We start from the raw sequence: 57,341 nt of genomic DNA, 5'->3' as shown, positions 1-57,341 counted from the left end.
CGGATCCACCGACAGCCGTGGCCTCATGCACTGCCTGTGGGAGATCATCGACAACTCCGTCGACGAAGCCCTCGGTGGCTACTGCGACCACATCGAGGTGATCCTCCACGACGACGGGTCGGTGGAGGTGCGGGACAACGGCCGCGGCATCCCGGTCGACGTCGAGCCCAAGACCGGTCTGTCCGGTGTCGAGGTCGTCATGACCAAGCTCCACGCGGGCGGCAAGTTCGGCGGCGGCTCCTACGCCGCCTCCGGCGGTCTGCACGGCGTCGGCGCGTCCGTGGTCAACGCCCTCTCCGCGCGGCTGGACGTCGAGGTGGACCGCGCCGGCCACACGCACGCCATCAGCTTCCGCCGCGGTGTCCCCGGCGCCTTCGCGGCGACCGGCCCGGACGCCAAGTTCGAGGCCAAGAGCGGACTGCGCAAGACCAAGAAGCTGCCCAGGACCCGCACCGGCACGCGCGTGCGCTACTGGGCCGACCGCCAGATCTTCCTCAAGGACGCCAAGCTCAACCTGGACACGCTCCACCAGCGCGCCCGGCAGACCGCGTTCCTGGTGCCCGGCCTGACCATCGTCGTCCGCGACGAGTACGGCCTCGGTGAGGGCGGCAGCAAGGGCGAGGAGTCCTTCCGCTACGACGGCGGCATCAGCGAGTTCTGCGAGTACCTGGCCAACGACAAGGCCATCTGCGACGTCCTCCGCTTCACCGGACAGGGCACCTTCAAGGAGACCGTCCCCGTCCTGGACGAGCACGGCCAGATGACGCCGACCGAGGTCACCCGCGAACTCGGCGTCGATGTGGCGCTGCGCTGGGGCACCGGCTACGAGACGACCCTCAAGTCGTTCGTCAACATCATCGCCACGCCCAAGGGCGGCACCCATGTCGCCGGCTTCGAGCAGGCCGTCGCCAAGACGATGAACGAGGTGCTGCGCGCCAAGAAGCTGCTGCGCGTCGCCGAGGACGACGTCGTCAAGGACGACGCCCTGGAGGGCCTGACCGCGGTCGTCACCGTGCGGCTCGCCGAGCCGCAGTTCGAGGGCCAGACCAAGGAGGTGCTCGGCACCTCGGCGGCCCGCCGCATCGTCAACAACGTGATCTCCAAGGAGCTCAAGGCATTCCTCACCGCCACCAAGCGCGACGCCGCGCAGCAGTCGCGCGTGGTGCTGGAGAAGGTCGTCGCCGCGGCCCGTACGCGTATCGCCGCCCGCCAGCACAAGGACGCCCAGCGCCGCAAGACGGCCCTGGAGTCCTCCTCGCTGCCCGCGAAGCTCGCCGACTGCCGCAGCGACGACGTCGACCGCAGCGAGCTGTTCATCGTCGAGGGCGACTCCGCGCTCGGTACGGCCAAGCTCGCCCGCAACTCCGAGTTCCAGGCGCTGCTGCCGATCCGCGGCAAGATCCTCAACGTCCAGAAGTCCTCCGTCACGGACATGCTGAAGAACGCCGAGTGCGGCGCGATCATCCAGGTCATAGGAGCGGGCTCGGGCCGCACCTTCGACCTCGACGCCGCCCGCTACGGCAAGATCATCATGATGACCGACGCCGATGTGGACGGCTCCCACATCCGCTGTCTGCTGCTGACGCTCTTCCAGCGCTACATGCGGCCCATGGTGGAGGCCGGCCGGGTCTTCGCCGCGGTGCCGCCGCTGCACCGGATCGAGTTGACCCAGCCCAGGAAGGGCCAGGACAAGTACGTCTACACGTACTCGGACCGCGAGTTGCGCGACAAGCTCATGGAGTTCCAGAGCAAGGGCATCCGCTACAAGGACTCGATCCAGCGCTACAAGGGCCTGGGCGAGATGGACGCCGACCAGCTGGCCGAGACCACCATGGACCCGCGCCACCGCACCCTGCGCCGGATCAACCTCTCCGACCTGGAGGCGGCCGAGCAGGTCTTCGACCTCCTCATGGGCAACGACGTGGCACCGCGCAAGGAGTTCATCTCCAGCTCCGCGGCGACCCTGGACCGCTCCCGTATCGACGCCTGAGCGCGGCCCGCCCGGGCTCAGGTCACCTGAAGGGGTGAACAGCCCAAGGAAGAAGAGTCGGGGATCTACCCGTTCTGTCCATCCTTGGGCATGCACTCAACCCATGGTCGTCCCCGCGCGGGCGGGGACGGTCCCGCGACACCGGCGGACCGTCCCGGGGGCCGGCAGCAGTTGCCCGCCGACCCGCCCGGCCCGGCGGGCTACGACGACCCCTGGTACGACGCGCTCGCCACGGGCTGGGGCGAGGCGGGCGAGACCGCCGGTGCCGTGCCCTCCGCGCGCGTGGCGGACCGGGACGGCGCCCTCGCCGCCGCCGACGTGTATCTCGAGGTCCAGCGCAGCGCGGCCTTCCAGGAAGTGCGCAGCCGCTACCGCAGGTTCGTGGTGCCGGCCGTCATCGGCTTCCTCGTCTGGTACCTGGCGTATGTCGTCGCCGCCACCACCGCGCCCGGCCTGATGGCCCGGCCGGTCGTCGGCGCGGTGAACGTGGCGATGCTCGCCGGGCTCGGCCAGTTCCTCACGACCTTCGTCCTCACCTGGGCCTACGCCCGCCACGCCCGGCTGCGCCGGGACCGCGCGGCCCTCGAACTGCGCTGGGACACCCAGGAGATGGCCCGCGGGACACGGGGTGGTGGACTGTGACGGGTGATCACCAGACGCTGGCGCTGGTGCTGTTCAGCGCGTTCGTGGCCGTCACCCTGGCCATCACGACATGGGTGAGCCGCCACCGGCAGGGCTCCGCCGAGGAGTTCTATGTGGGCGGCCGGCTCTTCTCGCCCATGGAGAATGGTTTTGCCATCGCGGGCGACTACATGTCGGCCGCGTCCTTCCTCGGTATCTCCGGCCTGATCGCCCTGTTCGGCTACGACGGGCTGCTGTACTCCGTGGGCTTCCTGGTCGCCTGGCTCGTGGTCCTGCTGCTGGTCGCCGAACTGGTGCGCAACTGCGGACGGTTCACCCTGGCCGACGTCGTCGCCGCCCGTATGCGGGAGCGGCCGGTGCGGATCGCGGCGGGAACTTCCTCGGTGGTGGTGTCCGTTCTGTATCTGGTGGCGCAGATGGTGGGTGCGGGCAGCCTGGTCGCGCTGCTGCTGGGCGGTACGGGCGAGGCGGCGCAGGCCTGGACCGTCATCGGTGTCGGTGCGCTCATGGTGATCTATGTGTCGTTGGGAGGGATGCGGGCCACCACCTGGATCCAGATCGTCAAGGCGGTCCTGCTCATGGGCGGGGCGATCGCCCTGACCGTGCTCGTACTCGTGCGGTTCCACGGGGACTTCGACCATCTGCTGCGCAGCGCGGCCGAGCGCAGCGGACACGGCGAGCGGTTCCTGGCGCCCGGGCTGCGGTACGGCGGGGACTGGACCGCCCGTGTCGACTTCATCAGCCTCGGCATCGCCCTGGTGCTGGGCACGGCCGGGCTGCCGCACATCCTGTCGCGGTTCTACACCGTGCCCACCGCGCGGGCGGCACGACGGTCGGTGGTCTGGTCGATCGGACTCATCGGCGGCTTCTACCTGATGACCATCGTGCTGGGCTTCGGTGCGGCCGCGATCGTCGGACCGGACGCCGTGCGCGGCTCGAACGCGGCGGGGAACACGGCCGTTCCGCTGCTGGCGCTCGACCTGGGCGGCGGCGCGGACTCCACGGGTGGCACGGTTCTGTTCGCGATCGTCGCCGCCATCGCCTTCGCCACGATCCTCGCGGTGGTCGCCGGGATCACACTGGCCTCGTCCGCCTCCGTCGCCCACGACCTGTACGCGTCCCTGCGGCGCAGGCGGGCCGAGCCGCGCAGCGAGGTGGCCGTGGCACGGATCGCAGCGGTCGGCGTCGGCGCAATCGCGATCGGGCTGGGCCTGCTGGCCAGGGATCTGAACGTCGCGTTCCTGGTGGGCCTGGCGTTCGCCGTCGCCGCCTCCGCCAACCTGCCGGTGCTGCTGTACTCGCTCTTCTGGCGGGGCTTCACCACCCGCGGCGCCGTGTGGGCGGTGTACGGCGGGCTGGTCCCGGCCGTGCTGCTGGTGGTGCTGTCGCCCGTGGTGTCCGGCAGCCCTGACGCGCTGTTCCCGGGCGCCGACTTCCAGCTCTTCCCCTTGCAGAACCCCGGCATCGTCTCCATCCCGCTGGGTTTCCTCGCCGGCTGGCTCGGCACGGTCACCTCCGCCGAGGAGGCGGACGAGGCCAGGCACGCGGAGACCGAGGTGCGGTCGCTGACCGGGGCCGGGGCGGCGTAGAGGCGGCTCAGGTACGGCTCACGGGCGGGTCGCCCACACATACCGGTGCTCGGGGCGGCCCGCGTCGCCGTACTTCAGCGTGAGCGTGGCGCGGCCCGTGCGCTCCAGGAGCTTCAGATAGCGCTGCGCGGTCTGCCGGCTCACGCCCGTGCGGTCGGCGATCTCCTGCGCCGACAGCGGGCCGTCGGCATGCATCAGGGCCTGCCGCACCAGCTCGGCGGTGGTGGGGGAGTGCCCCTTGGGCAGATCCGGCTCCGAGGCGGCGGACAGGGCGCCGAAGATCCGGTCGACCTCGGCCTGTTCGGCCTCGCCGCCGCCGTCCAGGGTGCGGCGCAGCTGCGCGTACGCCTCCAGCTTGCTGCGCAGCCCCGCGAACGCGAACGGCTTCACCAGGTACTGCAACGCCCCCTGCCGCATGGCCTCCTGCACGGTCGAGACGTCCCGCGCCGCCGTCACCATGATCACGTCCGTACGGTGGCCACGCCGGCGCATCTCCCGGACGACCTCCAGCCCCGTGTCGTCAGGAAGGTAGTGGTCCATGAGGACCAAGTCGAGGCCGGGCAGCTCCTCCAGGCGGCGCAGGGCCTCGGCGGCACTGTGCGCCTCGCCCGCGACATGGAAGCCCGGCACCTTCTCGACGTAGGCGGCGTTCACACGCGCGACCCGGGCGTCGTCGTCCACGACCAGCACCTCGATCATCGCGACCCCTCCTCGGGGACCGTCCGCTCGCCGGACGGCACGGTCAGGGCCGCCTCCACGGCCGGCTCCGCGAGCGCCTCGGGCAGGACGACGGTGAACTCCGCGCCGCCGCCAGGGGCCACGCCCACCGTCGCACTGCCGCCCTGGCGCTGGGCCAGCCTGCGGACCAGGGACAGCCCGATGCCCCGCTCCCGGTGGGCGGGACGCTCCTTGGTGGACCAGCCCTCGGTGAAGATCACCTCACGCTGCTCCGGCGGGACGCCCGGCCCGGTGTCCCGTACCTGGAGCACGACCGCGCGGCCTTCGGTGCGCAGTTCGATCTCCACGCGCGCGTGCGGGGTGCCGACAGCGGCGTCGAGGGCGTTGTCCACCAGATTGCCGACGACCGTGACCAGCCCCCGCGGATCGATCAGCCGGTCCGGCAGGCGGGTGCGGTCGGACACCCACAGGGCCACCCCGCGCTCGGCTGCGACGGTCGCCTTGCCGACCAGGACGGCGGCCAGCAGCGGATCGTGGATGCGCTCGGTGACCTGCTCGGACGTGGCCCGGTGGTCGCCGACGACCTCGCCGACGAATTCCGCGGCGTCCTCGTACATCTCCAGCTCCAGCAGCCCCAGCAGGGTGTGCATGCGGTTGGCGTGCTCGTGGTCCTGCGCGCGCAGCGCGTCGATCAGGCCGCGGGTCGAGTCCAGTTCCCGGCCGAGCTGCTCCAGCTCCGTGCGGTCGCGCAGGGTTGCGACGGCACCGCCGTCGTCGGTCGGCATGCGGTTGGCCACCAGCACCCGCGGACCGCTCACCGCCAGCAGGTCGGTGCCGGTGACGCGCCCCGCCAGCACATCGGCCGTACGGCCCTCGCCGAGCGCCTCGTCGGGGGAGCGGCCCACAGCCTCGTCGCCGACGCCGAGCAGACGCTGGGCCTCGTCGTTGAGCAGGCGGATGCGCCCCGAGCGGTCCAGGGCGACGACGCCCTCGCGGATGCCGTGCAGCATCGCCTCGCGCTCGGCGAGCAGCCCGGAGATGTCCGAGAACGCCAGGTCGCGGGTCTGCCGCTGCACCCGGCGGGCGATGAGCCACGCGGCCAGCGCGCCGACCGCCAGGGCGCCACCCGCGTAGGCGAACAGTCCGGGGATCGCGTGGATCAGCCGGGCGCGCACGCTGTCGTACGCGATACCGACCGAGACCGCGCCGACGATGTCGCCGTCGCTGTCGCGCAACGGCACCTTGCCGCGCGCGGAGCGGCCCAGCGTGCCCTCGTCGATCTCCATGACCTCATGCCCGGCGAGCGCCTGACTGGGATCGGTCGACACCCTCCGGCCGACCTCACGGGGCTCGGTGTGTGACCAGCGCACGCCACGTCGGTCCATCACGACGATGTACTCGGCCCCCGTGGCCCGCCGGATGCGCTCGGCCTCGCGCTGCACCGGTCCGTCGACGCTCGCCGGCGTGCCGACGACGTCCTCGGCTATCTGCGGCTGCGCGGCGGTCGTCTGCGCGATGGCCAGGGCCCGGCGCATCGCCTGGTCGTCCAGCTGCTCGCCGAGCGGTGCGAGGAAGAGCCCGGTCGCGAGCACCGCGACTCCCGCGGCGATCGCCACCTGCATGAGCAGCACCTGCGAGAACACCCGGCGGGGCAGGCCGAGCCGCAGGCGGCGTGCGGGGGGAGTGGAGCTCATACCCATGACGGTACGTGGCCGGGCCGGGGCCGCCGCAATGGATGTGGGGTTGATCTCTTGATCAAGACTTCCTGACGAACGGCCCTGATCAAGTCCGGGATCAAGTCCGGGATCCAAGTCCGGGATCCAAGTCCGGACCAAGCCCGGATGAAGCCTCGATTTAGTGCACGATCAGGTCACGATCAAGCACCGGTGACGTTGACGATCAAGGACCCGTGACGCTGACGATCAAGTACCGGTCACATTGACGAACAAGTACCGGTGACGTCGACGATCAACTACTGATCAAGAGCGTCAGCTCGCCAGCGCCGCCGTCGTCAGTTCGCGCACGGACACCACGTCCATCCGCGCGGGCGCCCCGAGGATCGAGGTGCCGCAGCTCTCCGGGCGGGGCGGCAGGGACACGCCCTGCCCGACGGTCACGCGCCAGTGGCGCCCGTCGACGTGCGCGACGGTCACCTCCCAGCGGGGAGCCGCGCCGTCGGTGCGTACGACGGTCAGCGCCTCGGCCGCGCACTCGCCCACCGCCTCGCGCACGGCCAGCTCGGCCGCCTGCCCGGGCCGTTCCCAGGCGGAGGCCCCGCGGCAGCCGTCCGCCACGATCCGGCCCTCCCGTACGCCGTGGAGGACCTCCGTGACCAGGTGGGCGTCGGCACGACCGTACGCGTACCCGTACGGCAGGACGAGGACCGTCGGTGAGAAGCGGTGACCACCCAGATGGGTGACCTCCCAGACGCCGTCGGTCCCGGACGAGGTGAGCTCGGCCGCGAGAGGCCGGCCCAGCAGGGCGCAGCAGCGGTCCCGCTTGCCGTTGGTGCACACCAGGGCCAGCGGGCCGTCCGTGTGGGGGCGGCCCTGCAGGACGGCGTCGAAAGAGCTGTGGTCGCCCCGGCCGAGGGCGGCGAGGTCGAGGTCGAGCAGCCGGTGCGGGTCGGTGACGGTAGCCTCGCGCAGCCAGACCCGGCCCGGCACGGTGTGGGACACGTACACCCGGCGCGCGGTGGGCGAGTGGCTGTCGGCGTGGCGTCCGGCGCGGCGGATGAGCGCGATGCGTACGCCGGTGCCTTTGGCGGCGGCCTCCAGGGCCCGCCCCAGGGCGGGGTCCAGATGGCTTGAGGTGAGCGCCCGGGCACCCCAGGGGCCCGGCTGTTCCAGCAGCAGCCAGGTCTTCGCCGGGGCCGCGGTCCCGGCGACGGGCTCGTCGAAGTCCCGCGAGACGGTCGCACACGTACTCACAGAGGTGAGCCTAACCTGAGTTGCCGTGCTGTGACCTGTCGTGGTGATCCGTGTCCCTGCTGTGGGGTGACGAATGCCGCGTTGAAGCAGGGACTGGTGTGGTGCGCTTCGGTCACTCAGGGTGGTCGCGGGCGGGGTTACTCAGGCAGCGGCTGCGGCGGTTTTGCCCCCGAGTACAGGCCGCTCGGCCGCATCCGCAGAGGCCGTTCGCCGTACTCCTCCAGCGCGTGGGCGATCCAGCCCGCCGTACGGGCGACCGCGAAGATCGTCTCGCCGGCCGTCGCGGGCATCCCCGAGGACACGGTGAGGACGGCCAGGGCCAGGTCCACGTTGGCGTGCAGAGGGGTGTGCCGGGCGGTGGTCTCCACGACGTCCCGGGCGGCGGCGAGCGCGGGCCGGGCGTCCGGGATCTCCTCCAGGAGGGCGAACAGGGCACGCGCGCGGGGGTCCTCACCCGGGTAGAGCCGGTGGCCGAGGCCGGGCACACGGCGGCCCGCCCGCAGTTCGTCGGCGACCACCGGGGCCGCGTCGCCCTGGTCGAGCACCTCCAGCAGCATGCGGTGGGCCAGCCCGCTGGCCGCGCCGTGCAGGGGCCCCTCGATCACGCCCAGGCCCGCCGAGACAGCCGCGTAGGCGTGCGCGCGGGCCGACGCGGCCACCCGTACCGCGAGGGTCGAGGCCGCGAGGTCGTGGTCGGCCAGCAGGCCGAGTGCCGTGTCCAGGACGCGCAGTGACGCCTCGTCGGGCCGACTGCCCGTCAGCCGCGGCCACAGGCGCAGGGCCAGCGGACCCTCGTCCTGGCGCTCGCCCCGCACCGGGGGCAGGGCGGCGACCAGGGTGGGGATAAGGGTGCGCGCGGTGCCGAGCACGGCCTCCTCGGACAGGTCGAAGCGCAGCGGGTCGGCGGTGGCGGCGGCGATCGCGGCGACGCGCAGCCGGTCGGTGGGGCCCGCGTGCTCGGGCAGGGCGTCGACCGCGCGGCGGGCCACCGCCACCGAGGCAACGGGCGCGGTGAAGGTGATGCCCGGGCGCAGCCGCCCGGTCCACAGCCACTCGGCGATCTCCTCGTAGGAGTGGCGCGCGGCGAGCTCGGCGGCGTCCACGCCCCGGAAGTAGTACCGGTCCTTCTCGATGAGCGTGAGACGGGTGCGCACGGACAGCTCTCCGGCGGAGGCCTGACCGACCGCGCTCTCCCGCCGGTTGCGACGGGCGAGTGCCTCGACCTCCTCGGCGGCGAAGGTGCTGCCTCGCCCGCCCTGCACCTTCCGGCTGCTGAGCTGCCCGCGGCTGACGTACGCGTACACGGTCTCGGGTTTCACGCCGAGAAGCTCGGCGGCCTCCTTGGTGCTCAGCCGCCGCTCCGCGGGGCCGGCACCGGATTGCTGATCACGCATGGAGGTCACCGTATCCAGTTCTACGACGGATTGATTTTATGTTGATTCAATCAATATTGACAGGACTTAAGTCAACCATGGACAGTCGAATCAAGTCCAGGGAGGAAACATGTCCGTCAACCGGTCCGCAGCAACTCTTGTCGACGTACCGCGGGGCCTCGCGGGCGTCGTCGTCACCGACACCCAGATCGGCGACGTACGAGGACGCGAGGGCTTCTACCACTATCGCCAGTACTCGGCCGTCGAACTCGCGCAGAGCCGCAGTTTCGAGGACGTCTGGCATCTCCTGGTCCACGGCGAGCTCCCCGACGCCCGGCGCGGCGCCGCCTTCGCCGCCGAGACGGCCGCGCTGCGGCGACTGCCCGACCAGGTGGCGGCGGCGCTGCCCGCCATCGCCGCGGCCGGCGGCCGCTCCGGTCCGCTCGCGGGCCTGCGCACCGCGCTGTCCCTGCTGGGCGCCGCCCAGGGCTTCCGGCCCGTCTACGACATCGACGCGGCCCAGCGTCGCGCGGACGCGGTGACGGCGACAGCCGCCGTGCCCACTCTGCTGACGGCGCTGCACCGGCTGGGCCGGGGCCTCGACCCCGTGCCGCCGCGTGAGGACCTCTCGTACGCCGCCAACTACCTGTACATGTTGACCGGCGAGGAGCCCGATCCGTGGCGGGCCAGGGCGGTCGAGCAATACTTGATCTCAACCATTGACCACGGATTCAATGCATCAACCTTCACGGGCCGGGTGATCGCCTCGACCGGCGCCGACGTCGCCGCCTGTCTCGTGGGGGCCGTGGGCGCACTGTCGGGGCCGCTGCACGGCGGTGCCCCCAGCAGAGCGCTCGACACCCTCGACGCCATCGGCACCCCGGACCGCATCGACTCCTGGGTGCGCGAGCGCGTCCTCGCCGGTGACCGGATCATGGGCTTCGGGCACGCCGTCTACCGCACCGAGGACCCCCGTTCCCGGATGCTGCGGGAGATCGCGCAGAAGTTCGGCGGTCCACGGGTCGACTTCGCCGTCCAGGTCGAGCGGGGCGTGGAGGCGGTGCTCGCCGAGCTGAAGCCCGGCCGGGAACTGCACACCAACGTCGAGTTCTACGCGGGCCTGGTCATGGAGCTGTGCGGGCTTCCGCGCGAGATGTTCACGCCGACCTTCGCCGCCGCGCGAGTGGTCGGCTGGAGCGCCAACGTCCTGGAGCAGGCGGAGGATCCGAAGATCATCCGGCCGGTGGCGCGGTACGTCGGCCCCGTGCCGCCCGTGCCGGTGCCCGGAGTTCAGCGGGTCGCCTGACACGCGTGCGGCGCGGTGCCGTCCGGGCGCCGGGCCACATCGAGGGCGATCGAGCAGGACGGGGTGCCGGGTCTGCCGAATGAGACCTCCGGGAGGTCTACGGGACAAGGCCTCCGGGAGGTCTACGGGGCAAGGCCTCCGGGGAGGTCTGCGGAATATGGCGTCCAGGACGTCCAAGGGATCAGGCGTCCGGGATGTCCGCCTTGGCGCGGATCAGTGTCTCCCGGCTCACGATGACGATGCGCTCGTAGTCGGCACGGGAGGCGTCGGAGGGGAGTTCACGCTCCAGTGCCTCGGTGGCTTCGGTGCCGATGACGGCGAAGTTGCCGTCGCTCAGCTCGAACACGTCCGGGCAGTTGGCTCCTGAGTTGCTACCTCGGGCGCTCGGGGGCACACCGATGCGGCGCACGATCTTCAAGGGGGTACCGGTCCTTAGGCGGGCTGGGCACAGTTCTCGGACAGCACCGTACTGGGGCCGGTGGGACGGACGGGCGCAGACGTGCGAAAGACACCCTGTCGGGTCAGCGGTGAGGCGGATCGACGGCCGGCAGGGCGGCGTTCAGTCGGCCGGCGGGTGGCCGACGACCCACCATTCGTCCGTGTCGGCCTCGTCGAGTTCCTGGACGAGGCCGTCGACCATACGGCCGATCGTGGCCTCCTCGGACGACTGCTTGAGGGTCGCGCGCTGCGCCCTGGACGCCTCCCAGTACTCCCGGAACAGCGGGCTCTGGAAGAACTCGCGCAGGACCGTGTAGAGCTCGTGCCGATCCAGCACCTCCGCGCGGTACTGGTGGAAGAGGTAGGTGTACCAGGCGTTGGCGTAGTAGAACTGGCGGCGCTTCTCCGCCGGGATGCTCCTGTCGTAGGTGTCGATCACCGCGGCGAGGGAGGGGTCGTCGATCGCCCTGGACAGCAGTTCCCAGTGCATGCGCTGCTGATGGGCGAACGCCCGGCGTCGCACGGCCAGTTCCTGGAGTTCCAGGCGCTGCTGCTGCAGTCGTGCCTCGTCGAGGTGTCGCCGGTGTGCGGCCAGTGTCAGGGTGGTGGCGGAGATCAGAAAGGCGAGTGCGGCGGAGTTCAGCCTCCCCACGAGGTGCTTCCGTGTGGCCATGTCAACCCCCGAATCAGGCACCGTCCGCCGGTCGTCGGGATGTGGGTCGACTGAGGTCGACTGAGGGGGACCGGCGAGCGATGGGCGGCGCTTGCCACCTCCAGGGTGCCGAGCGGCTCTGATCGGCGCGGAGGCGGAGGAAGGAGGCGCACGGAGGGAAGCGAGGGTCGCACGCCCGCAGCACGCCCCGGCACCTTGCCAGACGTCTGCCCCGCAAATGCTGCTAACAATCGTTCACTTCGCCGTGATTCCTGCGGCTCGTATCCTGGGGCGGCATTCAATCCTCGGCGGCGTGCCCGGTCGCGATCCGGAGCGCGCCCGGGCGTGAGAGAGGTCGCACATTGGGTCCCCGTCCGCGGCAGATCCCCGTCGTCGTGCTTGCCGGATTCCTGGGTTCCGGCAAGACCACGCTGCTCAACCACCTGCTGCACCACAGCGCAGGCAGTCGTATCGGCGCGATCGTCAACGACTTCGGCGCCATCGAGATCGACGCCATGGCCGTCGCCGGCGCGCTGGGCGACTCGACCGTCTCCCTCGGCAACGGCTGCCTGTGCTGTGCGGTCGACGCGAGCGAACTCGACGTCTATCTGGAGCGGCTCGCGCATCCCGCGGCAGGCATCGACGTCATCGTCATCGAGGCCAGCGGGCTCGCCGAACCGCAGGAACTCGTGCGCATGGTCCTCGCCAGCGAGCTGCCGGAGATCGTGTACGGCGGGCTCGTCGAGGTCGTCGACGCCGCCGAGTTCGACGCCACGCGCGCGCGGCACCCCGAGATCGACCGGCATCTCGCCCTGGCCGACCTCGTCATCGTCAACAAGACCGACCGGGCCGCCGACGGCGAGCGGGTACTGGAGCTGGTGCGCTCCCTCGTCGACCGGGCGGCCGTCGTCCCCGCGTCGTACGGTCGTGTCGACCCGGAGTTGCTCTTCGACTGCCGGCCCAGCGAGGAGCGCGTCGGGCAGCTGTCCTTCGACGACCTCCACGATCACGACTCCGAGCACGACTCCGAGCACGACCTCGAGCACGGCCCGGACGAGGCCCACGCGGATCATCTCCACGCGGCCTACGACACCCTGTCCTTCGCCTCCGGGACGCCGATGGACCCGCGCCGGCTGATGGCGTTCCTCGACAGCCGGCCCGAGGGGCTGTACCGGATCAAGGGGTACGTCGACTTCGGTCCGCACGACCCGGGCAACCGCTACGGCGTCCATGCCGTGGGCCGGTTCCTGCGCTTCGAGCCGGAGCCGTGGCCGGCCGCCGGGGCGCGGCTCACCCAGCTGGTGCTGATCGGCGCCGGGATCGACGCGCCCGCTCTCGCCAAGGAACTGGAGGCCTGCACCAGCGAGGCCCCACACGCCGACGAGCACGGCATGTGGGGCGTACTGCGCTACGTACGCGACCCGGACGACCAGGCGCGGGACCAGGCACCCGACGAGGAGCCCGGCGAGGAGGCCGACCCGGAGGCCGACCCGGGGGTTGACCCGGAAGCCGACCTCGGCGTCGACCCGGAGCCGGGGTCCGGTCTCTAGACCGGCCCCGCCACCGACGCCACCGTCTTCGCCAGGGACACGCCCGAGCCGTCCCGGCGCGGGTCCATCTCCGGCAGCTCGGCCGGGGTGCCGTTCTTCTGCGCGGCCCGGGCCGGAGCGGCGCCCGCCCAGGCCAGCGACAGGCAGTCCTCGCCCTTCAGGAACCGCTGGCAGCGCACGCCGCCGGTGGCGCGGCCCTTGCGCGGGTACTGGTCGAACGGCGTCAGCTTGGCCGTCGTCTGCACCGAGTCGTCGAGGGTGCCGCGCGAGCCCGCGACCGTGAACACCACCGCGTCGACCGCCGGGTCGACGGCCGTGAAGGAGATGACCTTCGCGCCGTCGGCGAGCTTGATGCCCGTCATACCGCCCGCCGGCCGGCCCTGCGGGCGCACCTGCGAGGCCTGGTAGCGCAGCAGCTGGGCGTCGTCCGTGATGAAGACCAGGTCCTCCTCGCCCGTGCGCAGCTCGACCGCGCCGACGATCCGGTCACCCTCCTTGAGGGTGATGACCTCCAGTTCGTCCTTGTTCGCCGGGTAGTCCGGGACCACGCGCTTGACCACGCCCTGCTCGGTGCCGAGCGCCAGACCGGGGGAGGACTCGTCGAGCGTGCTCAGGCAGACCACCGTCTCGTCGTCCTCCAGCGAGACGAACTCCGCGAGCGGCGCCCCGCCCGACAGGTTCGGAGCGGCCGCGGTGTCCGGCAGCTGGGGCAGGTCGACCACGTTGATCCGCAGCAGCCGGCCCGCCGAGGTCACCACGCCCACCTCGCCGCGCGCGGTGGAGGGCACCGCGGAGACGATCACGTCGTGCTTGGTGCGCCGCCCGTCGGCGTCCTCCGCGAACGGCTCGGCGTTCGCCGTACGGGCCAGCAGCCCCGTCGAGGACAGCAGCACCCGGCACGGGTCGTCGGCGACCTGGAGGGACGTCGTGGGCACCGGGGAGCCCGCGGACTCCAGCAGGACCGTACGGCGGTCGGTGCCGAACTTCTTGGCGACCGCGGCCAGCTCGTTGGAGACGAGCCTGCGCAGCTCGGTGTCCGAGTCCAGGATGCGGGTCAGCTCCTCGATCTCGGCGTTCAGCCGCTCCTTCTCCGCCTCCAGCTCGATGCGGTCGTACTTGGTCAGGCGGCGCAGCGGGGTGTCGAGGATGTACTGCGTCTGGATCTCGCTCAGCGAGAAGTGCGCCATGAGGCGCTCCTTGGCCTGCGCGGAGTTCTCGCTGGAGCGGATCAGGCGGATCACCTCGTCGATGTCCACCAGCGCGGTGAGCAGGCCCTCGACCAGGTGCAGCCGGTCGCGGCGCTTGCCGCGGCGGTACTCGCTGCGCCGGCGCACGACCTCGAAACGGTGGTCGAGGTAGACCTCCAGCAGCTCCTTGAGACCGAGGGTGAGGGGCTGTCCGTCGACCAGCGCGACGTTGTTGATGCCGAAGGACTCCTCCATCGGCGTCAGCTTGTACAGCTGCTCCAGGACCGCCTCCGGCACGAAGCCGTTCTTGATCTCGATGACCAGCCGCAGGCCGTGCTCGCGGTCGGTGAGGTCCTTGACGTCGGCGATGCCCTGGAGCTTCTTCGAGCCGACCAGGTCCTTGATCTTGGCGATGACCTTCTCGGGGCCGACCGTGAACGGCAGCTCGGTGACGACCAGGCCCTTGCGGCGCGCGGTGACCGGCTCCACGGAGACGGTGGCGCGCATCTTGAAGGTGCCGCGGCCGGTCTCGTAGGCGTCGCGGATGCCGGACAGGCCGACGATCCGGCCACCGGTGGGCAGGTCGGGGCCCGGCACATGACGCATCAGCGCGTCCAGATCGGCGTTGGGGTGCTTGATCAGGTGGCGGGCGGCAGCGATGACCTCGCGCAGGTTGTGCGGCGGCATGTTGGTGGCCATGCCGACCGCGATGCCCGAGGAGCCGTTGACCAGGAGGTTCGGGAAGGCGGCCGGCAGGGCGACCGGCTCGCGCTCCTGGCCGTCGTAGTTGGGGACGAAGTCGACCGTGTCCTCGTCGATCGACTCGGTCATCAGGCTCGTCGCCTCGGCCTGCCGGCACTCGGTGTACCGCATGGCGGCGGGCGGGTCGTCGTTGCCCAGCGAGCCGAAGTTGCCGTGGCCGTCGACCAGGGGCAACCGCATGGAGAAGGGCTGGGCCATGCGCACCAGGGCGTCGTAGATCGACGCGTCGCCGTGCGGGTGCAGCTTGCCCATGACCTCGCCGACCACGCGGGCGCACTTCACATAGCCGCGGTCGGGGCGCAGCCCCATCTCGTTCATCTGGTAGACGATGCGGCGGTGCACCGGCTTCAGGCCGTCGCGTGCGTCGGGCAGGGCTCGGGAGTAGATGACCGAGTACGCGTACTCGAGGAAGGAGCCCTGCATCTCGTCGACGACGTCGATGTCGAGGATGCGCTCCTCGAACGAGTCGTCGGGCGGCGGGGTCTTCGTGCTGCGGCGGGCCATCGCTGCCGGCTCCTTGCTGAGGCGTGTGGACGGATCTGACGCGGACCATTGTGGACCTCGGCACTGACAACGCCGGAACGGACCCGGCGTCGCCCGTGGAGGCACGACTGAGCGCAGGCTACGGGATCTCGCTCTGGGCGTACGGCGGCCGGGAACTCCACCGGCGGTCCGCACGCTTGCATACAGTGGCAGGACCGGCAGGAGAACAGCGGTTTTCAGCAACCGCATCCGCGATCGAAGGGACGTACATGCCCATGGGTCACACGGCCACAGACCAGGCAGGCTCCGGCGGCCTGACAGCGACCGAGCACCGCCTGGCCAACGGCCTGCGCGTGGTGCTCTCCGAGGACCATCTGACCCCGGTCGCGGCGGTGTGCCTCTGGTACGACGTCGGCTCCCGCCACGAGGTCGAGGGACGCACCGGTCTGGCTCACCTCTTCGAGCACCTGATGTTCCAGGGCTCGGCCCAGGTCAAGGGCAACGGCCACTTCGAGCTGGTGCAGGGGGCGGGCGGCTCCCTCAACGGCACCACCAGCTTCGAGCGCACCAACTACTTCGAGACCATGCCCGCCCACCAGCTGGAGCTCGCCCTCTGGCTGGAGGCCGACCGCATGGGCTCCCTGCTCGCCGCCCTCGACGACGAGTCCATGGAGAACCAGCGCGACGTCGTCAAGAACGAGCGCCGCCAGCGCTACGACAACGTGCCCTACGGCACCGCGTTCGAGAAGCTGACCGCCCTCGCCTACCCGGAGGGCCACCCCTACCACCACACGCCGATCGGCTCGATGGCCGACCTGGACGCGGCGACGCTGGAGGACGCGCGCGCGTTCTTCCGCACCTACTACGCGCCCAACAACGCCGTGCTGTCCGTGGTCGGCGACATCGACCCCGAGCAGACGCTCGCCTGGGTCGAGAAGTACTTCGGCTCCATCCCGGCCCACGACGGCAAGCCCGCCCCGCGCGACGGCACGCTGCCCGACATCATCGGCGAGCAGCTGCGCCAGGTCGTCGAGGAAGAGGTGCCCGCGCGGGCGCTGATGGCGGCCTACCGGCTGCCGCAGGACGGCACACGCGCGTGCGACGCCGCCGACCTGGCGCTGACCGTCCTCGGCGGCGGCGAGTCCTCCCGCCTCTACAACCGGCTCGTACGACGCGACCGTACGGCCGTCGCGGCCGGCTTCGGCCTGCTGCGCCTGGCCGGGGCGCCCTCGCTGGGCTGGCTGGACGTGAAGACCTCCGGTGACGTCGAGGTGCCCGTCATCGAGGCCGCCATCGACGAGGAGCTCGCCCGGTTCGCCGAGGAGGGCCCGACCGCCGAGGAGATGGAGCGCGCCCAGGCACAGCTGGAGCGCGAGTGGCTGGACCGGCTCGGCACGGTCGCGGGCCGCGCCGACGAACTGTGCCGCTACGCCGTCCTGTTCGGCGACCCGCAGCTCGCCCTGACCGCCGTACAGCGTGTCCTGGAGGTGACGGCCGACGAGGTCCGCGAGGTCGCCGCGGCGCGGCTGCGGCCCGACAACCGCGCGGTGCTCGTCTACGAGCCGCTGTCGCCCGAGTCCGCGGAGCACACCGAGGACGAGGACTTCCCCGAGGACCCGGAGGCCGAAGCCATGGTCGAGGCCGCCCACGACGACAACGAGGAGGCGGCGAAGTGACCGAGCTCGCCACGATGGACTTCCACCCGCAGCCCAAGCCGGGCGAGGCCAGGCCGTGGGCTTTCCCGGCGCCCACGCGCGGAACGCTCGACAACGGCCTGACGGTGCTGCGCTGCCACCGCCCCGGCCAGCAGGTCGTCGCCGTCGAGGTCCTCCTCGACGCGCCGCTCGACGCGGAGCCGGCCGCCCAGGAGGGCGTGGCCACGATCATGGCACGGGCCTTCTCCGAGGGCACCGACAAGCACTCCGCCGAGGAGTTCGCGGCCGAGCTGGAGCGCTGCGGCGCCACCCTCGACATGCACGCCGACCACCCCGGCGTGCGGCTCAGTCTGGAGGTCCCCGCCTCCCGCCTGGCCAAGGCCCTCGGTCTGGTCGCCGACGCCCTCAGGGCGCCCGCCTTCGCCGACGGCGAGATCGAGCGGCTGGTGCGCAACCGCCTCGACGAGATCCCGCACGAGATGGCCAACCCGGCCCGGCGCGCGGCCAAGGAGCTCTCGCGGCAGCTGTTCCCGCAGAGCTCGCGCATGTCGCGCCCGCGCCAGGGCAGCGAGGAGACGGTCGCCGCGATCGACTCCGCCGCCGTACGCGCCTTCTACGAGCGGCATGTGCGCCCCTCGACCGCCACCGCCGTGGTCGTCGGCGACCTGACGGACCTCGACCTGGACGCGCTGCTCGGCGAGACCCTCGGCGCCTGGACGGGCTCCAAGGCCGCGCCCCGGCCCGTGCCCCCGGTCAGCGCCGACGACACCGGCCGGGTCGTCATCGTGGACCGCCCCGGCGCCGTCCAGACGCAGTTGCTCATCGGCCGGGTCGGCCCCGACCGCCACGACCGCGTGTGGCCGGCCCAGGTGCTCGGCACGTACTGCCTCGGCGGCACCCTCACCTCCCGCCTGGACCGCGTCCTGCGCGAGGAGAAGGGCTACACCTACGGTGTGCGGTCCTTCGGACAGGTGCTGCGCTCCGCGCCCGACGGCAGCGGCGCGTCGATGCTCGCCATCAGCGGGTCCGTCGACACCCCCAACACCGGCCCCGCGCTCGCCGATCTGTGGACCGTGCTGCGCACGCTCGCGGCGGAGGGCCTCACCGACGCCGAGCGGGACGTTGCCGTGCAGAACCTCGTCGGGGTGGCGCCGCTGAAGTACGAGACGGCCGCCGCGGTCGCGAGCACCCTCGCCGACCAGGTCGAGCAGCACCTGCCCGACGACTTCCAGGCGACGCTGTATCAGCAGCTCGCCGCCACCGGCACGGTGGAGGCCACCGCGGCCGTCGTGAACGCCTTCCCGGTGGACCGGCTGGTGACGGTCCTCGTCGGCGACGCGGCGCAGATCAAGGAGCCCGTGGAGGCCCTCGGCATCGGTGAAGTCACCGTGGTGACCGCCGAGTAGGGCGGCGAATTCGCGCCACACACGCGTGGGGCCCTGGTGACCGGAGCGTCATCAGGGCCCCTCTTTGTCCGAGTTGGCCGTGAATTGCAGGAGATGCTGCCTGTCTGCCCTGTGGCGTGCGCTACAAAAAGCCTGATCCATTAGAGGATCGAACGATGATCCCCTTAGTGTCGTCCGGGCTGTCCGTCAGGCAGTGCGCCGCACCCGCGGCACCGGACAGTCATCGCCGAGTCCCCGTACGGCGCGAGCCAGGGGAGCCGGGGACCCATCGAAGTCCCTGGGGTGAATCGGACGCCCGCGCGTCACGCGAGGGGGTCCGTAGGAGACCTTCCTGCTCCGAACCCGTCAGCTAACCCGGTAGGCGAGAGGGAAGGAAAGGACAAGCCACTTCATGGCGTTCACGCGCGCCAACGGGAAGCACCGCCGTCCCAGCAGGATGCAGCGCACCACCGCCCGCGCGGCGGGCGTCGCGGCCCTCACCACCACCGGCGTCATCGGCACCCTCGCGGGCCCCGCCCTCGCCGCCGAGCCCGAGGCCGAGCAGACCGGCCTGCTGCCGGTCGTCACCATCGGCGACTCCGTGGCCGAGCAGATCGACGCCCAGGCCGCCGCACAGAAGCAGGCCGCCGAGGAAGCGCTCGCCGAGCAGCAGGCCGAAGAGGCCGCCGTCAAGCGCGCCGTGGCGCGGGCCGAGGCCGCCCGCGAGGCCAGGGAGCGCGCCGCCCGTGAGGCCGAGCGCAAGCGCCTGAACACCTTCGTGGCCCCGATCGCGGGCTCGTACGTCTCCACCGGCTACCAGGCCAGCAGCGCGCTGTGGTCCTCCGGCAGCCACACGGGCGTCGACTTCCACGCCGCCAGCGGCACCGTCGTCCAGTCCGTGGGCATGGGCACGGTCGTCGAGGCCGGCTGGGGCGGCGCGTACGGCAACCAGGTGGTCATCCAGATGCACGACGGCACGTACACCCAGTACGGCCACCTCTCCTCCATCTCCGTCGCCGTGGGCCAGTCGGTCGAGCCCGGTCAGCAGATCGGCCTGTCCGGCGCCACCGGCAACGTCACCGGCCCGCACCTGCACTTCGAGGCCCGCACCAGCCCGGAGTACGGCTCGGACATGGATCCGGTCGCCTACCTCCGCTCGCACGGTGTGAACATCTGACCGACAGGTTTTCCGCGAAAGCCCCGGCTCCCGCAGCCGGGGCTTTCGGCGTTCCCGCCGCCCCGCTCCGGCCGATTGACCAAAAAATATCCATGGATTCCGGCTCGCCGTCGGAAATGCGGCCGCATTGCAATAGAGTCGCTGAACACACGTCAATCGTCGACGTTTCACGGGGATTAAGGCGGAGGTCGGTCATGCGTGTTCCGGCGCACTCGGTATGCACGGCGATCCGGGACGACATCGTCGCGGGCGTCCACGAACGCGGCAGCCGGCTCACCGAGGAACTGCTCGCGCGCCGCTACGGCGTCTCGCGCGTGCCCGTCCGGGAGGCGCTGCGCACGCTGGAGGCGGAGGGCTTCGTCGTCACCCGGCGGCACGCGGGCGCGTGCGTGGCAGAACCCACCGAGCAGGAGGCCGCCGACCTGCTGGAGATGCGCATGCTGCTGGAGCCGCTGAGCGCCTCACGGGCCGCCCAGCGCCGTACCGAGGCCCATCTGAAGGTGCTGCGCGGCCTCGTCCGGCTGGGCCAGGAGCGGGCCAGGCGGGGCAGCAGCGAGGATCTGCGCTCGCTCGGCGGCTGGTTCCACGAGACGCTGGCCCAGGCCTCCGGCAGCCCCGCCCTGGTGTCGGTGCTGACCCAGCTGCGGCACAAGATCGCCTGGATGTACACCACGGACGCACCGACGGGGCCCGTGGACTCCTGGGCCGAGCACGGCGCGATCGTGGACGCCGTCGCGCGCGGGGACGGTGAACGCGCGCGGGCGATCACCGCGCTGCACACCGAACGGGCGATTGCCGCGCACCGGCTGCGCTTTTCCGGGGGCGCCGACCGCGCCGACCGTGTGAGGACTTCGCAACATCCCGTAAACATGTCGGGCGTGCGGCATTAACACGAGCGCCGTATACAAAGAGGAGTAATTTCCTGGGGGTTTATTCATGCTGCCCGGGAGTCTATTTCTCCCGCGCGTGAACTCCCCCTGAACGGGGAAATGCGAAGGGCTCGCCCGGTAATGCGGACGAGCCCTTCGGTGTCGGATTCCTCAGACGGTCTCGGGAAGCTCCTCAAGGCCTTCGGCGACCAGCTTGGCCAGGCGGTCGAGGGCGGCGTCCGCGCCCTCGGCGTCGGAGGCCAGGACGATCTCCTCGCCGCCCTGGGCGCCGAGGCCGAGGACGGCCAGCATGGAGGCCGCGTTGACGGGGTTGCCGTCGGCCTTGGCGATCGTCACGGGGACGCCTGCGGCCGTGGCGGCTCGGACGAAGATGGAAGCGGGGCGGGCGTGGAGGCCCTCGGCCCAGCCGACGTTGACGCGGCGCTCAGCCATGTGTTGCTGCCCTTCAGTGCTCAGGGTTGTCTAGACCAGTGTTCCACACGTGAAGCGTCTCCGGGACGGGCCTGTCTCCCGCTCCCGGGGCGGCGGCCGGACCGCGGCCTCGGTCCGGACCCCGCGTCCTCACAGACTGCCCCGCGCCGTTGTCGTACGCGAGCCGTACTCTGGGCCCCATGCAGAGCGCGCCGGACCGGCAGGAGTACCCCGCCCACTGGGAAGCCGACGTGGTGCTGCGCGACGGCGGCACCGCGCGCATCCGCCCCATCACCGTCGACGACGCCGAGCGCCTGGTCAGCTTCTACGAGCAGGTCTCGGACGAGTCGAAGTACTACCGCTTCTTCGCGCCCTACCCGCGCCTGTCCGCCAAGGACGTCCACCGCTTCACGCACCACGACTTCGTGGACCGGGTGGGACTCGCGGCCACCATCGGCGGCGAGTTCATCGCCACCGTGCGCTACGACCGCATCGGCCCCCAGGGGCTGCCCGCGTCCGCACCCGCCGACGAGGCCGAGGTCGCCTTCCTGGTCCAGGACGCCCACCAGGGGCGCGGGGTCGCCTCCGCCCTCCTGGAGCACATCGCGGCCGTCGCCCGCGAGCGCGGCATCCGCCGCTTCGCCGCCGAGGTGCTGCCCGCCAACACCAAGATGATCAAGGTGTTCACGGACGCCGGCTACACCCAGAAGCGCAGCTTCGAGGACGGCGTCGTCCGCCTGGAGTTCGACCTCGAGCCCACCGACCGCTCCGTCGCCGTGCAGCACGCGCGCGAGCAGCGCGCCGAGGCCCGTTCCGTACGGCGGCTGCTCGCGCCCGGCTCCGTCGCCGTCGTCGGTGTCGGCCGCACCCCCGGCGCAGTCGGCCGCGGCATCCTCGACAACATCCGCGAGGCCGGCTTCACCGGACAGCTCTACGCCGTCAACCGCGCATTCCCCGAGGAAATGAAGGAAGTCGACGGCATCCCGGCCCACCGCTCCGTGCGGGACATCCCCGGCCCGGTCGACCTCGCCGTCGTCGCAGTCCCCGCCGAGCGGGTGCCCGACGTCGTCGCCGAGTGCGGCGAGCACGGCGTACAGGGACTCGTCGTGATCTCCGCCGGATACGCCGAGAGCGGCCCCGACGGCCGCGAGCGCCAGCGCGAACTCGTCCGCCACGCGCGCGCGTACGGCATGCGGATCATCGGGCCCAACGCCTTCGGGATCATCAACACCTCGCCCGAGGTGAACCTCAACGCCTCCCTCGCCCCCGAACCGCCCCGCCCCGGCCGCATCGGACTGTTCACCCAGTCCGGCGCCATCGGCGTGGCCCTGCTGTCCCGGCTGCACCGGCGCGGCGGCGGCGTCACCGGCGTCACCGGCGTGTCCACCTTCGTTTCCGCGGGCAACCGCGCGGACGTCTCCGGCAACGACGTCGTGCAGTACTGGTACGACGACCCGGACACCGACGTCGCCCTGATGTACCTGGAGTCCATCGGCAACCCGCGCAAGTTCACCCGCCTCGCCCGGCGCACGGCGGCCATGAAGCCCCTGGTCGTCGTCCAGGGCGCCCGGCACGGCGGCGCCGCCCCCCAGGGGCACGCCGTACGGGCGACCCGGCTGCCGCACGAGACGGTGTCGGCCCTGCTGCGGCAGGCCGGGGTGATCCGCGTCGACACCATCACCGAACTGGTGGACGCCGGGCTGCTGCTCGCCCGCCAGCCGCTGCCGGGCGGGCCGCGGGTGGCGATCCTCGGCAACTCGGAGTCGCTGGGCCTGCTGACGTACGACGCGTGTCTGTCCGAGGGGCTGGAGCCGCTGCCGCCGCTGGACCTGACGACGGGAGCGAGCGCGGGGGACTTCCGGCGGGCGTTGTCGCGGGCCCTGGCGGACGACTCCTGCGACGCCGTCGTGGTCACCGCGATCCCCGCGATCGGGGAGGGGACCCCCGACGACGCGCAGCTGGCCGAGGCGCTGCGCTCCGCCGCGGAGGAGGTGCCCGGGAAGCCGGTGCTGGTCGTGCACGTGGAGCTCGGGGGACTCGCCGCGGCGCTGTCCGCCGCGGCCAGCACCGCGCCCGAGGCCCGCGTGAAGGCACGGGGCGCGGCAGACGGTGACCACCCGCTCCCGCCCCACTCCGCGGGGGCACCCCCGGCGGAACGTCCGCCCGCCGCGGCGGCCGGCCCGTCCGGCACCAGCGACGCAGGCCCCCGGCTCATCCCCTCCTACCCCGCAGCCGAACGCGCCGTCCGCGCGCTCGCCGAGGCCGTTAAGTACGCGCAGTGGCGGCGGGACGCGGCGCGGCCCGGGAAGGTCCCGGAGTTCGAGGACGTCGACGAGAAGGGCGCCGCGCGGCTGATCGACGGGCTGCTCACGCGCGGGCAGGGCCTGACCCTCGGCACGGACGAGACCTGCGACCTGCTAGGCAAGTACGGCGTCAGGGTGCTGCGCGCGCTGCCCGCGCCCACGCCCGAGGCCGCCGTGGAGGCCGCGCGGGCCATCGGCTACCCCGTGGCCCTGAAGGCCACCGCCCCGCACCTGCGGCACCGCGCGGACCTGGGCGGGGTCCGCCTCGACCTCGCGGACGAGGAGCAGCTGCGGCGGGCGTACGCGGAGCTGACCGGCCTGTTCGGCAGGCCCGAGGAGCTGCGGCCGGTCGTCCAGCGCATGGCCCCGCGCGGTGTCGACACCGTCGTACGGGCCGTCATCGACCCGGCGGCCGGCGCCGTGCTGTCGTTCGGACTGGCCGGGGCCGCCTCCCAGCTGCTCGGCGACACGGCCCACCGGCTGATCCCGGTCACCGACCGGGAGGCGGGCTCGCTCGTGCGGTCGATCAGGACGGCACCGCTGCTGTTCGGCTGGCGCGGCTCGACGCCCGTCGACACCCCGGCCCTGGAGGAGCTGCTGCTGCGGGTGTCCCGGCTGGTCGACGACCACCCCGAGGTGGTGGCGGTCACGCTGGAGCCGGTCGTCGTCGCCCCGCGGGGCCTGAGCGTGCTCGGCGCCTCCGTGCGCCTGGCCCCGCCCCCGGCACGCGACGACTTCGGCCCGCGCACGCTCCCCGCGTACTGATCCTGTCGTACGCCACAGCCCCGAGGACGGCCGTAGCGCGTGACCGGTCCCTCGCAGTCAGTGGGCCCCCGTAGGATGGACGGCATGGCCAAGACCAGTACGACGACCCAGGGGCTGCGTGCGGCGATCGAGCGCAGCGGCTACTACCCGGCCCTCGTGGCCGAGGCGGTGGAGGCCGCCGTGGGCGGCGAGCCCATCCGGTCGTACCTGGTCCACCAGGAGACCACGTTCGACCAGAACGAGGTCCGCCGGCATGTGACCGTACTGGTCCTGACCGGCACCCGCTTCATCGTCAGCCACACCGACGAGCAGGCCGCCGACAGCACCTCCCCGACGCCGTACGCCACCACCTCCACGGAGTCGGTGAAGCTGGGCCGGATCTCGTCGGTGGTGGTGAGCCGGGTCGTGGCCAACCCTGAGCAGTACACGCCGGGCACCCTGCCGCGCGAGGTCGTGCTGACCATCGGCTGGGGCGCGGTCTCCCGGATCGACCTGGAGCCCGCCGCCTGCGGCGACCCCAACTGCGACGCCGACCACGGCTACACCGGCAACTCGACCGCCGACGACCTCAGCCTGCGCGTCAGCGAGGCCGGGGACGGCCCGGAGACCGTGCGCCAGGCGCTCGCCTTCGCGCAGGCCGTCTCCGAGGCCACCGCGGACACCGCTCGCTGATGACCCACACCGCCCACTGGGACCACCCGGAACCCCTCGCCGTCGCGTCCGCGCCCGTACCGCAGTACGGCAGCGGCTCCCTCGCCGATCTGTTGCCCACGCTGGCCGCCGGCATGGGTGTGCCGGGTACGACGCCCGCGATCGAGGAGCTGGCCCCGGCCGACCGGGCCTGTGTCTTCCTGATCGACGGCCTCGGCTGGGAGCAGCTGCGCGCGCACCCGGACGAGGCGCCCTACATGGCCTCCCTCCTCGCGACCTCCCGTGGCGGCACCGGGCGGCCCCTCACCGCGGGCTATCCGGCGACCACCGCCACCTCGCTCGCCTCCGTCGGCACCGGCCTCCCGCCCGGCGCCCACGGTCTGCCCGGCTACACCGTGCGCAACCCCGCCACCGGCGAGCTGATGAACCAGCTCCGCTGGCAGCCGTACAGCGACCCGCGCGCGTGGCAGCCCCACCCCACGGTCTTCCAGCTCGCCGACGCCGCCGGGGTGCACGCCGCCCAGGTGTCGTCGCCCGCCTTCCAGAACACCCCGCTCACCAAGGTCGCCCTCAGCGGCGGCACCTTCCACGGGCGGCTGACGGGTGAGGAGCGGGTCGACTTCGCGGCCGAGCAGCTCGCGGCCGCCGACCGGGCGCTGGTGTACACGTACTACGCCGAGCTGGACGGCGCCGGGCACCGCTACGGCGTCGCCTCCGACACCTGGCGCGGCCAGCTGATGTACGTCGACCGGCTGGTGCAGCGCCTCGCCGAGCAGCTGCCGCCGCGCACCGCCCTGTACGTCACCGCCGACCACGGCATGGTCGACATCCCCTTCGACGAGCAGCACCGCATCGACTTCGACGAGGACTGGGAGCTCCAGGCCGGCGTCACGCTGCTGGGCGGCGAGGGCCGGGCCCGGCACGTGTACGCGCTGCCCGGCGCCGAGAGCGACGTACTGACGTGCTGGCGCGAGGTGCTCGGCGAGCAGTTCTGGGTGGCCTCGCGGGACGAGGCGATCGCGGCGGGCTGGTTCGGGCCGCACATCGACGAGCGGGTGTACGCGCGCATCGGCGACGTGGTCGCGGCCGCCCGGGACGACGTGCTGATCATCGCCTCCGAGCGGGAGCCCAAGGAGTCGGCCATGGTCGGCAACCACGGCTCGATGACCCCGGCCGAGCAGCTCGTCCCGCTGCTCGAAGTCCGCTCCTGAACCCCGACGTCCCTCGTGTACTCCTCGCCGAAAGGTGCTCGACCTGCCATGCCCGAGCTGGTGTTCTTCTCCGGAACGATGGACTGCGGGAAGTCGACGCTGGCTCTGCAGATCGAGCACAACCGCTCCGCCCGCGGACTCCAGGGCATGATCCTCACCCGTGACGACCGGGCGGGCGAGGGCAAGCTCTCCTCGCGTCTGGGGCTGGTCACGGACGCTGTCGAGGTCGAGGACGGCATGGACCTCTACGCCTACCTCGTCGACCATCTCTCCCACGGCAGGCGGGCGGACTACGTCATCGCCGACGAGGCGCAGTTCCTCGCCGAGGAGCAGATCGACCAGCTCGCGCGCGTGGTGGACGACCTGGGCCTGGACGTCTACGCCTTCGGGATCACCACCGACTTCCGCTCCAAGCTCTTCCCCGGCTCCAAGCGGCTCGTCGAACTCGCCGACCGGGTCGAGGTGCTCCAGGTGGAGGCCCTGTGCTGGTGCGGCGCCCGCGCCACGCACAACGCCCGTACGGTCGGCGGGGAGATGGTCGTCGAGGGCGCCCAGGTGGTCGTCGGCGATGTCACCCAGTCCGCCGACGAGATCGGCTACGAGGTGCTGTGCCGGCGGCACCACCGCCGCCGGATGACCGCGGCCACGGCCCGCGCGGCCGCCCTCTCCCCGGACGTCCTGCCGGTACCGCCCGCGTAGGCCGCGAAGCCGCAGTCGCCCGCGTAGGCCGCGAAGCCGCAGTCGCCCGAGTGGGCGCCGAAGCCGCCGTCTCAGCGCGGGTCCTGGATCAGCGCGAAGCGCGCGCCCTCGGGGTCCGTGGCCGTGGCGACGCGGCCGTGCGGGGTGTCGTCGGGCGGGCTGAGGACGCGGCCGCCCAGGTCCACGAGGCGGGCGAGCGCCGTGTCGGTGTCGGCGACCTCGAAGTACGTCAGCCAGTGCGGGCCGCGGTCGCGGGGCAGGGCGTTGCCGACGCCGTGGACGTCGGCGACGGGACGGCCGTCCAGGAGCAGGGTGACGTCGTCGAAGCCCGGCTCCGGCCCGGACGGCTCGCGCTCGTAGCCGAAGACCGTCTCGTAGAACTTGACGACGGTCGCCGACTCGAAGGTCAGCAGCTCGTTCCAGGCGGGCGTGCCGGGCACTCCGGTGAGCGCGGTGCCGAGGTGCGCGTCCGCCTGCCAGATGCCGAACACCGCGCCCGCGGGGTCGGAGCCGATCGCGAGCCGGCCGGCCTCGGCTGCGTCCAGCGGGCCGACGCCGATCGTGCCGCCGCACAGCCGGACGGTGTCCGCGGTCCGGTCGACGTCGTCCGAGGCCAGATAGGGCGTCCAGGCGATCGGCAGATGGCGGTCCGGCGGGAGCTGCCCGATGCCGGCCACCTCCTGGCCGTCGAGCACGGCCCGCACATAATGCCCGAGTTGCTGCGGTCCCGGGCGGAACTCCCAGCCGAACAGCTCTCCGTAGAACTCCTGCGTCGCGGTCAGTCCGTGCACCATCAGGCTCACCCAGCAGGGCGTGCCGGGCGCGTGCCGGGCGGGTGCTGCGCCGTTCGGGCCCTCTGCCTCGGTCATCGTCACTCTCTCCTCGGCCCCCTTGGCGGTGGCCGTGTCGCCGTCGCTCTGCGGATACCCGTGCCGATGCTCGCACCACCCGTGGTGCGAGGCGCTCGGGCGCGCCGCCGCGTCGCGGCCGGTGAGCCGCCCCGCACCGGAGGATGCCCGGCGGGCGGTTTCTCGACCGTTTCGGTGCCGTCGCCGACGGATGTCGATCGGCAGTACAGCGTGTGCCCGATCACGTACGCGGGGTCACCGGACGTGTGGCGGAGCAGAGTAGCCGGACCTGGGCGCCGCGGCCACCCCGTGCGCAAGGATGGTGGCCATGAACGTCATCATCTCCGCACCCGAACTCGCGAGCGAACTGGCGGGCGAGAACCCGCCAGTCGTGCTCGACGTCCGCTGGCAGCTCAGCGTCGCCAAGGCCGCCGGCGAACCGCCCTTCGACGGCCGCGCCGCGTACGCCTCCGGGCACATCCCGGGGGCCGTATTCATCGACCTGGACCGGGAGTTGGCCTCTGAGCCGGGCAGGAACGGCCGGCATCCGCTGCCGGACGTGACCGAATTCGGTGCGGCGATGCGACGGGCGGGTGTGTCGTCCGCGCGAGGCGTGGTCGTGTACGACGGCGGGCAGGGCTGGGCGGCCGCACGCGCGTGGTGGCTGCTGCGCTGGACGGGTCACCCGTTCGTGAGGGTCCTCGACGGTGGGTTGACGGCGTGGGAGGGCCCGCTGTCGACGGACGTGCCGTCGCCGGCCGAGGGCGACTTCCAGCCGGAGCCGGGGGCCGTGGGGCTGCTCGACGCCGACGCGGCGGCGGCGCTGGCGCGCTCCGGGGTGCTGTTCGACGCCCGCGCGGGGGAGCGGTACCGGGGCGAGGTCGAGCCGATCGACCCGGTCGGCGGCCACATCCCCGGCGCCGTCTCCGCGCCGACGAACGACAACGTCGGCCCCGACGGCCGCTTCCTGCCCGCCGACGCCCTCCGCCGCCGCTTCGAGGGCCTCGGCGCCGCGAACGGCACCCCGGTCGGGGTCTATTGCGGCTCGGGCGTCTCCGGCGCCCACGAGGTCCTCGCGCTCGCCGTCGCGGGCATCCCGTCCGCCCTGTACGTCGGCTCCTGGTCGGAGTGGTCCAATGACCCGTCCCGGCCGGTCGCGGTGGGGCCGGACCCGCAGTAGCCCGCAGTGGTTACGCGCGGCATGCGGCGGCACCGGGACCTCGCCCGAGGGAGACCCGGTGCTGTCGCAGGCACGTGCAGGAGGAGGGCGCTGACGTGACGGCGCCCCTGAAGGGGCGCCGTCCGAAAGGGCGTTACTCCTGCTTCTTGCGGCGCGTGCCGAAGACGATCTCGTCCCAGCTCGGCACGGCCGCCCGGCGGCCCGGGCGGACGCCGTCGGCCTCGGCCTGGCGGTCGGTGGCGCCGATGAGACGGTCGCGGTGGCTGCCGACGGAGCGGGGCATGAGGACGTCCGCGTAGGCGGAACCGGCCGAGGCCGCGGGGGCCGGCGGTTCCTCGGACACGGGCTCGTCTGCGGGCTCCTCCGAGGGCTCGGCGGGCCGCTCGGGCACCACCAGGTCGCCCCGGAAGCTCGGCACGGCCTCCAGCAGGCTGGTCAGCGAGTCGCGCTCGCTCGTGGTCTCCTCGGCGGGCTCCGCCGGGGGCAGGCTCGGGCGCTCGCGGTCGGCGGTACGGTCCAGCGGACGGTCGCGCGGCAGCCGGGCGATCCGCGGCACGAACGGAAAGCTGGGCTCCGGCGCACCGAGGTCGTCGGACTCGCCGATCAGCGAGCGCGCCTCGGAGTCGACGGCCTGCACGAGCCGCCGGGGCGGGTCGTACGTCCAGCTCGCCGAGTGCGGCTCACCGGCCACGCGGTAGACCAGCAGCACTTCCCATGTGCCGTCGTCGCGGCGCCAGGAGTCCCACTGGACGGTGTCCTTCTCGGCGCCCCGCAGCAGCAGCCGCTCCTGCACGGCCTCGCCGAGCAGCGGGCCGGAGTTCTCGCCGGGGCGGCGGACGGGCGTCTTGCGGGCGCGCTCGGCCATGAAGGCACGTTCGGCCAGTACGGGCCCCTCGAAGCGCCGTACGCGCTCGACGGGGATGCCGGCCATCTGGGCGACCTCTTCCGCGGTCGCGCCCGCGCGTATCCGCGCCTGGATGTCACGGGGGCGGAGATGGCTCTCCACCTCGATCTCGATCTGGCCGAGGCGGGGACGGTCGCCGCGCACGGCGGCGCGGAGCCGTTCGTCGATCGGAAGCGTGTACTCCGTGCTGTCCGCAGCCTTCAGCACCAGCCGTGTGCCGTCATTGGAGACGGCCACGACACGCAGTTCGGGCATGGGGACCTCCCGGGTGGTGCCTGCCGACGTCACGTGCGTCGCTGCTTCCGCTAGTCGAGTGTGGCCTGCCCGGGTGCAGCCTGCCACAACCTTGCCGAGTTGCCCGGCGTGTCGGGCACGGGCCCTGGATCGCCGTTATGGCACGGTTACCTATTCGCAACGCTAAGTGACCAACTCCGTCACCCTGTGCAACTAGCCCCCTCCCGGCGGTCCTTGAAGGCCCCGACACCCTGGCGGGAGACCGGACCCAGGGCTCGCAACAGTACTCCATTCGGGCCATCTGCGTGGATGACCACGCCGCTCAACTTCCGTCGGAGCGCGGGAGTCGGGCGCCTTGGGCGGATTTCTCGATCTTGAGCGTGGCGTACTTCACGTAATCACCAGAAACGGAACGAACCGTTTCGTCCGTACGTCCCCCTCTCGTGCGCTCCGCCGGTCAAGTGCGGGAAAAGCAGGCGGAGTCCGGAAATGCGGGACAGGTCCGACGCCCGGCGGGTCCAGCCGAGTGCGTCCCCCCGAGGGTTCCGCCGGCCCGCTTTCCCTTGCCTCTTCAAGCGCACGGGCGGGCGGATCCGTGACACCACCCCGATCCGCCGCCCGCGCGCGGGTGCGCTACGCCCCGAGGACCCGGCGCAAGTAGTCGTTCTGGAACAGCCGTTGCGGATCCAGCCGGTCCCGCAGCGCGGTGAACTCCCCGAAGCGCGGGTACACCCCGGCGAGGTACTCCGCGTCGCGCGTGTGCACCTTGCCCCAGTGCGGGCGCCCCTCGTGCGCGGTGAAGATGCGCTCGGCGGCGGTGAAGTACGCCTGGTGGGGCGTGCCCCGGAACATGTGCACGGCGATGTACGCGCTGTCCCGGCCCGACGCCGTGGACAGGGCGATGTCGTCGGCCGGGGCCGTGCGCACCTCCACGGGGAAGCTGACCCGCAGCCGGGACCGGTCGACCATCGCCTTCAGTTCGCGCAGGGCGTCGACCAGGGCCTCGCGCGGGACGGCGTACTCCATCTCCACGAAACGCACGCGGCGCGGCGAGGTGAAGACCTTGTAGGGAATGTCCGTGTAGGTCCGCGCGGACAGCGCGGTGCTGGAGATCCGGGCGATCCCCGGGATCGTGCCGGGCGCGGCGCGGCCGACCCACTGGGCCGCCTGGAAGACGCCGTTGGACAGGAACTCGTCCTCGAACCAGCCCTTGAGCCGGCCCACCGGCCGCTCGGGACCGGCGCTGCGGTTGTTGCGCTTGGTGTTGGTGTTCCCGGTGTGCGGGAACCAGTAGAACTCGAAGTGCTCGTTCTCGGCCCACAGTTCGTCGAACTCGGCGAGGACCTTCTCCAGCGGCATCGGCTCCTCCCGCGCGGTGAGCAGGAAGACCGGTTCCACCGCGAAGGTGATCGCGGTGACGACACCGAGGGCGCCCAGGCCGATCCGGGCGGCCGCGAAGACCTCGGGGTTCTCCTTCTCGGAGCAGGTGAGCACCGAGCCGTCGGCCAGGACCAGTTCCAGGCCCTTGATCTGCGCGGCGATGGAGGCCGACTCCCGGCCCGTGCCGTGGGTGCCGGTGCTGGTGGCGCCGGAGACCGTCTGCTCCATGATGTCGCCCATGTTGGTGAGCGACAGGCCCTCGCGCGCGAGGGCCATGTTGAGCCTCTTGAGCGGGGTGCCCGCCTCGACCGTGACCGTCATGGATTCCCGGTCGATGGTGCGTATACCCGTCAACAGTTGCGGGCGTATCAATACGCCGTCGGTCGCGGCTATGGACGTGAAGGAGTGCCCCGTGCCGACGGGCTTGACCTTGAGGCCGTCCTGGGCCGCCGCGCGCACCACCGCCGCCAGTTCCTCGACGGAGGCGGGTGCGGCCTCCCGCGCGGGACGGGCACTGACATTGCCGCCCCAGTTACGCCACGTGCCGCTCTTCCCGCTCGCTGTGCTGCTCAACGGTGCCTCCCCGACCCGGAGCCGGCCTGCCGAGCCGGCGGTAGCCCAGGAAACCCACCGCGACCGCGACGGCCCCGGCGACCGCCGGAACCCCGTACCCGGCACGCGCGCCCGAGGCGTCGATCACCCAGCCGGCGATCGAGGAACCGAGCGCGACCCCGACCGCGAGACCGGTGCTCACCCAGGTCATGCCCTCGGTCAGCTGCGCGCGTGGTACGTGCTGCTCGATGAGGGACATGGTGGTGATCATCGTGGGAGCGATGGCCAGGCCCGCAACGAACAGCGCCACGGCCAGAAACGGCAAGTTCCCGACCAGTAGGAGGGGGATCATACTCACGCCCATCCCGCAGACGCCCAGCAGCCAACGGCGTTCGGGCGCCCCCTTGAAGTGCAACAGCCCGAACACGGCACCCGCGACACAGGAACCGGCCGCGTACACAGCGAGGACGACGCTCGCCGCGCCCTTGTGGCCGCGCTCCTCGGCGAAGGCCACCGTCACCACGTCGACCGCGCCGAAGATCGTGCCGGTGGCGACGAAGGTGCCGACCAGCACCTGCAGTCCGCGCGAACGCAGGGCCGTGCCGCCGCCCTGCTGCTCGCGGGGGTGCGGTTCCGGCTCGGTGGCCCGCTGTGCGGTCAGCCAGAAGACGCCCACCGCGAGGAAGCACGCGGCGAGCAGCGGGCCCGCCTCCGGGAACCACACCGTGGACAGGCCGATGGAGATGATCGGCCCGAAGATGAAGCAGACCTCGTCCACCACGGACTCGAAGGAGTACGCGGTGTGCAGCTTCGGAGTGCCCCGGTACAGGGTCGCCCAGCGGGCCCGGATCATCGCGCCGACGCTCGGCACGCAGCCGATGCCCACACAGGCCGCGAACAGCACCCAGTCCGGCCACTCGTAGTGTGCGGCCACCAGCAGCAGGGCCGCCGCCGAGAGCGACAGCAGCGTCGCCGGGCGCAGCACCCTGCGCTGGCCGTACTGGTCGACCAGGCGCGAGACCTGCGGCCCGGCCACCGCCGCGGCCAGCGCGATGGTCGCCGACAGGGCACCGGCGAGGCCGTAGCGCCCGGTCAGCTGCGAGACCATCGTGACCACGCCGATGCCCATCATCGACAGCGGCATGCGCCCGAGGAACCCCGCAGCGGAGAAGCCCTTGGTGCCTGGGGCAACGAACAGGGCGCGATAGGGGCTGGGCACAAGGCTCTCCGGGGGCTCGGCAGGGTCTCGGCACGGCTTCCGGGCCAGGCCGCTCGGCACGGCCGCCCGGTAAGGCGCGAAGACAGTCCTTACAGCTTACGAGTTAGGGCAACCTAACGCACCCTGTCCGTCGGGTGGCCGTTTCCGGCTGTCAGTGGCGGGTGGCAGGATCGGACACATGCCAGACGCGCTCGCTGCCAGCCCCTACGACGCCCTGCTCCTGCTCTCCTTCGGCGGACCCGAGGGCCCCGACGACGTGGTCCCGTTCCTGGAGAACGTGACGCGCGGCCGGGGCATCCCGAAGGAACGCCTCAAGGAGGTCGGGCAGCACTACTTCCTGTTCGGCGGGGTCAGCCCCATCAACGACCAGAACCGCGCCCTGCTCGACGCCCTGCGCAAGGACTTCGCGGAGCACGGCCTGGACCTGCCGGTGTACTGGGGCAACCGCAACTGGGCGCCGTATCTGACCGACACACTGCGCGAGATGGTCGCCGACGGCCGGCGCCGCATCCTGGTCCTGGCCACCAGCGCGTACGCCTCCTACTCGGGCTGCCGGCAGTACCGCGAGAACCTCGCCGACGCGCTCGCCGCGCTGGAGGCCGAGGGGCTCGAGCTGCCGAGGATCGACAAGCTGCGCCACTACTTCAACCACCCGGGCTTCGTGGAGCCGATGACCGAGGGCGTCCTCGCGTCCCTGGCCGACCTGCCCGACGACGTCCGGGACGGCGCCGAGATCGCCTTCACCACGCACTCCATCCCGAACTCCGCGGCCGACGCCTCCGGCCCGGTGGAGGAGCACGGCGACGGTGGCGCGTACGTCGCCCAGCACCTGGAGGTGGCCCGGCTGATCGCCGACGCCGTGCGCGAGCGCACGGGTGTCGAGCGTCCCTGGCGGCTCGTCTACCAGTCCCGCTCCGGCGCGCCGCACATCCCGTGGCTGGAGCCGGACATCTGCGACCACCTGGAGGAGCGGCACGCCGCCGGGGCGCCTGCCGTCGTCATGGCGCCGATCGGCTTCGTCTCGGACCACATGGAGGTGCTGTACGACCTCGACACCGAGGCCACGGCCAAGGCGGCGGAGCTGGGCCTGCCGGTGCGCCGCTCGGCCACCGTCGGGGCCGACCCGCGCTTCGCCGCGGCGGTCCGTGACCTGATCCTGGAGCGCTCCGCTGTCGAGCGCGGCCAGGAGGTCACGCCCTGCGCCCTGGGCGCGCTCGGCCCGAGCCACCACCTGTGCCCCGTGGGCTGCTGCCCGGCCCGCGCCCCGCGCCCGGCCGCCGCGGGTGCCGACAGCCCCTACGCCTGAGGAGCGACGTGACCGACGCCCTGCACTCGGAACTGCTCGACCTCGCCCGTGAGGCCGCCCGGCGCGCCGGCGCGCTGCTGCGCGACGGACGGCCCGCCGACCTCGCGGTGGCCGCCACCAAGTCCAGCCCCATCGACGTCGTCACCGAGATGGACATCGCGGCGGAGAAGCTGATCACCGGCTTCCTCTCCGAACACCGCCCGCAGGACGGCTTCCTCGGCGAGGAGGGCGCCTCCAGCGAGGGCACCTCGGGCGTGCGCTGGGTGATCGACCCGCTCGACGGCACGGTGAACTACCTCTACGGGCTGCCGACCTGGGCGGTGTCCATCGCCGCCGAGCAGGACGGCGAGACCGTCGTCGGCGTCGTGGAGATCCCCATGCGCGGCGAGACGCACAGCGCGGTGGCCGGCCGCGGGGCGTGGGCCACCGGCGCCTGGGAGGGCGAGCGCGCCCTGGCCTGCCGGCCGGCCCCGCCGATGGACCAGGCGCTCGTCTCCACCGGCTTCAACTACGTCGCCGAGGTGCGCGCCCATCAGGCGGAGGTCGCCCACCGGCTGATCCCGCTGGTGCGGGACATCCGCCGCGGGGGCTCGGCCGCCGTCGACCTGTGCGACCTGGCCGCCGGGCGCCTCGACGGCTACTACGAGCGCGGCCTCAACGCGTGGGACATCGCCGCGGGCGACCTGATCGCCCGCGAGGCGGGCGCCCTGACCGGTGGACGGCCCGCACAGCGCCCCGGACGCGAACTGACGGTCGCCGGTACCCCCGGCGTCTTCGAGCCCCTCCAGCGCCTCCTGGAGGACTTCGGCGCCTGGCACGACTAGGACGGCCACGCCCCGGCCGCCGCCCCGCAGAGCGGGTGCGAAGGGCGCGGCGCACGGCAGCGGGCCCCCGGCGCTGGATTCGCCGGGGGCCCGCTGTCGGTCCATGAGCTCGTCAGACGCTGTACGCGCCGACCTCCACACCGTGTTCGGCGGCGAGACGGCGCAGGTCGTCGAGCTCGCCCTGCTCCACCTCGACGAGGAAGTCGTCGCCCTCGTCCCGAGCCCGCGTCAGGTCGGTCTCGGTCGCCCTTATGCGCTGCAGAAGTCCTGCGGTGAATGCGTCCATGCTGCGCCCCCTCGTCCTGGTCGTGGGTCGGTGGCACGGGGGTGTGCCGATCGGAAGGGGCGATCACGTCTGTCGTGGATGCCCGGCGCGGCCGTGCCGGGCGGCGACGGTGCCGGACACCCACGCCCACTCTGCGGCAAACGGACCGCGGCGTACCGCATGGTGCTGCGGCACTGGCAGAGCGTGATCGCGGGGTGTAAAACCCGTCCTCCCCGTGCTGTCTTCCGCGGAAACCTCAACAGCCCGAGAAAATCTGGCATTCCCGCCCCGGCCCACCGGTGTCCCCGGCCCCGCCACCTGCCGCTCACCTCGCCCGTCCGTCCCTCCCGCCCCCGCCCCGCGGCCCCCTCACCTCGCCTTACCGCCGACTTATGGCCGAAAAGGGCAGGATGGACGCCAACACACCCATGACAACCCCTGCCCGCGCGCGCTGCGCTGCGCGGGTGGACACAGGAAGGACAGCGACGTGCGCGTACTCGTCGTCGAGGACGAGCAGCTGCTCGCCGATGCGGTGGCCACCGGACTGCGCCGGGAGGCCATGGCCGTCGACGTCGTGTACGACGGTGCGGCCGCCCTCGAGCGCATCGGCGTCAACGACTACGACGTGGTCGTCCTCGACCGGGACCTCCCCCTGGTGCACGGCGACGACGTCTGCCGCAAGATCGTCGAGCTGGGCATGCCCACGCGCGTGCTGATGCTCACCGCGTCCGGCGACGTCAGCGACCGCGTCGAGGGCCTGGAGATCGGCGCCGACGACTACCTGCCCAAGCCCTTCGCCTTCAGCGAGCTGATCGCGCGCGTGCGGGCCCTCGGCCGGCGCACCAGCGTGCCGCTGCCGCCGGTCCTGGAGCGGGCCGGCATCAAGCTCGACCCCAACCGCCGCGAGGTCTTCCGCGACGGCAAGGAAGTCCAGCTGGCGCCGAAGGAGTTCGCCGTCCTGGAGGTGCTGATGCGCTCCGAGGGCGCGGTCGTCTCCGCGGAGCAACTGCTGGAGAAGGCCTGGGACGAGAACACCGATCCGTTCACCAACGTCGTCCGGGTCACCGTCATGACCCTGCGCCGCAAGCTGGGCGAGCCGCCGGTCATCGTCACCGTGCCCGGTTCCGGCTACCGGATCTGATCACCCGTGGCCGCGACCCCCGCGCCTCCGCAGGCGCCACCGAAACCCACCTGGGACCCCCGAAGGCCGGAACCGCCCTTCCCGTGGCTGCGCCCGACCATCCGCATACGGCTCACGCTGCTCTACGGCGGCATGTTCCTGATCGCCGGCATCCTGCTGCTGTCGATCATCTACCTGCTGGCCGCGCAGGCGCTGAACTCGGGCAACGAGCCGCTGTTCAAGATCGTCGGTGGTAAGGCGATCGAGGTCACCAGCGACGACTGCCCCGCGATCAACACTGACAACCTCCCGCTGAGCGTGTTCAACGAGGCGATCAGCGCGTGCATCGACCAGCAGCGCCGCGTCGCCCTGGACCACCTGCTCAGCCGCTCCCTGCTGGCCCTCCTCGGCCTCGCCGTGATCGCGTTCGCCTTCGGCTACGCCATGGCCGGCCGGGTTCTGTCGCCCCTGGGCCGGATCACCCGGACCGCCCGCGCGGTGGCCGGATCGGATCTGTCCCGCCGGATCGAGCTGGACGGCCCGGACGACGAGCTCAAGGAGCTGGCCGACACCTTCGACGACATGCTGGAGCGCCTCCAGCGGGCCTTCACCGCCCAGCAGCGCTTCGTCGGCAACGCCTCGCACGAGCTGCGCACCCCGCTGGCGATCAACCGCACGCTGCTGGAGGTGCACCTGTCGGACCCGAACGCGCCGGTGGAGCTGCAGCAGCTGGGCAAGACGCTGCTGGCCACCAACGAGCGCAGCGAGCAGCTCGTGGAGGGCCTGCTGCTGCTCGCCCGCAGCGACAACCAGATCGTCGAGCGCAAGCCCGTCGACCTGGCGGAGGTGGCCGGCCAGGCCATCGACCAGGTGCACGGCGAGGCCGAGGCCAAGGGCGTGGAGATCCGCGGCAAGCGGGAGCCCGCGGTGGTCCAGGGCAACGGCGTGCTGCTGGAGCGGATCGCGCTGAACCTGGTGCAGAACGCGGTGCGGTACAACATCGCCGAGCACGGCTGGGTCGAGGTGACCACCGAGGTCCAGCACGGTCAGGCGGTGCTGGTCGTCTCCAACACGGGGCCGGTCGTCCCGGCGTACGAGATCGACAACATCTTCGAGCCGTTCCGGCGGCTGCGGACCGAGCGCACCGGGAGCGACAAGGGAGTGGGCCTGGGACTGTCCATCGTGCGGTCCGTGGCCCGGGCGCACGGGGGGCACATCTCGGCCCAGCCGAGGGACGGCGGTGGACTCACGGTGCGGGTCACGCTCCCGGTCTGAGATCATGTCGCCGACACACGCGAGGATGTTCGCTTTGCGCGGAATTTTCCGGGCACTCGGAAAGCTTCATCGTGTGTGATCGATCACAAGGGCGAATTTCCAGCCATCTACTCTCCGTGATCATGCAGACCGCCGGAAAGTCGGGAAAATCCGTGTTTTCCGGGGTCTTGATCACGGGAAGTACACGGGGAGGCGCCTTTGAACTGCAGTGATAGGGCCGTGTACGGTCCCGATCGCCACCCAAACCGATCACTCGTGAGGAGTCCGGTTGGGTGTCGATTGAGTAACAGACCTTGATGTGAGGCAAAATCTCCGCCTCAGGTCGGGCACAAGTCCGGCCTCTCACGCGTTACGTGCGCTGGAGACACCGCAGACACCCGGAGGGGGAGAGCGACATGGCAACCGATTACGACACCCCACGCAAGACCGACGACGACGTCGACTCGGACAGCCTGGAAGAACTGAAGGCCCGGCGGAACGACAAGTCCACGTCGTCCGTCGACGTCGACGAGTTCGAGGCCGCCGAGGGACTGGAGCTGCCCGGCGCGGACCTTTCCAACGAGGAGCTGGCCGTCCGTGTCCTGCCCAAGCAGCAGGACGAGTTCACCTGCATGAGCTGCTTCCTGGTCCACCACCGCAGCCAGCTGGCCCGCGAGAAGAACGGCCAGCCGATCTGCCGCGACTGCGACTGAGGCCGGGTCGGCCGTGACTGGCTCGACCCCACCTCGGAAGCGCCGCTTCTCCTTCGGGAAAGCGGACCCCGGGCCGTCCGGCGGCCCGTACGGCGCGTGTGACGACGAGCGGGGCTCATCCATGGCGGGACCGGTTCCGCGGGAACCGGTTCCGACGGACAGGGCTGTCCCGGAACCGGCTCCTACGGGAACGGTTCTGCCGGCACAGGTCCGCCCTGGATCGGCCTCGCTCGAAGCGGCCGGTGACGCAGCCGGCCTCCCGGCACCGGCGGAGAGTCCCGCGCCCGCCGCCCGGCGGCGGAGCGCGGTCATCCGCGAGCGTGCCCGGGACATGGCCAGGGAAGGGGCCCGTAGGGGCGGCAGCCGGGCCAGGGCCGGCCTGGCGTACATCGCCGACCGCATCATCGACAACGCCCCCAGGATCCCCGTACGCGACCTCGCGACACTGCGCAGGCAGTTCCCCGGCCTCGGGCCCGAGCAGATCGCCGACAAGCTGGTGACGGGCGCGGCCAACGCGTCCGCGACGGTCGGCGCGGGCGTCGGCGCGGCGGCCATGCTGCCCGTGCCGCCCGCGATGCCGGCCGAACTGGCCGCGGAGATCACCGGAGTCGCGGCGATCGAGCTCAAGATGATCGCCGAGCTCCACGAGGTCTACGGGGTAAGACCGCCCGGCACCCTCATGGAGCGCAGCACCGCCTATCTGCGCTCGTGGTCGGGCGAGCGCGGCATCGACGTGATGAAACCGACGTCGGTGAACGCCGCGCTCGGCGGCCAGATGAAGCGCGAGCTGCGCCAGCAGATCATGAAGCGCATGGTGCGCGACCTGCCGAACCTGATGCCCTTCATGGTGGGCGCCGCCGTCGGGGCGGTCATGAACCGCCGCGACACCAAGAAGCTCGCCGCCCGCATCCGGGCGGACCTGCGCAAGCTGCAGGTGCCCTGGGACTCCCTGCCCGAGCTGCCCGCGCTGGAACAGCCGGCGAAGCCGCTGGAGATCGGCGACATCTCCGGAGAGCTGGGCGGCCGCTGAGAATCTAGGAGGCCGTGGCCCTGGCCGCGCGGATCGCCTCCGCCAGCCGCTCCGGCTCCCGCGTCGACAGGTACAGATACGGCGTCGGGTCGGCCGGGTCGGTGACCTCGATCTTCAGGGCCGTGGGGATGTAGGCGCGCAGCAGCAGGAAGGCGCGGGTGTCGGCCTTGTAGGTGCGCCAGGCGCGCGCCTCCTCGGCGTCCAGCACCTCCGCCTCGCCCAGCGCCGTCACCGGGAGCCTCGCCTCGCCCGCGATCAGCGAGCCGCCGACGACACGGATGCGTACCGAGCCGTAGGAGCTGGCCACGACCGCCGCGGCCGCGGTGCCGCCGACCAGGCCGCCGAGCATCGGCAGCGTGCCGAACGGCAGCAGGATCAGGGCGAACGAGACGCCGACCAGAAGGCTGACCAGCCACCACGAGCGCGGGGCCGTGAGGCGTTCTTCGTACGGGGTGGCGGAGAGCTGCATGAAGCCAAGCTTGGCACGGTGTCCGGATGCAGCCGACGCGCGGGTAAGGTCTGCGCCTGTGAGTGGTACTTCCGCAAGCCTTCAGCCGCCGGCCGACGCGGTGAAACCCGTACGGCACCCCGACGCGCCCGCGCCCGGGGAACTGCTCGGCGCCCACTACGGCCAGTGCTTCGGCTGTGGCGGCGAGCAGCCGCACGGGCTGCATCTGGCGGCCCGGGCCGGTGAAGGCGTCAGCATCACGGCCGAGTTCACCGTACAGAGCGCGCACCAGGGCGCCCCGGGGCTCGCGCACGGCGGGATCCTCGCGACGGCGCTGGACGAGACGCTGGGCTCGCTGAACTGGCTGCTGCGCACGATCGCGGTGACCGGGCGCCTGGAGACCGACTTCCGGCGGCCGGTGCCGGTGGGCACCACGCTGTACCTGGAGGCCGAGGTCACTGCCGTGGCGGGCCGGAAGATCTACTGCACGGCGACGGGACGCATCGGCGGCCCCGACGGGCCTCTCGCGGTCCGCGCGGACGCCCTGTTCATCGAGGTGAAGGTCGACCACTTCATCGACAACGGCCGCCCCGAGGAGATCCAGGCCGCGATGAGCGACCCGGACCAGATCCGGCGGGCCCGCGCCTTCGAGGTGAACCCGTGAGCCGTGAGCCCCTGGACGTGCAGATCCGGCGCGTCGATCCGGACGTACCGCTTCCGGCGTACGAGCACCCCGGGGACGCGGGCGCGGACCTGCGGACCACCGAGGCGTGCGAGTTGGGGCCCGGTGAGCGGGCGGTGCTGCCCACCGGGGTGTCCATCGCGCTCCCGGAGGGGTACGCGGCCTTCGTGCACCCGCGTTCGGGCCTCGCCGCCCGGTGCGGTGTCGCCCTGGTGAATGCTCCGGGGACGGTTGATGCCGGGTACCGTGGGGAGATCAAGGTGATCGTGGTGAATCTCGACCCGCGCGAGTCCGTGCGGTTCGAGCGCTTCGACCGGATTGCCCAACTGGTCGTGCAGCAGGTCGAGAAGGTCCGCTTCCAGGAGGTGGCGGAGCTTCCCGGCTCGGCGCGGGCCGAGGGGGGCTTCGGGTCCACCGGCGGCCATGCCGCCGTGGGCGGCGGGAGCGGCACGACGAGCGGCACAACAAGCGGCACAAGCGGTCAGGCCGCCGAGGGCGGCACGACGGGTGGGAATCGATACGCTTCGGTCGTATCCGACCGGGAAGGACAGTGACGTGTTCGGACGTCGCAAGAAGAGGGATGCCGCCGAGGGCGCGGCCGGCGAGGCCGAGCAGGTCGTCGACAGCGTCGACACTGAGGCGGACGAGACCGCCGGTCGCGAGCGCGTGAGGCTCGAGCCCGAGCCGCGCCCCGACGGTCCCTGGGACAGCAGCGAGGTGCGCGAGCCCGGCGAGGGCCGGGTCGACCTGGGCGGCCTCTTCGTCCCCGGGGTCGACGGCATGGAGCTGCGGGTCGAGGTCGCGGGCGACGCGATCGTCGCGGCGACGGTCGTGCTGCGCGACAGCGCCATCCAGCTGCAGGCCTTCGCCGCTCCCAAGCGCGAGGGCATCTGGGCCGAGGTGCGCGAGGAGATCGGCGCCGGCATCACCCAGCAGGGCGGCATCATCGACGAGGTCGAGGGCCCCCTCGGCTGGGAGCTGCGCGCGCAGGTGCCGGTGCAGCTGCCCGACGGCACCAGCGGCTTCCAGGTCGTGCGGTTCGTCGGTGTGGACGGGCCGCGCTGGTTCCTGCGCGGTGTGATCTCGGGTCAGGGCGCGGTGCAGCCGCAGGCGGCCGGGCTGCTGGAGCAGATCTTCCGCGACACGGTCGTGGTACGCGGCGAGGGCCCGATGGCGCCCCGCGACCCGATCGTCCTGAAGCTGCCGAACGACGCGCAGATGATCCCCGAGGGCGTCCAGCAGCAGGAGGAGGGCTCGCGCTTCTCCGGCGGCATGGGCCAGCTCCAGCGCGGCCCGGAGATCACCGAGGTCCGCTGACACGCATCAGGGCAAGGGCCGTACCCCGTGGGGTGCGGCCCTTTCTCGTGCGCGGACCCTTGACGCGCGATTGGTCTGGACCTACGTTCTCGGACACCGCATTCAACGGAGCGCCCCGTGTTCATATATGAGAACGGAGCTGTCGTGCGCCGATCCCCCCACCGGACCACCCTCCTCGCGACCGTCACCGCCCTGCTGCTCGGCGGTGTCCTCGCGCAGCAGCCCGCGGCCGCCGCCCCCACCGCCTTCGCCCACCCCGGCGTCACCGTCTCCCGCGGCCAGCTCGACTTCGCCCGCACCAAGGTCCTGGCCGGCGCCCAGCCCTGGAAGGGCGCCTTCGACCAGATGACGGCGAGCAAGTACGCCGACCTGAACCGCGTGCCCAAACCGCGCGCCGTAGTCGAGTGCGGTTCGTACTCCAACCCCGACTACGGCTGCACCGACGAGCGCGAGGACGCCATCGCCGCGTACACCGACGCGCTCGCCTGGTACATCACCCGCGACGCGCGCTACGCCCAGAAGGCCATCCAGCTCATGGACGCCTGGTCCGCCGTCATCCAGGACCACACCAACAGCAACGCACCCCTGCAGACCGGCTGGGCCGGCTCCTCCTGGCCGAAAGCCGCCGAGATCATCAAGCACACCTACACCGGCGGCTGGCCGAACGCGGGCCGCTTCGCGACCATGCTGCGCGACGTCTACCTCCCGGAGATCATCAACGGCTCCCACTCCAACGGGAACTGGGAGCTGTCGATGATGGAGGCCGCCGTCGGGATCTCCGTCTTCCTGGAGGACAAGGCGTCCTACGACAAGGCCATGCAGAAGTTCCGCACCCGCACGGCCGCCTACGTCTACCTCGCCTCCGACGGCGAGCTGCCGAAGACCGTGCCCGGCCAGAACCTCGACACCCGCGACAAGATCGTCAAGTACTGGCAGGGCCAGACCACCTTCGTCACCGGCCTCACCCAGGAGACCTGCCGCGACCTCACCCACACCGGCTACGGCATCTCCGCGATCTCCCACATCGCCGAGACCAGCCGCATCCAGGGCCAGGACCTGTACGGCACCGACGTCGGCGAGCGGCTGCGGCACGCGCTCGGCTTCCAGGCGAAGTACGAACTCGGCACCGCCGCCCCCAGCTGGCTCTGCGGCGGCACCCTGCACCTCGGCCTCGGCCCGGTCACCGAGGTCGGCCACAACGCCCTGCACAACCGGCTCGGCATCCCCATGACCAACACCCAGGCGCTGACGGAACGAGGCCGTCCGGCCGGCAGCAACAACCTCTTCGTCGCCTGGGAGACCCTCACCCACGGGGACAACCCCGGCTGAACCGTTGATCGGCCGGGTGCCGGTCCGTGATACTGGCGCCCGGCCCACGGGGGAGGCAGATCATGAGCCAGGTCGTCACCGAGACCATGGTGCGCGTCGCCGACGTCCACAAGACCTACGGCACCGGTGCCGCCGCCGTCCACGCCCTGCGCGGCGTCTCCTTCGAGCTGCGCCCCGGCGAGCTGGTCGCCCTCAAGGGCCGCTCCGGCTCGGGCAAGACGACCCTGCTGAACATCGTCGGCGGGCTCGACACCCCCGACCGGGGCAGCGTCGTCGTCGACGGGCGCGAGCTGTCCGGGCTCGGCGAGCAGGGGCTGCTGGAGCTGCGCCGGGACCGCATCGGCTTCGTCTTCCAGTCCTTCGGGCTCCTCCCGATCCTGACCGCCGCCGAGAACGTCGGCGTGCCGCTGCGGCTGCGCCGGGCCGAGGTGCACGAGCGCGAGGAACGCGTCGAACTGCTCCTCGCCCTGGTCGGCCTCGCCGACCACGCCGCCCAGCGGCCGGGCGAGCTCTCCGGTGGCCAGCAGCAGCGCGTTGCCATCGCCCGCGCCCTCGCCAACAGCCCGGCCCTGCTGATCGCCGACGAGCCCACCGCCCAGCTCGACGTGGAGACCGGGCACGCCGTGATGGAGCTGCTGAGGGCGGTCGTACGCAGCGAGAACGTCACCGCGTTGGTCGCCACGCACGACACGACCCTGCTGGGCCTGGCCGACCGGGTGCTGGAGCTGAGCGACGGCGAGATCACCGAAGGCTGAGCCCCCGCCGGGCGGCTCGGGGCGGGGGTCCCGGCGTGTCGGTGGCGCCCGGTACCCTTCAGACATGAGTGCTGTTCCTCGATCCGACAAGCCGGTGGGCCGGTTCCGGCGCATGCTAGACCGGCTCTCCTCGTCGCAGGAGGACCTGGAGTCCGAGGAGCTGCGAGAGGACGCCGAGACCACGGGCTGCACCCGCATCGGCGACTGTCACGACCGCGAGGTCGTCACCGTTACTGGTACCTTGCGCACCGTCACCCTGCGCCCCCGCGCGGGCGTGCCCGCCCTGGAGGCCGAGCTGTTCGACGGCTCCGCCGCCCTGGACGTGGTGTGGCTGGGCCGGCGCTCCATAGTCGGGATAGAGCCGGGACGCAGACTCATCGCGTCCGGGCGGGTCTCGATGAGCCGGGGCCGCCGGGTGCTGTTCAACCCGAAATACGAACTGAGACCGCTCGGACGGGAGTAGCCGGTGACGTCACTCGACAAGCCGACCCAGGACGCCCAGCAGGATGCCCACGATTCGAGGGCGGTGACGGAGGCCGCGCTCTTCGAGGCGTTCGGCGGCGTGCGCGGCATGGTCGAGACGGTGGTGCCCGGCCTCCTCTTCGTCACGATCTACACGATCAACAAGGACCTGCACATGTCCGCGATCGCCGCGCTCGCGGTGTCGCTGGTCCTGGTCGTGGTCCGCCTCGTGATGAAGGACACCGTCAAGCACGCCTTCAGCGGTGTCTTCGGCGTGGCCTTCGGTGTCGTCTTCGCGATGATGACCGGCAACGCCAAGGACTTCTATCTGCCCGGCATGCTCTACACGCTGGGCCTGGCGCTGGCGTACATCGTCACGACCCTGTGCGGGGTCCCGCTGATCGGACTGATCCTCGGCCCGGTCTTCAAGGAGAACCTCTCCTGGCGCACCCGCAACCCCGGCCGCAAGAAGGCGTACGCCAAGGCCAGCTGGGCCTGGGGCCTGATCCTGCTCGCCAAGTGCGCGATCCTCTTCCCGCTGTACTGGTGGGCCGACACCACCCAGCTCGGCTGGGTCCTGGTCGCCCTGAAGATCCCGCCCTTCCTGCTCGCCGTCTATCTGACGTGGGTGTTCCTCGCCAAGGCGCCCGCGCCGATCGACGTGTTCGCCGAGATGGAGGCCGCGGAGAAGGCCGAGCAGGAGCAGAAGGAGCGCGAGGCCGCCGCCCGCTCGGCGGAGTAGCCCCGCACCCGCGCGGCCCGCGCCTCCCGACGAGGACCGGGCCCGCGCTCGCCCCCGCGCCTCATGACGAAGGGCGCCCCGGCCGTGCTGCCGGGGCGCCCTTCGTCGTCGTACGAGAACTCAGTCGGCGGTGTCGTCGCGGCGGACCGACAGCAGGTCCTCCAGCTGCTCCTCGCGGGCCTGGGCGGCCACGAAGAGGAGTTCGTCGCCGGCCTCCAGGGAGTCGTCCTTGGACGGCGTCAGGACGCGGGTGCCGCGGATGATGGTGACCAGGGACGTGTCCTGCGGCCACTCCACGTCGCCCACCTGGGTGCCGGCCAGGGCCGACTCCTCGGGCAGGGTCAGCTCCACGAGGTTGGCGTCGCCGTGGCTGAAGCGCAGCAGCCGGACCAGGTCGCCGACGCTCACCGCCTCCTCCACCAGGGCCGACATCAGGCGCGGGGTGGAGACGGCGACGTCCACGCCCCAGGACTCGTTGAACAGCCACTCGTTCTTGGGGTTGTTCACGCGGGCGACCACGCGCGGGACGCCGTACTCCGTCTTGGCGAGGAGCGAGACGACCAGGTTGACCTTGTCGTCGCCGGTCGCGGCGATGACGACGTTGCAGCGCTGCAGCGCGGCCTCGTCCAGGGAGGTGATCTCGCAGGCGTCGGCCAGCAGCCACTCGGCCTGCGGGACGCGCTCGACGGAGATGGCGGTGGGGGCCTTGTCGATCAGCAGGACCTCGTGGCCGTTCTCCAGCAGTTCACCGGCGATCGACCGGCCGACCGCGCCGGCACCGGCAATGGCGACCCTCATCAGTGACCGCCCTCCTTCGGACCCTCGGCGAACGCAGCCTCGACCTTCTCGACCTCGTCGGTGCGCATCATCACGTGCACCAGGTCGCCCTCCTGCAGCACCGTCTGCGAGGTGGGCAGCATCGCCTCGCCGAGGCGGGTCAGGAACGCCACGCGGACGCCCGTCTCCTCCTGCATCCGGCTGATCTTGTGGCCGACCCAGGCGGGGGAGGCGTGCACCTCGGCGAGCTGGACGCCGCCGGTGGCGTCACGCCACAGGGCCTCCGAGCCGGAGGGCAGCAGCCGGCGCAGCATCTGGTCGGCCGTCCAGCGGACCGTGGCCACCGTCGGGATGCCCAGGCGCTGGTAGACCTCGGCGCGGCGGGGGTCGTAGATCCGGGCGGCGACGTTCTCGATGCCGAACATCTCCCGGGCCACGCGGGCGGCGATGATGTTGGAGTTGTCGCCGCTGGAGACCGCGGCGAACGCGCCCGCCTCCTCGATGCCGGCCTCGCGCAGGGTGTCCTGGTCGAAGCCGACGCCGGTGACGCGGCGGCCACCGAAGGAGGAGCCGAGCCGGCGGAAGGCGGTGGGGTCCTGGTCGATCACCGCGACCGTGTGCCCCTGTTGCTCCAGGGTCTGGGCGAGAGCGGAACCCACTCTGCCGCAGCCCATGATGACGATGTGCACGACCGTCCTTCCGGTGTCCAAAGTTGCTGACTTGGCTGAAACGCTCAAAACAGGGTCTCAGACCGCCGACCAAGCTACACACGCACGGTCGGCGGACGGCACCCCCGTGCACGGTCTGCCCCGCTCAGCGACGGCTGATACTGCGCACACTGGCGAATGTCAGGATCGTGAGGGCGATGAGCGCGGCGGTGGCGCCGATGAGTTCTGCGGCGGTGGCCATGGAGGGGCTCCGAAGTGGGTGAACGCCCTGTCGTAGCCGGACGGACGGGGCGTGGTGGACGGTCTTGTCATATAGGCATGAAGACGCCTCGGGGGCGTGAGCACCTGGCTGGTCCGGCGGCCGAATTTCACTCGTGAGGCACAAGACGGTGGGCCGGTGAGCGCTCTGCTGTTCGAGCCCTTACGATGTTCTGTTGTGTCCAAACTGACCGACGTGCCCAAACGGATTCTCATCGGGCGCGCTCTGCGCAGCGACCGGCTCGGAGAAACGCTCCTGCCGAAGCGCATCGCCCTTCCCGTCTTCGCCTCCGACCCGCTGTCCTCCGTGGCGTACGCGCCCGGCGAGGTGCTGCTGGTCCTGTCCATCGCGGGCGTGTCGGCCTACCACTTCAGCCCCTGGATCGCCGCCGCGGTCGTCGTGCTGATGTTCACGGTGGTCGCCTCCTACCGGCAGAACGTGCATGCCTACCCCAGCGGCGGCGGCGACTACGAGGTCGCCAACACCAACCTCGGCCCCAAGGCGGGGCTCACCGTCGCCAGCGCCCTGCTGGTCGACTACGTCCTGACGGTCGCCGTCTCCATCTCCTCCGGCATCGAGAACCTGGGTTCCGCCGTCCCGTTCGTCGTCGAGCACAAGGTGCTCTGCGCGATCGGGGTGATCGTGCTCCTGACGCTGATGAACCTGCGCGGTGTGAAGGAGTCCGGCGCGCTCTTCGCCATCCCGACGTACGTCTTCGTCGCGGGTGTCTTCGTCATGATCGCCTGGGGCGCCTTCCGCGGGCTCGTCCTGGACGACACCCTGCGGGCGCCGACCGCCGGTTACGAGATCGAGCCCGAGCACCAGGGCCTGGCCGGCTTCGCCCTGGTCTTCCTGCTGCTGCGCGCCTTCTCCTCCGGCTGTGCCGCGCTCACCGGTGTGGAGGCCATCTCCAACGGCGTCCCGGCCTTCCGCAAGCCCAAGTCGAAGAACGCCGCCACCACGCTGGCGATGATGGGCCTGCTGGCCGTCACCATGTTCTGCGGGATCATCGCCCTCGCGATGGTGTCCGAGGTCCGGATGGCCGAGAACCCCGCCAAGGACCTGCTGGACGACGGCGTACCGGTCGGGGCGGACTACATCCAGCACCCGGTGATCTCCCAGGTCGCCGAGGCCGTCTTCGGCAACGGCAGCTTCCTGTTCATCGTGCTGGCCGCCGCCACCGCGCTCGTGCTGTTCCTCGCCGCCAACACCGCCTACAACGGCTTCCCCGTCCTCGGCTCGATCCTCGCCCAGGACCGCTATCTGCCGCGCCAGCTGCACACCCGCGGCGACCGGCTCGCCTTCTCCAACGGCATCGTGCTCCTGGCCGGCGCGGCCACCCTGCTGGTGTGGATCTACGGCGCCGACTCCACGCGGCTGATCCAGCTGTACATCGTCGGTGTGTTCGTGTCCTTCACGCTCAGCCAGATCGGCATGGTCCGGCACTGGAACCGCCACCTGGCCGAGGAACGCGACCCCGCCAAGCGCCGCCACATGGTCCGCTCCCGCGCGATCAACGCCTTCGGTGCCTTCTTCACCGGCCTGGTGCTGGTCGTCGTGCTGATCACCAAGTTCACCCACGGCGCCTGGGTCGCCCTGCTCGGCATGGTGATCTTCTACGTCACGATGACCGCGATCCGCCGCCACTACGACCGGGTCGCCTCCGAGATCGCCGCCCCCGAAGGCCCCAGCGACGACAGCGTGCGGCCCTCCCGGGTGCACTCGGTCGTCCTGATCTCCAAGATCCACCGCCCCACCCTGCGCGCCCTCGCCTACGCCAAGCTGATGCGCTCCGACACCCTGGAGGCGCTCACCGTCAACGTCGACCCGGCCGAGACCAAGGCGCTGCGCGACGAGTGGGAGCGGCGCGGCATCGACGTACCGCTGAAGGTCCTCGACTCGCCCTACCGCGAGGTCACCCGGCCGGTCATCGAGTACGTCAAGAGCCTGCGCCGGGAGTCGCCGCGCGACGCGGTGTCCGTGATCATCCCCGAGTACGTCGTCGGCCACTGGTACGAGCACCTGCTGCACAACCAGAGCGCCCTGCGCCTGAAGGGCCGGCTGCTCTTCACGCCCGGCATCATGGTCACCTCGGTCCCGTACCAGCTCCAGTCCTCCGAGGCCGCCAAGAAGCGCGCTCGCAAGCGCTCCGAGTGGAACGCGCCGGGCTCGGTGCGGCGGGGGCCCGCGCAGGAGCGGGAGAAGGAGCACAGCACCAAGGAGTGAGCGGCCCCGGCGCTGTCCGCCGGCCACGGCGGCGGGAGGGCCGCGCCGGACGACGTAGACTGGTGGGCTGTTGTCCCGCGAGGGTGGGCGTCGCCGTCCCGCGACAGGGGGCCGCGGCCCTCCCGCCCGTACGTTTCCCGATCTGGAGTCGCCCGCCATGCAGGCAGAACCGAAGAAGTCGCTGGTGGGCGAGGTGTACGAGGTCGAGGTCGGCCCGGTCGCCCACGGCGGGCACTGCATCGCCCGCACGTCGGAGGGGCAGGTGCTGTTCGTACGGCACGCGCTGCCCGGCGAGCGGGTCGTGGCACGGGTGACCGAGGGCGAGGACGGGGACCGCTTCCTGCGGGCCGACGCCGTCGAGGTGCTGGAGGCGTCCAAGGACCGCATCGAGGCGCCCTGCCCCTACGCCGGCCCCGGCCGCTGCGGTGGCTGCGACTGGCAGCACGCCAAGCCGGGCGCCCAGCGGCGCTTCAAGGGCGAGGTCGTCGCCGAGCAGCTCAAGCGGCTCGCCGGGCTCACCCCGGAGGAGGCCGGCTGGGACGGCACGGTGATGCCGGCCGAGGGCGACAAGCTCCCCGCGGGCGAGGTGCCGCAGTGGCGCACGCGCGTGCAGTACGCCGTGGACGCCGAGGGCCACGCGGGGCTGCGCCGCCACCGCTCGCACGAGGTGGAGCGCATCGAGCACTGCATGATCGCCGCGGAGGGCGTCAGCGAGCTGGGCGTCGAGCAGCGCGACTGGACCGGCATGGAGTCGGTGGAGGCGATCGCGGCGACGGGCAGCCAGGACCGCCAGGTGATCCTCACGCCGCGGCCGGGCGCCCGCCTGCCCCTGGTGGAGCTGGACAAGCCGGTCTCCGTGATGCGGGTCGACGAGAAGTCCGGCGGCGTCCACCGCGTCCACGGCCGCCCCTTCGTGCGCGAGCGCGCGGACGGCCGCACCCACCGGGTCGGCAGCGGCGGCTTCTGGCAGGTGCACCCGAAGGCGGCCGACACCCTGGTCACCGCGGTGATGCAGGGCCTGCTCCCGCGCAAGGGCGACATGTGCCTGGACCTCTACTGCGGCGTCGGCCTGTTCGCGGGCGCGCTCGCCGACCGCATCGGCGACAAGGGCGCGGTGCTGGGCATCGAGTCCGGCAAGCGCGCGGTGGAGGACGCCCGCCACAACCTGGCCGACTTCCCCCGCGTCCGCGTGGAGCAGGGCAAGGTCGACGCCGTCCTGCCCCGCACCGGCATCACCGAGGTCGACCTCATCGTCCTCGACCCGCCCCGCGCCGGCGCCGGCCGCAAGACGGTCGCCCACCTCGCGGAGCTGGACGCCCGGCGCATCGCCTACGTCGCCTGCGACCCGGCGGCCCTGGCCCGCGACATCGCGTACTTCCGGGAGGGCGGGTACCGGGTGCGGACGCTGCGGGCGTTCGATCTGTTTCCCATGACCCACCACGTCGAGTGCGTCGCGATCCTTGAGCCCACGACCAAGGGCCAGTGACCTGCTGTCGCGCAGCTTCGTCAGGAGCGCGCTGACGGGGCCTCGACCGCGACCGCGCCCTGGCGGCCGGCATCCGGGTGCCCAGCGGCACCATGGCAGGACGGAGTGGAGCCAGGATCATCCTGACTCCACTCGGGTCCAGTGCGGGGTGCGGGTGGGTCACTGGAACTGTGCGAAGAACCTCCAGATCTCTGTCTTCGTCCAGGTGGTGACGCCGCTTTCGCCGGAGGAGCCGTCGACGGGGCCGGGTATGTGGTCGCCGTCGAACGCGGCCCATTGCACCGGGTATCCGGCACGGCAGCCCGCGTAGGTGGTGGTGATGTGCGTTCGGCTGCCCGGGGCGGGCTCCCGCGGGCTCTGGGGGGTGCAGCCGTTGTTGGCGACGAACCTGTCGCGCAGGGACCGGCCTTGCGCGATGTTCAGGACGGAGTCGTTGATGCCGTGGATTCCGAAGTAGGCGATGGGCTGGGTGCCGCCGCTGCATCCGCTGATCTGGGCGCCGGAGATGACCGCGACGGCCCTGAAGACGTTGGCCCGGCTGCACGCGAGCGCGTAGCTCATGCCGCCGCCCCAGCTGAATCCGGTGGCGAAACGCTGTGCCGGGTCGACACAGAGTCCGCCCTCGATGCGCCGGATCATGTCGTCGACGAAGGTGACGTCCTCACCGCCTGTATTGGCCCAGCCGTTGCCGAGGCCCTGGGGGGCGACGAGGATCGCGCTGTTGTCGGACTGTTCCTGCTGGCCGTAGTAGGACCAGGCGGTCCCGCTCGTGCCGCCCGAGGCGACGTCGCCGGCGGTTCCGCCCCGCCAGTGGAACGCGAAGATCAGCCGATAGCGGTGGCTGCTGTCGTAGTCGGCGGGGACCCTGAGGATGAAACTGCGGCTCCTGCCGCCGCTCTGGATGGTGTGCGTACCGCTCGCCAGCGCCGGGGCGCCGCCGCATCCGCCTCCGCCACCGGACGACAGCTTGACCATCTGCCACTGCTGGTTGGCACCGCCCCAGTCGGTGTACTGGACGACGTTGCCGCCGTCAGCTGTGGAAGCCCCCTGCACCTCCACCGCCTTGCCGCTGGCGCGGTTGATCAGCCGGACGTGGCCCGCGTCGGAGTCGGCCAGGCGGAACTGCTGGTTGGCCCCGTTGTGGTCGGACCACTGCTGGATCGCGGCGCCGTCCGCCGTCGAGGCGCCGGCCACGTCGAGGACCTTGGACGAATGCCGGGCCTTCAGGCGGTAGAACCCGCCGCCGGAGTCCACGAACTGCCACTGCTGGTTGGCTCCGTCGTTGCGCGTCCACTGGCTGACCCGCGCGCCGTCGGCGGTGGACGCGCCCGAGACGTCCAGCGCCTTACCGCTGTTGCGGTTGACCAGGACGTACCAGGCGCTGGTGTCCACCGTCGCGGCCTCGGCGGGCACCGGCTTCACGGCGGCGAGCCCGCCGATCGCCAGGGTCGCCGCCACCACGGCGGCGACCCGGGACCACCAGCGATGCCTTGTCGCAGGGGCCGTACCGCGGGTCTTCAGCGATCCGGCCCCCTCGTGCGCGGCAGGTCCCATCAGGTGCGGGTCCAGCGCTGGTTGCTGCCGCCCGAGCAGGAGTAGAGCTGGATCAGGGTGCCGTTGCCGGTGCCGGCTCCGACGGCGTCGAGGCAGAGACCGGACTGGACGCCGACGATGGATCCGTCGGAGTTGAGGCGCCACTTCTGGTTGTCGCCGCCCCAGCAGCTGTAGATCTGGACCTTGGCGCCGTTGCCGGTGCCGGCGGCGTCCAGGCACTTGTTGCCGTAGACCCTGAGCTCGCCGGCGCTGGTGGACGTCCACTGCTGGTTGGTGCCGGTGTTGCAGTCCCACAGCTGGAGCTGGGTGCCGTCCGTGGTGCTGGAGTTGGGCACGTCCAGGCAGCGGCCGGAACCGACGCCCTTGATCTGTCCGCCCTCCGCGGGGGGCGTGGTGGAGCCGCCGTTGAGCGCGTTGAGGACCGCGGTGTAGGCGGGCTTCTTGCTGCCGTCGTTGTTGAACAGCAGCGGCGTGTCACCCGACCGCCAGGAGTCCATGTCGCGCACGCCCCAGACGGTGATGCCGAGGCAGCGCGAGACGGCCAGGCAGTCGTTGGTCACGGCGGCGTAGGTCGAGGACGAGGCGCCCTGGATGTCGAGCTCGGTGACGGCCACGTCGACGCCGAGGGCGGCGAAGCTCTGCAGGGTGGTGCGGAAGTTGCTGTTGTACGGGCTGCCGCTGTTGAAGTGCGCCTGGAAGCCGACGCAGTCGATCGGCACGCCGCGCTGCTTGAAGTCCCGGACCATGTTGTAGACGCCCTGCGTCTTGGCCCAGGTCCAGTTCTCGATGTTGTAGTCGTTGTAGCAGAGCTTGGCGGCCGGGTCCGCGGCGCGCGCGGTGCGGAAGGCGACCTCGATCCAGTCGTTGCCGGTGCGCTGCAGGTTGGAGTCGCGCCGGGCTCCCGAACTGCCGTCGGCGAAGGCCTCGTTCACGACGTCCCACTGGGCGATCTTGCCCTTGTAGTGGCCCATCACGCCGTTGATGTGGTCGATCATCGCCTGGCGCAGTGAGCTGCCGCTGAGGTTCTGCATCCAGCTGGGCTGCTGGGAGTGCCAGGCCAGCGTGTGACCGCGCACCCGCTTGCCGTTCTGCACGGCCCAGTTGTAGACGCGGTCGCCGGCGGTGAAGTTGAACTGGCCTCGCTGCGGCTCGGTGGCGTCGATCTTCATCTCGTTCTCGGCCGTCACCATGTTGAACTCGCGGTTCGCGATCGACGTGTACGTCGAGTCGCCCAGCCTGCCCGAGGCGATGGCGGTGCCGAAGTAGCGGCCGCTCTGGGCCGCCGCGGCGCCGAGCGTGCTCTCGGCGGCGTGCGCGGCCGGTGGCGCGGCCAGGGCGCCGGCCGCACCGAGGACGCCGACGAGCAGCGCCGGCAGCAGGCCGCGGATCTTCCGGCGGGCGAGGGGCCTGGGAAGGGCATTGGAGCCCATGACTGTGCCTCCAAGGTAGAGATCACGGAAGGACTGAAGCGCGGGAGTTGCGTCGTCCGCTCCCACTCGGCAGACGGACGGGGCGGGCCGTACCCGGCCGGCCGACCGGGTGACGCACGGCGGGCGGGCAGCCCATGGGGTTCGCGAGCTCGAACCGAGCCCGGTTTCTCAGACAGGGATGATTGAGGTGGAGGTGACGGGTCGTCAATACTCTCCGCAGAAAAAGTTTCTGTGAATTGCTCGAAACTTTCGGAATACAGAGATGCAGAGAGGTGCTCCCGGCCCTGCCGTGAGTGGACACGGCAAGGCTGCAGTCCAGGGATGGCTCAGGGTGGGTGTGCGGCAGCTGTCAAGGGGCACTTTATTGAGGTCCCGGCATCGAGTGTCGTGCGCTGCGGTCGGCCGGTGGGGTGACCTGCGTCGTTTCCCGCGTAAGGGTCGCGAAATATTTCGGTGATGACGGCGATACGTGCGAGAGGTATTGACGCCGTCCACCGGTTCCCTATCATTCAGTTCGCTCGATACATCGACCATTGTTCGAAATTACGAACAGAACGACTGCTCGACGCACAACAGGGCACCTCTGGATCACGCCGCCCGTAGCCGTATGTCATGACCTTGCCAAGCTCAACCGGGCGCCGGGTGCTCACAGGCTGCCGCTGCACAACAACCGCACCACACCGACAGTCCGGAAGACCTCTGATGAGGAGACCTCTGATGAGCAGACCTCTGATGAGCAGACCTCTGACGAGGCCGACCCGGAACCGCCTACTCAAGGTTGAGGAAGTCCCGATGCACAGAGCAAGTTTCAGCCGCAGGCATCCGTCCGTGGTGCTCGCCGCCGTGGTCGCGGCCCTGGCCGCGTTGGCGGCGCTGCTCGTCGCCGCCCCGGCCCAGGCGGCTTCCAGCGGGGCCCTGCGCGGTGTTGGTTCCGGCCGGTGTCTCGATGTGCCGGGCGCCAGCCAGACCGACGGCACGTCCCTGCAGATCTACGACTGCTGGGGCGGGACCAACCAGCAGTGGACGCTGACGGACAGCAACCAGCTCACCGTGTACGGCAGCAAGTGCCTGGACGTCCCGGGCCATGCCACCACGCCCGGTACCCGGGTGCAGATCTGGACCTGCTCCGGCGGAGCGAACCAGCAGTGGCGCCTGAACTCCGACGGCACGGTCGTCGGCGTGGAGTCCGGGCTGTGCCTGGAGACCGCGGGCGCCGGTACGGCCAACGGCACGGCGGTGCAGATCGGCACGTGCAACGGCGGCAGCAACCAGAAGTGGACCGGCCTGTCCGCGCCGGGCGGCGGCACGTGTGCCCTGCCGTCGACGTACCGGTGGACGTCCACGGGTGTGCTGGCGCAGCCGGCGAACGGGTGGGCCGCGGTGAAGGACTTCACCACCGTGACGCACAACGGCAAGCACCTGGTCTACGCGTCCAACTTCTCGGGGTCGTCGTACGGCTCGATGATGTTCAGTCCCTTCACCAACTGGTCGGACATGGCGTCGGCCGGGCAGACCGGTATGAACCAGGCCGCGGTGGCGCCCACGCTGTTCTACTTCGCTCCCAAGAACATCTGGGTGCTGGCGTACCAGTGGGGTTCCTGGCCCTTCATCTACCGCACGTCCAGCGACCCCACCAACCCCAACGGCTGGTCCGCCCCGCAGCCGCTGTTCACCGGGAGCATCTCCGGTTCCGACACCGGCCCGATCGACCAGACCCTGATCGCCGACGGCCAGAACATGTACCTGTTCTTCGCCGGTGACAACGGCAAGATCTACCGCGCGAGCATGCCGATCGGGAACTTCCCGGGCAACTTCGGCTCGTCGTACACGACGATCATGAGCGACACGAAGGCCAACCTCTTCGAGGCGCCTCAGGTGTACAAGGTCCAGGGCCAGAACCAGTACCTGATGATCGTCGAGGCGATGGGCGCGAACGGGCGCTACTTCCGCTCCTTCACGGCCTCCAGCCTGAGCGGCTCGTGGACCCCGCAGGCCGCCACCGAGAGCAACCCCTTCGCGGGCAAGGCCAACAGCGGTGCCACCTGGACCAATGACATCAGCCACGGCGACCTGGTCCGCAACAACCCCGACCAGACCATGACCATCGACCCCTGCAACCTCCAGTTCCTCTACCAGGGCAAGTCCCCCACGGCGGGCGGCGACTACAACAAGCTGCCGTGGCGGCCGGGCGTCCTCACCCTGCAGCGCTGACCTGCCCGACTCACCGACACGCACCGTCCCGAGGAACCCCAGCCGTGCGGCGGCTGGGGTTCCTCTCGCCCGGGAGGGCCGACGTCGTCCCGGTTCCGCCCCGCTCCGCCCGCCCGGGCGGCCACGGCCCGCGGAGCCGGGAGTCGGGCAGGCACCCGTGTGACGGCGCCCGGCCGGTGGCCTTGCCAGGCGCCGCGTGCGGGGGGAGGGCTCAGCCCGCGGGGGCGGGCCGGTCGCCGTCCGGGTGGATCACCGTGGAGCGCTCGAACCAGTCCAGGGCCTCGGCCAAGGACGTCTCGACCTCGGCCCGGGTGGCTCCCGTCGCCAGCACCGAGCCGATCTTCTCCACGCTCACCTGGGCGGGCTTCAGCACCGCTCCCGGCTCGGCGTGCCTGTGGTAGGCGCTGATGCCGGGCACCGGGCAGGTGTCGGGGACGGCCAGCAGCGTGCCGGGGCGCGGCGGGAAGAGTGAGAGGCCCGCGATCCGCTCCGGCGCGCCCGGGACCGCCGGGACGTCGTGCCCGGCCAGCGACCGCACGTACACCTCGGGAAGCGTGACGCCGAAGCCGAGCTGGAGCACGTGCTCGATCATCCCGCCGCCCATGCGGCTCGCCACCTCGTTGAACACCAGCCGCCCCGCAGGGTCGCGGAAGACCTCGGCGTGGAACATGAACGTGCCGGGCGACGGGAGGGCCGCCAGGGCGCGGCGGGTGAGTTCGAGCAGCGGCTCCAGCAGCGGATCGTCCGGATCCAGCAGGCAGCTGTGGAGCGCGCGCCCGCGCATGATGTCCAGGCAGGTCGTGTCGCCCTGGGTCGAGGGCCACATCAGCAGGGGCCGCCCCTCGGCGACGATGCCGTCGACGTGGAACAGCTCGTGCTCGATGTACTGCTCGGCCAGCAGCTGAGCGCCGTCGTCCGTGCCGAGGTCACGGTGGGAGGCCAGCAGCGAGGCCAGGTCGTCCCGGTCCCGCAGGACGTGAACTCCCATGGAGCCACCGCCCCTGCGGGGCTTGACCACGACCGGGAAGCCGTGCTCGTCGAGGAAGCCCAGCAGGTCGTCCAGATGACCGACCGGGGCGTACGGCGCCACGGGGACGCCGGCCTCGTCGAGCAGCTCCTTCATCCGCAGCTTGTCCCGGAAGGCGACGGCGCTCGGCACGTCCTGCCCCGGCAGGCCCATCAGCTCCCGCAGCCGCGCGGCGCGCAGGATGTCGAACTCCGACAGGGCGATCACCCGGTCGAAGCCCAGCTTCCGGTGGAGGTCCAGCGCGTGCAGCTCGACCAGGGGATTGAAGTGGAAGTCGGGCAGGATCTCCACGTGCGTGTATCCCGCGAGCTGCTCCGAGCGGGTCTCCGGGTCGGCCGACACCGCCGCCTCGTCGGTGAGGAGCACCGCTTCATGGGCGTCGCCGATCCACTCCGGGAAGCGCCGTCCCGAA

General features: G+C 71.6%; 49 protein-coding genes and 1 riboswitch (2 of these 50 running past the window's edge). Of the genes, 30 read left to right on the top strand and 19 right to left on the bottom strand.

Going from position 1 to position 57,341, the window contains the following annotated elements:
- The 3 genes from ACIGXJ_RS28040 to ACIGXJ_RS28030 form a co-directional block, all read left to right on the top strand.
- Positions 1-1,990 carry the 3' portion of a type IIA DNA topoisomerase subunit B gene (locus ACIGXJ_RS28040; RefSeq protein WP_399650803.1) on the top strand. Its footprint begins 134 nt before the window's first position, so 1,990 of the gene's 2,124 nt are visible here — the last part of the coding sequence; its start codon lies off the left edge, out of view; it ends in the stop codon at positions 1,988-1,990.
- A gap of 90 nt (positions 1,991-2,080) precedes the next feature.
- A complete protein-coding gene (locus ACIGXJ_RS28035) occupies positions 2,081-2,632 on the top strand; it encodes a DUF485 domain-containing protein (RefSeq protein ID WP_399650801.1) in 552 nt (183 codons plus the stop codon).
- Positions 2,629-4,221 (top strand): cation acetate symporter, encoded by a 1,593-nt coding sequence (locus tag ACIGXJ_RS28030; RefSeq protein WP_399650798.1) that lies wholly within the window; start codon positions 2,629-2,631, stop codon positions 4,219-4,221. The genes ACIGXJ_RS28035 and ACIGXJ_RS28030 overlap by 4 nt, the downstream gene beginning before the upstream one ends.
- Before the next feature lie 18 nt (positions 4,222-4,239).
- Here ACIGXJ_RS28030 and ACIGXJ_RS28025 read toward each other — a convergent pair whose 3' ends face one another.
- From ACIGXJ_RS28025 to ACIGXJ_RS28010, 4 genes are all read right to left on the bottom strand, one after another.
- A complete protein-coding gene (locus ACIGXJ_RS28025) occupies positions 4,240-4,920 on the bottom strand; it encodes a response regulator (protein WP_399650795.1) in 681 nt (226 codons plus the stop codon).
- The gene (locus ACIGXJ_RS28020; RefSeq protein WP_399650792.1) at positions 4,917-6,593 is read right to left on the bottom strand and encodes an ATP-binding protein; all 1,677 of its coding nucleotides are present in this window, start codon (positions 6,591-6,593) and stop codon (positions 4,917-4,919) included. The genes ACIGXJ_RS28025 and ACIGXJ_RS28020 overlap by 4 nt, the downstream gene beginning before the upstream one ends.
- 294 nt (positions 6,594-6,887) lie before the next feature.
- A complete protein-coding gene (locus tag ACIGXJ_RS28015) occupies positions 6,888-7,829 on the bottom strand; it encodes a sucrase ferredoxin (protein ID WP_399650790.1) in 942 nt (313 codons plus the stop codon).
- A gap of 137 nt (positions 7,830-7,966) precedes the next feature.
- Positions 7,967-9,223 carry a citrate synthase gene (locus ACIGXJ_RS28010; RefSeq protein WP_399650788.1) on the bottom strand — a complete coding sequence of 419 codons (1,257 nt, stop codon included), beginning with the start codon at positions 9,221-9,223 and terminating at the stop codon, positions 7,967-7,969.
- Positions 9,224-9,332: 109 nt separating this feature from the next.
- On the opposite strand from ACIGXJ_RS28010, the gene ACIGXJ_RS28005 reads away from it, so the two are divergent.
- The gene (locus ACIGXJ_RS28005; protein ID WP_399650786.1) at positions 9,333-10,508 is read left to right on the top strand and encodes a citrate synthase/methylcitrate synthase; all 1,176 of its coding nucleotides are present in this window, start codon (positions 9,333-9,335) and stop codon (positions 10,506-10,508) included.
- Between the two features lie 181 nt (positions 10,509-10,689).
- Here ACIGXJ_RS28005 and ACIGXJ_RS28000 read toward each other — a convergent pair whose 3' ends face one another.
- A complete protein-coding gene (locus tag ACIGXJ_RS28000) occupies positions 10,690-10,926 on the bottom strand; it encodes a hypothetical protein (RefSeq protein ID WP_399650784.1) in 237 nt (78 codons plus the stop codon).
- Positions 10,927-11,067: 141 nt separating this feature from the next.
- Positions 11,068-11,619, bottom strand: coding sequence for a DUF6082 family protein (locus ACIGXJ_RS27995; protein ID WP_399650781.1), 552 nt, complete (start codon positions 11,617-11,619; stop codon positions 11,068-11,070).
- A gap of 341 nt (positions 11,620-11,960) precedes the next feature.
- Here ACIGXJ_RS27995 and ACIGXJ_RS27990 point away from each other — a divergent pair, with 341 nt between their 5' ends.
- Positions 11,961-13,148, top strand: a complete 1,188-nt coding sequence (locus ACIGXJ_RS27990; protein WP_399650779.1) for a GTP-binding protein — start codon at positions 11,961-11,963, stop codon at positions 13,146-13,148.
- Here ACIGXJ_RS27990 and ACIGXJ_RS27985 read toward each other — a convergent pair.
- Complete coding sequence (locus ACIGXJ_RS27985; protein WP_399650777.1) at positions 13,145-15,601, bottom strand: DNA topoisomerase (ATP-hydrolyzing) subunit A; 2,457 nt, start codon at positions 15,599-15,601, stop codon at positions 13,145-13,147. The genes ACIGXJ_RS27990 and ACIGXJ_RS27985 overlap by 4 nt on opposite strands.
- A gap of 248 nt (positions 15,602-15,849) precedes the next feature.
- On the opposite strand from ACIGXJ_RS27985, the gene ACIGXJ_RS27980 reads away from it, so the two are divergent.
- The 4 genes from ACIGXJ_RS27980 to ACIGXJ_RS27965 all read left to right on the top strand — a co-directional run bounded on the left by ACIGXJ_RS27980 (position 15,850) and on the right by ACIGXJ_RS27965 (position 20,687).
- Positions 15,850-17,256 (top strand): M16 family metallopeptidase, encoded by a 1,407-nt coding sequence (locus ACIGXJ_RS27980; protein WP_399650775.1) that lies wholly within the window; start codon positions 15,850-15,852, stop codon positions 17,254-17,256.
- Entirely contained in the window at positions 17,253-18,641 is a 1,389-nt protein-coding gene (locus ACIGXJ_RS27975; protein ID WP_399650772.1) for a M16 family metallopeptidase, read from the top strand. Before ACIGXJ_RS27980 ends, ACIGXJ_RS27975 begins: the two co-directional genes overlap by 4 nt.
- 214 nt (positions 18,642-18,855) lie before the next feature.
- A riboswitch (cyclic di-AMP (ydaO/yuaA leader) is annotated at positions 18,856-19,020 on the top strand.
- 12 nt (positions 19,021-19,032) lie between these two features.
- Positions 19,033-19,797, top strand: a complete 765-nt coding sequence (locus ACIGXJ_RS27970) for a M23 family metallopeptidase (RefSeq protein WP_399650770.1) — start codon at positions 19,033-19,035, stop codon at positions 19,795-19,797.
- Positions 19,798-19,991: 194 nt separating this feature from the next.
- A complete protein-coding gene (locus tag ACIGXJ_RS27965; RefSeq protein WP_399650767.1) occupies positions 19,992-20,687 on the top strand; it encodes a GntR family transcriptional regulator in 696 nt (231 codons plus the stop codon).
- Positions 20,688-20,837: 150 nt separating this feature from the next.
- Here ACIGXJ_RS27965 and ACIGXJ_RS27960 read toward each other — a convergent pair whose 3' ends face one another.
- Positions 20,838-21,119, bottom strand: coding sequence for an HPr family phosphocarrier protein (locus ACIGXJ_RS27960; protein WP_030021209.1), 282 nt, complete (start codon positions 21,117-21,119; stop codon positions 20,838-20,840).
- Between the two features lie 179 nt (positions 21,120-21,298).
- Here ACIGXJ_RS27960 and ACIGXJ_RS27955 point away from each other — a divergent pair, with 179 nt between their 5' ends.
- From ACIGXJ_RS27955 to ACIGXJ_RS27940, 4 genes are all read left to right on the top strand, one after another.
- Positions 21,299-24,166: a GNAT family N-acetyltransferase gene (locus ACIGXJ_RS27955; RefSeq protein WP_399650764.1), complete on the top strand. Its 2,868-nt coding sequence runs from the start codon at positions 21,299-21,301 to the stop codon at positions 24,164-24,166.
- A 75-nt stretch (positions 24,167-24,241) separates the two neighbouring features.
- Positions 24,242-24,838, top strand: a complete 597-nt coding sequence (locus ACIGXJ_RS27950; RefSeq protein WP_399651012.1) for a DUF5998 family protein — start codon at positions 24,242-24,244, stop codon at positions 24,836-24,838.
- Positions 24,838-26,028 (top strand): alkaline phosphatase family protein, encoded by a 1,191-nt coding sequence (locus ACIGXJ_RS27945; protein ID WP_399650762.1) that lies wholly within the window; start codon positions 24,838-24,840, stop codon positions 26,026-26,028. Before ACIGXJ_RS27950 ends, ACIGXJ_RS27945 begins: the two co-directional genes overlap by 1 nt.
- Positions 26,029-26,076: 48 nt before the next feature.
- Positions 26,077-26,727 (top strand): thymidine kinase, encoded by a 651-nt coding sequence (locus ACIGXJ_RS27940; RefSeq protein WP_399650759.1) that lies wholly within the window; start codon positions 26,077-26,079, stop codon positions 26,725-26,727.
- 71 nt (positions 26,728-26,798) lie between these two features.
- Here ACIGXJ_RS27940 and ACIGXJ_RS27935 read toward each other — a convergent pair whose 3' ends face one another.
- Entirely contained in the window at positions 26,799-27,596 is a 798-nt protein-coding gene (locus tag ACIGXJ_RS27935) for a VOC family protein (RefSeq protein ID WP_399650757.1), read from the bottom strand.
- 307 nt (positions 27,597-27,903) lie between these two features.
- Here ACIGXJ_RS27935 and ACIGXJ_RS27930 point away from each other — a divergent pair, with 307 nt between their 5' ends.
- On the top strand, positions 27,904-28,755 hold the full coding sequence (locus tag ACIGXJ_RS27930) for a sulfurtransferase (protein ID WP_399650754.1): 852 nt from the start codon (positions 27,904-27,906) through the stop codon (positions 28,753-28,755).
- A 133-nt stretch (positions 28,756-28,888) separates the two neighbouring features.
- Here the strand turns inward: ACIGXJ_RS27930 and sepH are convergent, their stop codons facing one another.
- The 3 genes from sepH to ACIGXJ_RS27915 all read right to left on the bottom strand — a co-directional run bounded on the left by sepH (position 28,889) and on the right by ACIGXJ_RS27915 (position 33,044).
- Positions 28,889-29,914, bottom strand: a complete 1,026-nt coding sequence (gene sepH / locus ACIGXJ_RS27925) for a septation protein SepH (RefSeq protein ID WP_399650752.1) — start codon at positions 29,912-29,914, stop codon at positions 28,889-28,891.
- A gap of 612 nt (positions 29,915-30,526) precedes the next feature.
- On the bottom strand, positions 30,527-31,846 hold the full coding sequence (locus ACIGXJ_RS27920; RefSeq protein WP_399650749.1) for a D-arabinono-1,4-lactone oxidase: 1,320 nt from the start codon (positions 31,844-31,846) through the stop codon (positions 30,527-30,529).
- Positions 31,806-33,044 (bottom strand): MFS transporter, encoded by a 1,239-nt coding sequence (locus ACIGXJ_RS27915; protein WP_399650746.1) that lies wholly within the window; start codon positions 33,042-33,044, stop codon positions 31,806-31,808. The genes ACIGXJ_RS27920 and ACIGXJ_RS27915 overlap by 41 nt, the downstream gene beginning before the upstream one ends.
- Before the next feature lie 178 nt (positions 33,045-33,222).
- On the opposite strand from ACIGXJ_RS27915, the gene ACIGXJ_RS27910 reads away from it, so the two are divergent.
- Positions 33,223-34,350 (top strand): ferrochelatase, encoded by a 1,128-nt coding sequence (locus ACIGXJ_RS27910; RefSeq protein WP_399650743.1) that lies wholly within the window; start codon positions 33,223-33,225, stop codon positions 34,348-34,350.
- Between the two features lie 8 nt (positions 34,351-34,358).
- Entirely contained in the window at positions 34,359-35,174 is an 816-nt protein-coding gene (locus tag ACIGXJ_RS27905; protein ID WP_399650740.1) for an inositol monophosphatase family protein, read from the top strand.
- Positions 35,175-35,286: 112 nt separating this feature from the next.
- Here the strand turns inward: ACIGXJ_RS27905 and ACIGXJ_RS27900 are convergent, their stop codons facing one another.
- A complete protein-coding gene (locus tag ACIGXJ_RS27900; protein WP_399650738.1) occupies positions 35,287-35,460 on the bottom strand; it encodes a hypothetical protein in 174 nt (57 codons plus the stop codon).
- Positions 35,461-35,926: 466 nt separating this feature from the next.
- On the opposite strand from ACIGXJ_RS27900, the gene ACIGXJ_RS27895 reads away from it, so the two are divergent.
- From ACIGXJ_RS27895 to ACIGXJ_RS27880, 4 genes are all read left to right on the top strand, one after another.
- Complete coding sequence (locus ACIGXJ_RS27895) at positions 35,927-36,580, top strand: response regulator transcription factor (RefSeq protein ID WP_003993508.1); 654 nt, start codon at positions 35,927-35,929, stop codon at positions 36,578-36,580.
- Positions 36,581-36,586: 6 nt separating this feature from the next.
- The gene (locus ACIGXJ_RS27890) at positions 36,587-37,834 is read left to right on the top strand and encodes a sensor histidine kinase (RefSeq protein WP_399650735.1); all 1,248 of its coding nucleotides are present in this window, start codon (positions 36,587-36,589) and stop codon (positions 37,832-37,834) included.
- Between the two features lie 395 nt (positions 37,835-38,229).
- Positions 38,230-38,526 (top strand): DUF4193 domain-containing protein, encoded by a 297-nt coding sequence (locus ACIGXJ_RS27885; protein WP_003997302.1) that lies wholly within the window; start codon positions 38,230-38,232, stop codon positions 38,524-38,526.
- 13 nt (positions 38,527-38,539) lie between these two features.
- Positions 38,540-39,556, top strand: a complete 1,017-nt coding sequence (locus tag ACIGXJ_RS27880; RefSeq protein ID WP_399650732.1) for a hypothetical protein — start codon at positions 38,540-38,542, stop codon at positions 39,554-39,556.
- Between the two features lie 4 nt (positions 39,557-39,560).
- Here ACIGXJ_RS27880 and ACIGXJ_RS27875 read toward each other — a convergent pair whose 3' ends face one another.
- Positions 39,561-40,025 carry a DUF3093 domain-containing protein gene (locus ACIGXJ_RS27875; RefSeq protein WP_399650730.1) on the bottom strand — a complete coding sequence of 155 codons (465 nt, stop codon included), beginning with the start codon at positions 40,023-40,025 and terminating at the stop codon, positions 39,561-39,563.
- 58 nt (positions 40,026-40,083) lie between these two features.
- Here ACIGXJ_RS27875 and ACIGXJ_RS27870 point away from each other — a divergent pair, with 58 nt between their 5' ends.
- The 7 genes from ACIGXJ_RS27870 (at position 40,084) to ACIGXJ_RS27840 (ending at position 45,291) form a co-directional block, all read left to right on the top strand.
- The gene (locus ACIGXJ_RS27870) at positions 40,084-40,668 is read left to right on the top strand and encodes a PaaI family thioesterase (protein WP_399650728.1); all 585 of its coding nucleotides are present in this window, start codon (positions 40,084-40,086) and stop codon (positions 40,666-40,668) included.
- Positions 40,665-41,240, top strand: a complete 576-nt coding sequence (dut, locus tag ACIGXJ_RS27865; protein ID WP_399650726.1) for a dUTP diphosphatase — start codon at positions 40,665-40,667, stop codon at positions 41,238-41,240. Before ACIGXJ_RS27870 ends, dut begins: the two co-directional genes overlap by 4 nt.
- Before the next feature lies 1 nt (position 41,241).
- Complete coding sequence (locus tag ACIGXJ_RS27860) at positions 41,242-42,003, top strand: DUF3710 domain-containing protein (RefSeq protein ID WP_399650723.1); 762 nt, start codon at positions 41,242-41,244, stop codon at positions 42,001-42,003.
- 144 nt (positions 42,004-42,147) lie between these two features.
- Positions 42,148-43,332: an alginate lyase family protein gene (locus ACIGXJ_RS27855; protein ID WP_399650722.1), complete on the top strand. Its 1,185-nt coding sequence runs from the start codon at positions 42,148-42,150 to the stop codon at positions 43,330-43,332.
- Between the two features lie 62 nt (positions 43,333-43,394).
- Positions 43,395-44,087: an ABC transporter ATP-binding protein gene (locus ACIGXJ_RS27850; protein WP_399650719.1), complete on the top strand. Its 693-nt coding sequence runs from the start codon at positions 43,395-43,397 to the stop codon at positions 44,085-44,087.
- A gap of 64 nt (positions 44,088-44,151) precedes the next feature.
- The gene (locus tag ACIGXJ_RS27845) at positions 44,152-44,550 is read left to right on the top strand and encodes an OB-fold nucleic acid binding domain-containing protein (protein WP_399650716.1); all 399 of its coding nucleotides are present in this window, start codon (positions 44,152-44,154) and stop codon (positions 44,548-44,550) included.
- A gap of 3 nt (positions 44,551-44,553) precedes the next feature.
- The gene (locus tag ACIGXJ_RS27840; RefSeq protein ID WP_399650714.1) at positions 44,554-45,291 is read left to right on the top strand and encodes a DUF3159 domain-containing protein; all 738 of its coding nucleotides are present in this window, start codon (positions 44,554-44,556) and stop codon (positions 45,289-45,291) included.
- Between the two features lie 120 nt (positions 45,292-45,411).
- On the opposite strand, the gene ACIGXJ_RS27835 is transcribed toward ACIGXJ_RS27840, so the two are convergent.
- Together ACIGXJ_RS27835 and ACIGXJ_RS27830 are read right to left on the bottom strand one after the other, a co-directional pair.
- Positions 45,412-46,089, bottom strand: a complete 678-nt coding sequence (locus tag ACIGXJ_RS27835) for a potassium channel family protein (protein ID WP_399650712.1) — start codon at positions 46,087-46,089, stop codon at positions 45,412-45,414.
- Positions 46,089-46,757, bottom strand: coding sequence for a potassium channel family protein (locus tag ACIGXJ_RS27830; RefSeq protein WP_399650710.1), 669 nt, complete (start codon positions 46,755-46,757; stop codon positions 46,089-46,091). Before ACIGXJ_RS27830 ends, ACIGXJ_RS27835 begins: the two co-directional genes overlap by 1 nt.
- Positions 46,758-47,172: 415 nt before the next feature.
- On the opposite strand from ACIGXJ_RS27830, the gene ACIGXJ_RS27825 reads away from it, so the two are divergent.
- On the top strand, positions 47,173-49,221 hold the full coding sequence (locus ACIGXJ_RS27825; protein WP_399650708.1) for an APC family permease: 2,049 nt from the start codon (positions 47,173-47,175) through the stop codon (positions 49,219-49,221).
- A gap of 157 nt (positions 49,222-49,378) precedes the next feature.
- Complete coding sequence (locus ACIGXJ_RS27820) at positions 49,379-50,707, top strand: class I SAM-dependent RNA methyltransferase (RefSeq protein WP_399650706.1); 1,329 nt, start codon at positions 49,379-49,381, stop codon at positions 50,705-50,707.
- A 159-nt stretch (positions 50,708-50,866) separates the two neighbouring features.
- On the opposite strand, the gene ACIGXJ_RS27815 is transcribed toward ACIGXJ_RS27820, so the two are convergent.
- Both ACIGXJ_RS27815 and ACIGXJ_RS27810 read right to left on the bottom strand, forming a co-directional pair.
- Positions 50,867-52,168, bottom strand: a complete 1,302-nt coding sequence (locus ACIGXJ_RS27815) for an RICIN domain-containing protein (protein ID WP_399651009.1) — start codon at positions 52,166-52,168, stop codon at positions 50,867-50,869.
- Positions 52,169-52,260: 92 nt separating this feature from the next.
- A complete protein-coding gene (locus ACIGXJ_RS27810) occupies positions 52,261-53,691 on the bottom strand; it encodes an endo-1,4-beta-xylanase (protein WP_399650703.1) in 1,431 nt (476 codons plus the stop codon).
- A 792-nt stretch (positions 53,692-54,483) separates the two neighbouring features.
- Here ACIGXJ_RS27810 and ACIGXJ_RS27805 point away from each other — a divergent pair.
- On the top strand, positions 54,484-55,902 hold the full coding sequence (locus ACIGXJ_RS27805) for a non-reducing end alpha-L-arabinofuranosidase family hydrolase (protein ID WP_399650701.1): 1,419 nt from the start codon (positions 54,484-54,486) through the stop codon (positions 55,900-55,902).
- Between the two features lie 211 nt (positions 55,903-56,113).
- Here ACIGXJ_RS27805 and ACIGXJ_RS27800 read toward each other — a convergent pair whose 3' ends face one another.
- On the bottom strand, positions 56,114-57,341 hold the 3' portion of the coding sequence (locus ACIGXJ_RS27800) for a hypothetical protein (RefSeq protein WP_399650698.1). It continues 32 nt past the right edge of the window; the window shows 1,228 of its 1,260 coding nt (coding positions 33-1,260); its start codon lies beyond the right edge, outside the window — the gene reads right to left on this strand; it ends in the stop codon at positions 56,114-56,116.

It is taken from the genome of Streptomyces sp. NPDC053367 (genome assembly GCF_044545925.1).
Classification (GTDB): domain Bacteria; phylum Actinomycetota; class Actinomycetes; order Streptomycetales; family Streptomycetaceae; genus Streptomyces.
Note: the sequence above shows the minus strand (reverse complement) of the source record. Positions and strands in the feature narration are given on the sequence as shown.

What these genes read in the sequence shown, in the direction of transcription:
- ACIGXJ_RS28010 (WP_399650788.1), bottom strand. Translation starts at nt 9,223, where the DNA reads ATGCGTGATCAGCAATCCGGTGCCGGCCCCGCGGAGCGGCGGCTGAGC.
- ACIGXJ_RS27930 (WP_399650754.1), top strand. Translation starts at nt 27,904, where the DNA reads ATGAACGTCATCATCTCCGCACCCGAACTCGCGAGCGAACTGGCGGGC.
- ACIGXJ_RS27950 (WP_399651012.1), top strand. Translation starts at nt 24,242, where the DNA reads ATGGACGGCATGGCCAAGACCAGTACGACGACCCAGGGGCTGCGTGCG.
- ACIGXJ_RS28035 (WP_399650801.1), top strand. Translation starts at nt 2,081, where the DNA reads ATGCACTCAACCCATGGTCGTCCCCGCGCGGGCGGGGACGGTCCCGCG.
- ACIGXJ_RS27960 (WP_030021209.1), bottom strand. Translation starts at nt 21,119, where the DNA reads ATGGCTGAGCGCCGCGTCAACGTCGGCTGGGCCGAGGGCCTCCACGCC.
- ACIGXJ_RS27835 (WP_399650712.1), bottom strand. Translation starts at nt 46,089, where the DNA reads ATGAGGGTCGCCATTGCCGGTGCCGGCGCGGTCGGCCGGTCGATCGCC.
- ACIGXJ_RS27985 (WP_399650777.1), bottom strand. Translation starts at nt 15,601, where the DNA reads ATGGCCCGCCGCAGCACGAAGACCCCGCCGCCCGACGACTCGTTCGAG.
- ACIGXJ_RS28005 (WP_399650786.1), top strand. Translation starts at nt 9,333, where the DNA reads ATGTCCGTCAACCGGTCCGCAGCAACTCTTGTCGACGTACCGCGGGGC.
- ACIGXJ_RS27940 (WP_399650759.1), top strand. Translation starts at nt 26,077, where the DNA reads ATGCCCGAGCTGGTGTTCTTCTCCGGAACGATGGACTGCGGGAAGTCG.
- ACIGXJ_RS27875 (WP_399650730.1), bottom strand. Translation starts at nt 40,025, where the DNA reads ATGCAGCTCTCCGCCACCCCGTACGAAGAACGCCTCACGGCCCCGCGC.
- ACIGXJ_RS27995 (WP_399650781.1), bottom strand. Translation starts at nt 11,619, where the DNA reads ATGGCCACACGGAAGCACCTCGTGGGGAGGCTGAACTCCGCCGCACTC.
- ACIGXJ_RS27945 (WP_399650762.1), top strand. Translation starts at nt 24,838, where the DNA reads ATGACCCACACCGCCCACTGGGACCACCCGGAACCCCTCGCCGTCGCG.
- ACIGXJ_RS27885 (WP_003997302.1), top strand. Translation starts at nt 38,230, where the DNA reads ATGGCAACCGATTACGACACCCCACGCAAGACCGACGACGACGTCGAC.
- ACIGXJ_RS27910 (WP_399650743.1), top strand. Translation starts at nt 33,223, where the DNA reads ATGCCAGACGCGCTCGCTGCCAGCCCCTACGACGCCCTGCTCCTGCTC.
- ACIGXJ_RS27845 (WP_399650716.1), top strand. Translation starts at nt 44,152, where the DNA reads ATGAGTGCTGTTCCTCGATCCGACAAGCCGGTGGGCCGGTTCCGGCGC.
- ACIGXJ_RS27805 (WP_399650701.1), top strand. Translation starts at nt 54,484, where the DNA reads ATGCACAGAGCAAGTTTCAGCCGCAGGCATCCGTCCGTGGTGCTCGCC.
- ACIGXJ_RS27980 (WP_399650775.1), top strand. Translation starts at nt 15,850, where the DNA reads ATGCCCATGGGTCACACGGCCACAGACCAGGCAGGCTCCGGCGGCCTG.
- ACIGXJ_RS27900 (WP_399650738.1), bottom strand. Translation starts at nt 35,460, where the DNA reads ATGGACGCATTCACCGCAGGACTTCTGCAGCGCATAAGGGCGACCGAG.
- ACIGXJ_RS28025 (WP_399650795.1), bottom strand. Translation starts at nt 4,920, where the DNA reads ATGATCGAGGTGCTGGTCGTGGACGACGACGCCCGGGTCGCGCGTGTG.
- ACIGXJ_RS27820 (WP_399650706.1), top strand. Translation starts at nt 49,379, where the DNA reads ATGCAGGCAGAACCGAAGAAGTCGCTGGTGGGCGAGGTGTACGAGGTC.
- sepH (WP_399650752.1), bottom strand. Translation starts at nt 29,914, where the DNA reads ATGCCCGAACTGCGTGTCGTGGCCGTCTCCAATGACGGCACACGGCTG.
- ACIGXJ_RS27850 (WP_399650719.1), top strand. Translation starts at nt 43,395, where the DNA reads ATGAGCCAGGTCGTCACCGAGACCATGGTGCGCGTCGCCGACGTCCAC.
- ACIGXJ_RS27965 (WP_399650767.1), top strand. Translation starts at nt 19,992, where the DNA reads ATGCGTGTTCCGGCGCACTCGGTATGCACGGCGATCCGGGACGACATC.
- ACIGXJ_RS27955 (WP_399650764.1), top strand. Translation starts at nt 21,299, where the DNA reads ATGCAGAGCGCGCCGGACCGGCAGGAGTACCCCGCCCACTGGGAAGCC.
- ACIGXJ_RS27935 (WP_399650757.1), bottom strand. Translation starts at nt 27,596, where the DNA reads ATGACCGAGGCAGAGGGCCCGAACGGCGCAGCACCCGCCCGGCACGCG.
- ACIGXJ_RS27810 (WP_399650703.1), bottom strand. Translation starts at nt 53,691, where the DNA reads ATGGGCTCCAATGCCCTTCCCAGGCCCCTCGCCCGCCGGAAGATCCGC.
- ACIGXJ_RS28020 (WP_399650792.1), bottom strand. Translation starts at nt 6,593, where the DNA reads ATGAGCTCCACTCCCCCCGCACGCCGCCTGCGGCTCGGCCTGCCCCGC.
- ACIGXJ_RS27970 (WP_399650770.1), top strand. Translation starts at nt 19,033, where the DNA reads ATGGCGTTCACGCGCGCCAACGGGAAGCACCGCCGTCCCAGCAGGATG.